Annotated in this window: 53 protein-coding genes (1 of these 53 running past the window's edge); 42 read left to right on the forward strand and 11 right to left on the reverse strand. The window is 28.4% G+C overall.

Annotated elements, in window-relative coordinates; translation table 11 throughout:
* Positions 1 to 1,023: the 5' portion of an LL-diaminopimelate aminotransferase gene (locus ABFX13_RS06375; protein ID WP_346044023.1), read on the reverse strand. 213 nt of this gene lie to the left of the window's left edge; the window shows 1,023 of its 1,236 coding nt (coding positions 1–1,023); the start codon lies at positions 1,021 to 1,023; its stop codon lies off the left edge, out of view.
* A gap of 161 nt (positions 1,024 to 1,184) precedes the next feature.
* Between ABFX13_RS06375 and spoIIAA the strand changes: the two genes are divergently transcribed.
* From spoIIAA to spoVAE, 6 genes are all read left to right on the forward strand, one after another.
* Positions 1,185 to 1,541 (forward strand): anti-sigma F factor antagonist, encoded by a 357-nt coding sequence (gene spoIIAA, locus ABFX13_RS06380; protein ID WP_346044025.1) that lies wholly within the window; start codon positions 1,185 to 1,187, stop codon positions 1,539 to 1,541.
* Entirely contained in the window at positions 1,534 to 1,968 is a 435-nt protein-coding gene (gene spoIIAB / locus ABFX13_RS06385; RefSeq protein WP_346044027.1) for an anti-sigma F factor, read from the forward strand. The genes spoIIAA and spoIIAB overlap by 8 nt, the downstream gene beginning before the upstream one ends.
* A gap of 10 nt (positions 1,969 to 1,978) precedes the next feature.
* A complete protein-coding gene (sigF, locus tag ABFX13_RS06390) occupies positions 1,979 to 2,743 on the forward strand; it encodes an RNA polymerase sporulation sigma factor SigF (protein WP_346044029.1) in 765 nt (254 codons plus the stop codon).
* Between the two features lie 84 nt (positions 2,744 to 2,827).
* Positions 2,828 to 3,265, forward strand: a complete 438-nt coding sequence (gene spoVAC, locus ABFX13_RS06395; protein WP_346044031.1) for a stage V sporulation protein AC — start codon at positions 2,828 to 2,830, stop codon at positions 3,263 to 3,265.
* A gap of 15 nt (positions 3,266 to 3,280) precedes the next feature.
* On the forward strand, positions 3,281 to 4,294 hold the full coding sequence (gene spoVAD, locus ABFX13_RS06400; RefSeq protein WP_346044033.1) for a stage V sporulation protein AD: 1,014 nt from the start codon (positions 3,281 to 3,283) through the stop codon (positions 4,292 to 4,294).
* A gap of 12 nt (positions 4,295 to 4,306) precedes the next feature.
* Positions 4,307 to 4,669, forward strand: a complete 363-nt coding sequence (gene spoVAE, locus ABFX13_RS06405) for a stage V sporulation protein AE (RefSeq protein ID WP_346044035.1) — start codon at positions 4,307 to 4,309, stop codon at positions 4,667 to 4,669.
* A 41-nt stretch (positions 4,670 to 4,710) separates the two neighbouring features.
* On the opposite strand, the gene ABFX13_RS06410 is transcribed toward spoVAE, so the two are convergent.
* A complete protein-coding gene (locus tag ABFX13_RS06410; protein WP_346044038.1) occupies positions 4,711 to 7,446 on the reverse strand; it encodes a transglycosylase domain-containing protein in 2,736 nt (911 codons plus the stop codon).
* 195 nt (positions 7,447 to 7,641) lie between these two features.
* On the opposite strand from ABFX13_RS06410, the gene tyrS reads away from it, so the two are divergent.
* Positions 7,642 to 8,862, forward strand: coding sequence for a tyrosine--tRNA ligase (tyrS, locus tag ABFX13_RS06415; protein WP_346044040.1), 1,221 nt, complete (start codon positions 7,642 to 7,644; stop codon positions 8,860 to 8,862).
* Between the two features lie 42 nt (positions 8,863 to 8,904).
* Complete coding sequence (gene yunB / locus ABFX13_RS06420) at positions 8,905 to 9,603, forward strand: sporulation protein YunB (RefSeq protein WP_346044043.1); 699 nt, start codon at positions 8,905 to 8,907, stop codon at positions 9,601 to 9,603.
* 8 nt (positions 9,604 to 9,611) lie between these two features.
* Here yunB and ABFX13_RS06425 read toward each other — a convergent pair whose 3' ends face one another.
* Together ABFX13_RS06425 and ABFX13_RS06430 are read right to left on the reverse strand one after the other, a co-directional pair.
* Positions 9,612 to 10,565: a SpoIVB peptidase S55 domain-containing protein gene (locus tag ABFX13_RS06425; protein ID WP_346044045.1), complete on the reverse strand. Its 954-nt coding sequence runs from the start codon at positions 10,563 to 10,565 to the stop codon at positions 9,612 to 9,614.
* Between the two features lie 164 nt (positions 10,566 to 10,729).
* On the reverse strand, positions 10,730 to 11,065 hold the full coding sequence (locus ABFX13_RS06430; RefSeq protein WP_346044047.1) for a hypothetical protein: 336 nt from the start codon (positions 11,063 to 11,065) through the stop codon (positions 10,730 to 10,732).
* 141 nt (positions 11,066 to 11,206) lie between these two features.
* Here ABFX13_RS06430 and ABFX13_RS06435 point away from each other — a divergent pair, with 141 nt between their 5' ends.
* The 4 genes from ABFX13_RS06435 to ABFX13_RS06450 all read left to right on the forward strand — a co-directional run bounded on the left by ABFX13_RS06435 (position 11,207) and on the right by ABFX13_RS06450 (position 15,130).
* Complete coding sequence (locus ABFX13_RS06435) at positions 11,207 to 11,980, forward strand: N-acetylmuramoyl-L-alanine amidase (RefSeq protein WP_346044049.1); 774 nt, start codon at positions 11,207 to 11,209, stop codon at positions 11,978 to 11,980.
* Positions 11,981 to 12,075: 95 nt separating this feature from the next.
* Complete coding sequence (locus ABFX13_RS06440; protein ID WP_346044052.1) at positions 12,076 to 12,786, forward strand: zinc dependent phospholipase C family protein; 711 nt, start codon at positions 12,076 to 12,078, stop codon at positions 12,784 to 12,786.
* Between the two features lie 136 nt (positions 12,787 to 12,922).
* A complete protein-coding gene (locus ABFX13_RS06445) occupies positions 12,923 to 14,473 on the forward strand; it encodes an ABC-F family ATP-binding cassette domain-containing protein (protein WP_346044054.1) in 1,551 nt (516 codons plus the stop codon).
* Positions 14,474 to 14,482: 9 nt separating this feature from the next.
* The gene (locus ABFX13_RS06450) at positions 14,483 to 15,130 is read left to right on the forward strand and encodes a TIGR01906 family membrane protein (RefSeq protein ID WP_346044056.1); all 648 of its coding nucleotides are present in this window, start codon (positions 14,483 to 14,485) and stop codon (positions 15,128 to 15,130) included.
* 31 nt (positions 15,131 to 15,161) lie between these two features.
* Here the strand turns inward: ABFX13_RS06450 and ABFX13_RS06455 are convergent, their stop codons facing one another.
* Entirely contained in the window at positions 15,162 to 15,419 is a 258-nt protein-coding gene (locus tag ABFX13_RS06455; RefSeq protein ID WP_147547181.1) for a cysteine-rich small domain-containing protein, read from the reverse strand.
* A 99-nt stretch (positions 15,420 to 15,518) separates the two neighbouring features.
* On the opposite strand from ABFX13_RS06455, the gene hflX reads away from it, so the two are divergent.
* From hflX to ABFX13_RS06475, 4 genes are all read left to right on the forward strand, one after another.
* Positions 15,519 to 16,802 carry a GTPase HflX gene (hflX, locus tag ABFX13_RS06460; protein WP_346044058.1) on the forward strand — a complete coding sequence of 428 codons (1,284 nt, stop codon included), beginning with the start codon at positions 15,519 to 15,521 and terminating at the stop codon, positions 16,800 to 16,802.
* 8 nt (positions 16,803 to 16,810) lie between these two features.
* A complete protein-coding gene (locus tag ABFX13_RS06465) occupies positions 16,811 to 17,473 on the forward strand; it encodes a HEAT repeat domain-containing protein (protein WP_346044060.1) in 663 nt (220 codons plus the stop codon).
* Between the two features lie 114 nt (positions 17,474 to 17,587).
* Positions 17,588 to 18,016, forward strand: a complete 429-nt coding sequence (locus tag ABFX13_RS06470; RefSeq protein WP_346044062.1) for an NUDIX domain-containing protein — start codon at positions 17,588 to 17,590, stop codon at positions 18,014 to 18,016.
* A 96-nt stretch (positions 18,017 to 18,112) separates the two neighbouring features.
* A complete protein-coding gene (locus tag ABFX13_RS06475) occupies positions 18,113 to 18,751 on the forward strand; it encodes a YigZ family protein (protein WP_346044065.1) in 639 nt (212 codons plus the stop codon).
* Positions 18,752 to 18,799: 48 nt separating this feature from the next.
* Here the strand turns inward: ABFX13_RS06475 and ABFX13_RS06480 are convergent, their stop codons facing one another.
* Complete coding sequence (locus ABFX13_RS06480) at positions 18,800 to 19,177, reverse strand: sulfite exporter TauE/SafE family protein (protein WP_346044067.1); 378 nt, start codon at positions 19,175 to 19,177, stop codon at positions 18,800 to 18,802.
* Positions 19,177 to 19,545, reverse strand: coding sequence for a sulfite exporter TauE/SafE family protein (locus ABFX13_RS06485; RefSeq protein WP_346044069.1), 369 nt, complete (start codon positions 19,543 to 19,545; stop codon positions 19,177 to 19,179). Before ABFX13_RS06485 ends, ABFX13_RS06480 begins: the two co-directional genes overlap by 1 nt.
* Before the next feature lie 111 nt (positions 19,546 to 19,656).
* Between ABFX13_RS06485 and nadE the strand changes: the two genes are divergently transcribed.
* Positions 19,657 to 20,412 carry an NAD(+) synthase gene (gene nadE, locus ABFX13_RS06490; RefSeq protein ID WP_346044071.1) on the forward strand — a complete coding sequence of 252 codons (756 nt, stop codon included), beginning with the start codon at positions 19,657 to 19,659 and terminating at the stop codon, positions 20,410 to 20,412.
* Between the two features lie 142 nt (positions 20,413 to 20,554).
* A complete protein-coding gene (locus tag ABFX13_RS06495; protein WP_346044073.1) occupies positions 20,555 to 21,277 on the forward strand; it encodes a YebC/PmpR family DNA-binding transcriptional regulator in 723 nt (240 codons plus the stop codon).
* 30 nt (positions 21,278 to 21,307) lie between these two features.
* Here ABFX13_RS06495 and ABFX13_RS06500 read toward each other — a convergent pair whose 3' ends face one another.
* Both ABFX13_RS06500 and ABFX13_RS06505 read right to left on the reverse strand, forming a co-directional pair.
* A complete protein-coding gene (locus ABFX13_RS06500; RefSeq protein WP_346044075.1) occupies positions 21,308 to 21,631 on the reverse strand; it encodes a DUF1540 domain-containing protein in 324 nt (107 codons plus the stop codon).
* 120 nt (positions 21,632 to 21,751) lie between these two features.
* Complete coding sequence (locus tag ABFX13_RS06505) at positions 21,752 to 22,069, reverse strand: hypothetical protein (protein WP_346044077.1); 318 nt, start codon at positions 22,067 to 22,069, stop codon at positions 21,752 to 21,754.
* A 219-nt stretch (positions 22,070 to 22,288) separates the two neighbouring features.
* On the opposite strand from ABFX13_RS06505, the gene ABFX13_RS06510 reads away from it, so the two are divergent.
* From ABFX13_RS06510 to ABFX13_RS06620, 23 genes are all read left to right on the forward strand, one after another.
* Entirely contained in the window at positions 22,289 to 22,888 is a 600-nt protein-coding gene (locus ABFX13_RS06510) for a hypothetical protein (RefSeq protein WP_346044079.1), read from the forward strand.
* A gap of 135 nt (positions 22,889 to 23,023) precedes the next feature.
* A complete protein-coding gene (ruvC, locus tag ABFX13_RS06515; RefSeq protein WP_346044081.1) occupies positions 23,024 to 23,533 on the forward strand; it encodes a crossover junction endodeoxyribonuclease RuvC in 510 nt (169 codons plus the stop codon).
* The gene (gene ruvA, locus ABFX13_RS06520; protein WP_346044084.1) at positions 23,526 to 24,128 is read left to right on the forward strand and encodes a Holliday junction branch migration protein RuvA; all 603 of its coding nucleotides are present in this window, start codon (positions 23,526 to 23,528) and stop codon (positions 24,126 to 24,128) included. Before ruvC ends, ruvA begins: the two co-directional genes overlap by 8 nt.
* A 17-nt stretch (positions 24,129 to 24,145) precedes the next feature.
* Positions 24,146 to 25,159: a Holliday junction branch migration DNA helicase RuvB gene (gene ruvB, locus ABFX13_RS06525; protein ID WP_346044086.1), complete on the forward strand. Its 1,014-nt coding sequence runs from the start codon at positions 24,146 to 24,148 to the stop codon at positions 25,157 to 25,159.
* A 102-nt stretch (positions 25,160 to 25,261) separates the two neighbouring features.
* Positions 25,262 to 26,287, forward strand: a complete 1,026-nt coding sequence (queA, locus tag ABFX13_RS06530) for a tRNA preQ1(34) S-adenosylmethionine ribosyltransferase-isomerase QueA (RefSeq protein WP_346044088.1) — start codon at positions 25,262 to 25,264, stop codon at positions 26,285 to 26,287.
* A 16-nt stretch (positions 26,288 to 26,303) separates the two neighbouring features.
* Positions 26,304 to 26,801, forward strand: coding sequence for a phosphate-starvation-inducible PsiE family protein (locus ABFX13_RS06535; RefSeq protein WP_346044090.1), 498 nt, complete (start codon positions 26,304 to 26,306; stop codon positions 26,799 to 26,801).
* Between the two features lie 24 nt (positions 26,802 to 26,825).
* On the forward strand, positions 26,826 to 27,947 hold the full coding sequence (gene tgt, locus ABFX13_RS06540) for a tRNA guanosine(34) transglycosylase Tgt (RefSeq protein ID WP_346044092.1): 1,122 nt from the start codon (positions 26,826 to 26,828) through the stop codon (positions 27,945 to 27,947).
* 78 nt (positions 27,948 to 28,025) lie between these two features.
* Positions 28,026 to 28,298, forward strand: a complete 273-nt coding sequence (yajC, locus tag ABFX13_RS06545; RefSeq protein ID WP_346044095.1) for a preprotein translocase subunit YajC — start codon at positions 28,026 to 28,028, stop codon at positions 28,296 to 28,298.
* A 73-nt stretch (positions 28,299 to 28,371) separates the two neighbouring features.
* Entirely contained in the window at positions 28,372 to 28,734 is a 363-nt protein-coding gene (locus tag ABFX13_RS06550) for a TIGR04086 family membrane protein (RefSeq protein ID WP_147547226.1), read from the forward strand.
* A 65-nt stretch (positions 28,735 to 28,799) separates the two neighbouring features.
* Entirely contained in the window at positions 28,800 to 28,943 is a 144-nt protein-coding gene (gene scfA / locus ABFX13_RS06555; protein ID WP_021122491.1) for a six-cysteine ranthipeptide SCIFF, read from the forward strand.
* A 142-nt stretch (positions 28,944 to 29,085) separates the two neighbouring features.
* Positions 29,086 to 30,459, forward strand: coding sequence for a thioether cross-link-forming SCIFF peptide maturase (gene scfB, locus ABFX13_RS06560; protein WP_346044100.1), 1,374 nt, complete (start codon positions 29,086 to 29,088; stop codon positions 30,457 to 30,459).
* A gap of 5 nt (positions 30,460 to 30,464) precedes the next feature.
* The gene (locus tag ABFX13_RS06565) at positions 30,465 to 30,965 is read left to right on the forward strand and encodes a gamma carbonic anhydrase family protein (protein WP_346044102.1); all 501 of its coding nucleotides are present in this window, start codon (positions 30,465 to 30,467) and stop codon (positions 30,963 to 30,965) included.
* Positions 30,966 to 31,049: 84 nt separating this feature from the next.
* The gene (locus ABFX13_RS06570; RefSeq protein ID WP_346044105.1) at positions 31,050 to 32,714 is read left to right on the forward strand and encodes an ABC1 kinase family protein; all 1,665 of its coding nucleotides are present in this window, start codon (positions 31,050 to 31,052) and stop codon (positions 32,712 to 32,714) included.
* 13 nt (positions 32,715 to 32,727) lie between these two features.
* Positions 32,728 to 35,172: a single-stranded-DNA-specific exonuclease RecJ gene (gene recJ, locus ABFX13_RS06575; RefSeq protein ID WP_346044107.1), complete on the forward strand. Its 2,445-nt coding sequence runs from the start codon at positions 32,728 to 32,730 to the stop codon at positions 35,170 to 35,172.
* A 10-nt stretch (positions 35,173 to 35,182) separates the two neighbouring features.
* Entirely contained in the window at positions 35,183 to 35,695 is a 513-nt protein-coding gene (locus tag ABFX13_RS06580; RefSeq protein WP_346044109.1) for an adenine phosphoribosyltransferase, read from the forward strand.
* A 74-nt stretch (positions 35,696 to 35,769) separates the two neighbouring features.
* Positions 35,770 to 37,977, forward strand: coding sequence for a RelA/SpoT family protein (locus ABFX13_RS06585; protein WP_346044111.1), 2,208 nt, complete (start codon positions 35,770 to 35,772; stop codon positions 37,975 to 37,977).
* A gap of 10 nt (positions 37,978 to 37,987) precedes the next feature.
* The gene (gene dtd / locus ABFX13_RS06590) at positions 37,988 to 38,437 is read left to right on the forward strand and encodes a D-aminoacyl-tRNA deacylase (RefSeq protein WP_346044114.1); all 450 of its coding nucleotides are present in this window, start codon (positions 37,988 to 37,990) and stop codon (positions 38,435 to 38,437) included.
* Positions 38,438 to 38,450: 13 nt separating this feature from the next.
* Complete coding sequence (locus ABFX13_RS06595) at positions 38,451 to 39,068, forward strand: MBL fold metallo-hydrolase (RefSeq protein WP_346044116.1); 618 nt, start codon at positions 38,451 to 38,453, stop codon at positions 39,066 to 39,068.
* Between the two features lie 39 nt (positions 39,069 to 39,107).
* The gene (gene hemZ, locus ABFX13_RS06600) at positions 39,108 to 40,583 is read left to right on the forward strand and encodes a coproporphyrinogen dehydrogenase HemZ (RefSeq protein WP_346044118.1); all 1,476 of its coding nucleotides are present in this window, start codon (positions 39,108 to 39,110) and stop codon (positions 40,581 to 40,583) included.
* Positions 40,573 to 41,835 (forward strand): histidine--tRNA ligase, encoded by a 1,263-nt coding sequence (hisS, locus tag ABFX13_RS06605; RefSeq protein ID WP_346044120.1) that lies wholly within the window; start codon positions 40,573 to 40,575, stop codon positions 41,833 to 41,835. Before hemZ ends, hisS begins: the two co-directional genes overlap by 11 nt.
* 23 nt (positions 41,836 to 41,858) lie before the next feature.
* Positions 41,859 to 43,646 (forward strand): aspartate--tRNA ligase, encoded by a 1,788-nt coding sequence (gene aspS / locus ABFX13_RS06610; RefSeq protein ID WP_346044123.1) that lies wholly within the window; start codon positions 41,859 to 41,861, stop codon positions 43,644 to 43,646.
* Positions 43,647 to 43,742: 96 nt separating this feature from the next.
* Positions 43,743 to 44,033, forward strand: coding sequence for a metal-sensitive transcriptional regulator (locus ABFX13_RS06615; RefSeq protein WP_346044125.1), 291 nt, complete (start codon positions 43,743 to 43,745; stop codon positions 44,031 to 44,033).
* A 10-nt stretch (positions 44,034 to 44,043) separates the two neighbouring features.
* Positions 44,044 to 44,484: a SoxR reducing system RseC family protein gene (locus tag ABFX13_RS06620; protein ID WP_346044127.1), complete on the forward strand. Its 441-nt coding sequence runs from the start codon at positions 44,044 to 44,046 to the stop codon at positions 44,482 to 44,484.
* 28 nt (positions 44,485 to 44,512) lie between these two features.
* Here the strand turns inward: ABFX13_RS06620 and ABFX13_RS06625 are convergent, their stop codons facing one another.
* Together ABFX13_RS06625 and ABFX13_RS06630 are read right to left on the reverse strand one after the other, a co-directional pair.
* Positions 44,513 to 45,058: a threonine/serine exporter family protein gene (locus tag ABFX13_RS06625; RefSeq protein ID WP_346044129.1), complete on the reverse strand. Its 546-nt coding sequence runs from the start codon at positions 45,056 to 45,058 to the stop codon at positions 44,513 to 44,515.
* A complete protein-coding gene (locus ABFX13_RS06630; RefSeq protein ID WP_346044131.1) occupies positions 45,058 to 45,849 on the reverse strand; it encodes a threonine/serine exporter family protein in 792 nt (263 codons plus the stop codon). Before ABFX13_RS06630 ends, ABFX13_RS06625 begins: the two co-directional genes overlap by 1 nt.
* A 247-nt stretch (positions 45,850 to 46,096) precedes the next feature.
* Between ABFX13_RS06630 and ABFX13_RS06635 the strand changes: the two genes are divergently transcribed.
* On the forward strand, positions 46,097 to 47,344 hold the full coding sequence (locus ABFX13_RS06635) for a serine hydroxymethyltransferase (RefSeq protein WP_346044133.1): 1,248 nt from the start codon (positions 46,097 to 46,099) through the stop codon (positions 47,342 to 47,344).
* Positions 47,345 to 47,670: the final 326 nt, after the last annotated feature.

The raw sequence follows: 47,670 nt of genomic DNA on the forward strand, positions 1-47,670 counted from the left end.
GGGTATTGGTACGTAAGAATAAAATCCGCCTTTAGGTTTATCAACTTTAAATCCAACTTGTCTTAAAACATCGATTAAAAGATCAAATCGTCTTAAATATCTATCTTTATTTAACTCTATTAAATTAAAATTATTAAGAGCATAGGCTCCAGATTTTTGAATAGCCCTAAATTGGCCAGAATCTGTATGACCTTTAACAGTGCGATATACCTTCATTGCTTTTTTAGATCCAACAACAAAAGCTAATCTCCATCCAGTCATATTAAAAGCTTTAGATAAAGAGTGAATTTCTATGCAAACATCTATAGATCCTTCTATACTTAGAATGCTAAGAGGTTTACAATCACCATAAGTCAAAGGCCCATAGGCTAAATCTGATATTATTAAAATATCATTATCTTTAGCAAATTTAACAGCATGTTCATAAAATTCTTTAGTTGCAACCTGACCAGTAGGGTTATTAGGATAATTTAAATATAATAATTTGGCTCTTTTTTTTATTTCATTAGGGATATTATCTAAGTCTGGATAGAAATTATTTTCAGGACATAGAGGTAAGTTATAGGTTTCTCCACCTATATATTTTGAATATGTGCCAAGAACTTGATATGCAGGTGCTGGCATAAGGCATATATCTCCTGGATTTATAAAACAAAGTGGAAGCATAGCTAAAACTGGTTTTGAACCTATACCGTGTACTATATTTTCAGTAGTAATGTTTTTTACATTGTATACTTTTTCTAAATATTTACAAGCTGCTTCTTGAAATTCAATAATCCCATTATCTGAATAGAACCTATTCTCTGGTTTACCAGCTTCAATTGATAATATATCTACAAGGGATTTATGAGCCATTTTATCAGGTTCTCCTACACCCATATCAATAAGTTTTATATTTGGAAACTTAGATTGAACTTCTTTGGTTAGTTTTTTTACTTTTTCGAATTTATAAAGTTTATTATTATCTTCAAAAAATGATGGACCTCCAAGTCGATTAGAAACTTTGTTGTCTATAAAATCCATTATTATTCCTCCAAATTTAATTTAGTATACTACATAATATTTAAATATGTAAATTTTTGATACAATAAAACAAAACTATTTAAATATTATTGAAGGATAATAATTTAATTTATAGAATTGAATACAAAGTATTATTTTTAAAACTGTTAGGAGGGGAACTAATGATAAATTTTTCATTGGATAATAAAAACTTAAAAGTTGAGTTTCTAAGCAAAGAGTTAGATCATCATATATCAAACGAAGTAAGAGAAGAAATAGATTATATAATACAGGAAAAACAAATAAAAAATATAATTTTTGATTTTAAGAATATGAATTTTATGGATTCTTCAGGAATTGGAGTTGTAATTGGAAGATATAAAAGAGTATCTAGTGAAGGTGGTAAAGTAGCTGTAATAAATATAAATCCAAGAGTAAAAAAGATTTTTGATTTATCAGGTATGAATAAGATTATAGAAATTCATAACACTTATGAAGATGCTTTAAGTTCTTTTTTAGGAGGCGTGGCAAATGAATAATATTATGGAAGTTAAATTTTCAGCAAAATCAGAAAATGAAAGTTTTGCAAGAGTAATAGTTGCATCTTTTGCATCTAAATTAGATCCCACATTAGATGAGATTGCAGATATAAAAACTGCTGTTTCAGAAGCTGTTACAAATTCAATAATACATGGATATGATGAAGATGAAAGTAAATTTGTTAATATAAGATGTGAAATAGAAGGCAAAACTATTACTATTTCAGTTGAAGATTTCGGAAATGGAATAGAAGATTTAGATATGGCAATGCAACCATTATATACATCTAAACCTGAATTAGAAAGATCTGGTATGGGATTTACTGTTATGGAAAGTTTTATGGATAATATAGAAGTTTCCTCTAAAAAGGGAGAAGGAACTAAGGTAATTATGAAAAAGAAAATAGATTCATCTAATATAGAATAGAGGTTTTATTATGGGGATAACTACCAATAAAGAAGAAAGAAAGGGATTGCTTAGCCATGAAGAGACTTTAAGATTAATACAACTTGTGCAAAATGGAGATGAACAAGCAAAAGAAATTCTAATAGAAAGTAATTTAGGATTGGTTAGAAGTGTTGTGTCTAAATTTTTAAATATAGGATATGACAGAGATGATTTATTTCAATTAGGATCTATAGGACTTATAAAGTCTATATATAAATTTGATCCGAAGTTTAACGTGAAATTTTCTACATATGCGGTACCTATGATTTTAGGAGAAATAAAAAGGTACTTAAGAGATGATGGCATGATAAAGGTATCAAGATCTTTAAAACAAGTTGCAATAAAAGCTAAAACACAAACTGAAATTTTAACAAAAAAACTAGGTAGGGAACCTACAATAGATGAATTATCTAAGATAGTAGGTGTAGATAAAGAAGAGTTAGTTATGGCACTAGAATCTAATTTCGCTGTAGAGTATTTACATGGGGTTATACATGAAGAAGAAGGGGCACCTATATGTTTAATTGATAAAATCAGTTTAAAAGGAGAAAATGAAGAACAAAAAGTTATAGATAACTTATTACTAAAAGAGGTATTGGGAAAATTAGATAAAAGAGAAAGACAAATAATAATGCTTAGGTACTTTGAAGATAAAACACAAAGTGAAATAGGAGAATTGCTAAATATATCACAAGTTCAAGTTTCTAGAATAGAAAAAAAAGTATTATCAAAATTAAAATCATATATAGGATAAATAAACCCTTAAAATTTAGGGTTTATTTTTTTTATTTTGTTAAATAATAACATTATATAAAAGTATTTTATAGGAGGTTATAAAATGGGCAAAAACTATAAAGAATATGTTGATAAAATAAGTCCAAAGCCTACATATGCTAAAAATTATATATTAGCATTTATAGTTGGAGGTATAATTTGTGTAATTGGGCAAGCTATAAATGATGCGTACATGAATTTTGGACTAGATAAACTTAAAGCAGCTGGAGCTACATCTATGACTTTAATTTTTATAGGAGCTCTTTTAACAGGAATTGGTATATATGATTTACTTGGAAAAAGAGCAGGAGCTGGATCGATTATACCTATAACTGGATTTGCAAACTCTATAGTATCTCCAGCTATGGAGTATAAAAGAGAAGGATATGTACTAGGAGTAGGAGCTAACTTATTTAAAGTTGCTGGACCAGTGCTAGTATATGGTATAGGGTCTTCTGTTTTATGTGGTTTTATATACTATATAATTAACTTTTTTAAATAGAAAGGGGTTATTTAATTGGCTAAAAAGAGAATAGGAAGTAGGACTGTTAAATTAGAAAATGGACCTGTAATAATATCTACTTCATCCATAGTAGGGCCTAAAGAAGCTCAAGGACCATTAAAAGATTATTTCGATATAAAACTAGATGATGATTTATATGGAGAAAAGAGTTGGGAATTTGCAGAAAGTAAAATGGTTCAAACTGTTGTAGAACATGCCGTAAAAAAAGCTAATAAAACAATAAAAGATGTAAATTATATGGTAGCAGGAGATTTATTAAATCAACTTTTATCAACCTCATTTGCAGCTAGAGCAGTTAGTATACCTTTTTTAGGTGTATATGGAGCGTGTTCAACAATGGCACAATCACTATCTATTGGATCTATGTTAATTGATGGAGGATTTGCAGATTTAGTTGCAGCATCTACGTCAAGTCATTATTGTACAGCTGAAAGACAATTTAGATTTCCTTTAGAATTAGGAAATCAAAAACCTATGACTGCTCAATGGACAGTTACAGGATCCGGATGCTCTTTATTATCAAGTCAAGGAAATGGTCCAAAAGTAAAGTATATAACTATAGGAAAGGTAATAGATGAAGGTATAACTGATGCAAATAATATGGGAGCAGCAATGGCTCCAGCAGCTGTAGATACTATATATTCTTACTTTAATGATACAAAAGATGATCCTAATAGCTTTGATATGATTGCTACTGGCGATTTAGGAAAGGTTGGTATGCAAATAGCTATAGATTTATTAAAAGAAAAAGGGATTGATATATCTAAGGTATATACTGATTGTGGAGTTGAAATATTTGATTTGGAAAATCAAGATGTTCACTGTGGCGGTAGTGGATGTGGATGTTCAGCATCTGTATTTAATGGATATATATATAAAATGTTAAAGGATAAAAAATTCAATAAAGTAATGTTAGTTTCAACTGGAGCATTATTGTCACCAACAAGTACATTGCAAAAAGAAAGTATACCGAGTGTAGCCCATGCAGTAATAATAGCTAATGAATAAGAGGTGTGTATTATGATAATAGACTATATAAAAGTGTTTCTAGTAGGCGGGATTATATGTCTAATTGCACAAATAATGATGGATTATTTTAAGTTACAGACGCCATATATAATGGTCACTTATGTAACTACTGGAGTAATTTTAAGTTTTCTAGGAATTTATGAACGTATAGTTGATTTTGGAGCAGCAGGTGCAACTGTTCCTATAATTGGATTTGGATATTCACTATATAATGGCGTTATAAAAGCTATAGAACAAGATGGATTTATGGGAGTGTTTACAGGAGGAGTAACTGCTACAGCAGGAGGAATAGCAGCAGCTATATTCTTTGGTTATTTGATGGCTGTTATATTTACTCCAAAGGCAAAACCATAAAAAAAAGAACTATATGATAAGAAATCATATAGTTCTTTTTTTTATGCAGCCGGTGGAGATGGCTGAGTATTTGAAGCTGGTGGAGTTGAAGTAGTAGGTGGAGTTGGAGTAGTTGGTGAAGTTGGCTTAGTATTTGTAGCCGGTGGAGTTGGGGTAGTTTGACCTGTACCACCAGCACCATTATTTGTTGTGCCACCAGTATTACCACTATTACCTTGGTTAGGAGCAGTATTATTATTACCTGAGTTAGGTGTGCTACTATTATTGTCACCAGTTGTATTATCTCCTGGATTTATATTTTCAGGAGTTTGATTATCTGCAGGCTTATTTTCTGCATTTTCATTATTATTTTCTGTAGAAGGTGTTTCTGGAACAGCTGGCTCAGAATGAACAGCATGTCTACTTGGAGTATGTCCTTTTATAAAAGCAGCAGTTGCTGAGTTATAAGCACCTTTACTTACAATTTCACCATTTATTAAATTTATATTGAAAAATTCTATATTTCTAGGCTTTTTAAAATCAGTAGCCTTAAGATTACCATGAACTTTTTTCATTACATTAGCCCATAGTTTTGCAGAAGTTGAACTTCCTTTTACAACACCTCTACGAGGTACAATTTCTTTGGTTTTAGGAATAGTTCTATAGTCATCTCCTATGTAAGTAGATCCTACATAATAAGGTGTATATCCTACAAACCAAGCATCTTTATTACCATTTGTAGTACCAGTTTTACCAGCAACAGGCATATCACCAAGACTAGCAGCACGACCTGTACCTTCTGTAATAACAGCTTTCATCATATCTGTAAGAACATATGCAATTTCAGGTTCAACTACCTTATGTTCTGATGGTGTATTTTGTATTAATACTTGTCCATCGGAAGATTCAACAGTTGTAAATGTAATAGGTTCAACATAAATACCGCCATTTGCTAATGTACCATAAGCAGCAGCCATATCAAGAGGAGAAACTCCTTTTGTCATACCACCTAAAGTAAGGGCAGAGAATTTTCTATCAGCACCTCCAGGTCCATCCTTAAGATCTGATAAACCAAAATTCTTTAAGTAATCAAGCATAACATCTATTGAATCATTATATGAATCACCAAGTGTTTCAGCTACTTTAACAGCTATTGTATTTGAAGACATAGCTAAAGCTTTACGCATTGTCATAGATCCAGAACCAGATGTTGTAGTTTTTGGATCCCATTTTCTATTTTCAGCGAATTTGTAACCACCACGTGTATCACTAAATACATCTGCTTGATTTTTACCGTTGTCAATAGCAGGTGTATAAACTGCTAATGGTTTTATAGTAGAACCAGGTTGATGAGGTGAAGTAGCACGATTTAAAACTTTTCTAGCTTTTATTTCTCTACCACCCATTAAAGATTTAATTTGTCCAGTTCTATAGTCTAAAATAACCATTGCAGCTTGGGGCTGAGGAACTCCATCTGGACCTATTATATGACCTGGGAAGTTATCCCTATTATTAAATTCACTTTCTAGTTCTTTTTGCATATTTTTATCTATTGTAGTACGTATCTTTAAGCCCCCATTAAAGTATAGGTTATGAGCTTCAGCATCTGTGTACCCTTGAGCTATAAGACTTTTTATAACATCACCCTCTATAAGGTCTTCCACTGTAGAGGCTGGTTTTTTAGTTGGCTTAGGTAGTTTTATTTCTATTTTTTGAGCAACAGCTTTATCATGTTCTTCTTGAGTAAGATATCCAAGTTCTAACATTTTCATTAAAACTGTTTCTTGTCTTTTCTTAGATTCAGGGTTTAGTTCTACCTTTCTACAAACCATAGTACCGTCTTTTAATTGCTTGTAGTAATCATCATCAGGTAAAAGACCCCATTGATATAGTTTGTCTATCATATCAAGTTCAGTTCTATTAGGATCATCAAAATTATCATCCTTACTATTTACGTAGAACTTTAGTTTTTGTTCTAAATCTTTTTTAGTTTCAGTTCCATCTAGTTTGGTAGTTTGGTATGCTGCATATTTATTTGGATTTTGAGTTATACCAACAATCATTGCAGCTTCAGCAGTTGTAAGATCTTTTGCGTGTTTATCAAAATATGCATTAGCAGCAGCTTCAACTCCTATTGCACCACTTCCAAAATAAGCACTATTTAAATAAAGTTCTAATATTTGCTCTTTTGTAAGGGTCTTATCCATTTCTAAAGCATAGTATATATCTTTAATTTTACGAACTATAGAAACTTCTTTAGATGTTAATAAGTTCTTAGATACCTGCATAGGTATTGTACTTCCTCCAGGAGAAGAAGATGTTATTAGGTTTGATACAGCAGCTCTAGCAAGTCCTTTAAAGTCTACACCATTATGATCATAAAATCTCTCATCTTCTATAGACACAAGTGCATGCTGAAGGTTTATGGGCATATCTTTTACAGAAATAGGAACTTTTTTATTATCTGTAGGAGGATTACCCATTAATGATCCATCGTTATATAAAAGTTCAGTTACTGTATCAACTTTTTTATCAAGTGTAGCTTTAGTTATTGGTTGTACATCTTTTAAAGCTACAAAAACTAATGCTGATGAGGCAGCAACCCCTAAAACTAGTGTAACTAAAAGTGTTACACCAATTGCTCTTAGTACTTTAAATTTATCTTTTTTATTAGAACCACTATTACTCTTTTTACTACTACTCTTAGTAGATTTTTTTGAGGAGTTAGTAGTCTTAGTACTAGAGGAACTAACTTTTTTTCTTCGAATTTTATTTTTGTTATTGTTGTCATTTACCATGAAATTAACCTCCTTACTATAAGAATATATTATATCATATATGTAAATAGTTTTGTATTTTATAGATAAAAATGAATATTATGTAAATAATTAATTAACATAGTATAAGTACCATTAATTGAATTTAGTATTTAACTATGATACAATATTAATTATTTTTAACAAGTATAAAAAAAATATGTGTGAGGTGTACATATGATCGAAATAAATGAACAAATGAAAATAATTAAAAAAGGTGTAGCTGAAATGATATCGGAAGAAGATATTATTAAAAAATTAGAAAAGTCAGCAAAAGAAAATAAGCCACTTACAATAAAATTAGGATTAGACCCTTCAGCTCCAGACATACATTTAGGACATACTGTAGTATTAAGAAAGATGAAGGCATTTCAAGATTTAGGACATCAAGTAGTTATAATAATAGGTGATGCTACAGGAATGATAGGAGATCCAACAGGAAAATCAGCAGTTAGAAAACAATTATCACATGAACAAGTTTTAGAAAATGCAAAGACTTATCAAGATCAAATATTTAAAATACTAGATAAAGAAAAAACTATAGTTAAGTTTAATAGTGAATGGTTACAAGCTATGAACTTTATGGATGTAGCAAATTTAGCATCTAAGTATACAGTAGCTAGAATGTTAGAAAGAGATGACTTTAAAAAGAGATTTGCATCAAATCAGTCAATATCAATACATGAGTTTTTCTATCCATTAATGCAAGGGTATGATTCAGTTGCAATAAAGGCTGATATTGAAATGGGCGGAACAGATCAAAAGTTTAATATATTAATGGGGAGAACGCTTCAAAAAGAATATGACCAAGAACCTCAAGTTGCTTTATTAATGCCTATAATAGAAGGTACTGATGGAGTTAAAAAAATGAGTAAGTCATTAGGAAACTATATAGGAATAAGTGAAGAACCAAATGATATGTATGGTAAGACAATGTCTATTCCAGATGAACTTATAATAAGATATTTTGAATTAGTTACAGATGAACATCCAGATTCAATAGAAGCTATGAAATCAGATATGGAACAAGATAAAGTTAATCCGAGAGATTTAAAAATGAAATTAGCAAAAGAAGTAGTTAAATTATATCATGGAGAAGAAAAAGCTTTAGAAGCAGAACAATACTTTAAATCTGTATTCCAAAAAAGAAATATGCCAGATGATATAGCTGAAATGGAAGTATCTATAGAAGATTCTGAAGAAGGATTATTCTTTATACCTAAAGTAGTTAGTGCATTAAAATTATCACCATCTACAAGTGAAGCTAGAAGACTATTAAAACAAGGTGGAATAAAGCTTAATGGTGAAAAATTAGAAGTTGATAAAGTAGCTTTAAAAGACGAAGATATAATACAAGTAGGAAAAAGAAAATTTGCAAAATTAATAATTAAGAAGTAATTAAAAGCCTCCCTTACATAAAATATTAAGGGGGGCTTTTTAATGAAAAAAATATTAGTAAAAAAAAGAAAAGAGAAAATAAAGAAAAATATATTTATATTTATAATGATTTTTATACTATCTATACTAATAGGCAGTTTTATATATATAGACGATAAACTTAGACCTACCATAACGGTAATAGCAGAAACTAAGGCTGAAGAACTTGCTAATAAGTCTATTAATAAAGCTGTTTCAAGTGTTATAGATAATAATATAAAGTATGAAAATTTAATTAATGTAAAAACAGGAGAAGATGGAAATATAGTTATGATGCAAGCAAATTCCATAATTATGAATGAGATAGCATCAAAAGTGGCTTTGGAAATCCAGTCAGAGATGAAAAAAATCAAAACAACATCTACATATATACCAATAGGAACTGCTATAGGAAGTCCTTTATTAGCTAAATATGGACCCAAAATAAAAGTATCTATAGAACCAATAGGAACTGTATATGTAGACTTTGGAACTGATTTTGAATCATCTGGAATAAATCAATCTAGACATAGAATATATTTAAAAGCTAAAACTCAAGTAAAAGTTGTAGTTCCTCTTACTACATCCACAAAAGAAGTGAAAATACAAATACCTATATGTGAAACGGTAATAGTTGGAGATGTTCCACAAAGTTATGTTAATGTTCCTAAAGATGATGTAATAAATGTATTACCTAGTGATAATACAACAAAATCAAAATAAAGAGGGAGTTATTCTCCCTCTAACATCCATCCTATATAAACTCCATATCCTATAGATGGATCATTTTCAACCGCATGAGAAATAGCACCTATAATCTTGTTATTTTGAATTATTGGAGTACCACTCATTCCTTGAACTATTCCACCAGTCATAGATAATAATCTTTTATCTTTTATTTCTATTTTGAATGTTTTAGATTCAGGATTTCTTTGTTTTTTTATATTTAATATACATATTTCATATTCTTTAGCATCACCATTTGAAGTTTGCAAAAGTATAGATGCTTTTCCTGTTTTTACTTCATTTAAATTTGCTATTTTATATTTTTTTAATTTGGAAAAATCTGTTGTATGAATTTTTCCTTTAATCCCAAAGTTTGTATTATCTTTGAAATTACCGATAAATTCACTTTTTTGACCATTAATACATCCAACATTACCTTTATAAGATTTATCAATTATTAAACTGTGTGTGCTTGATACATATCCATTTTTAATAGGTAAACTTCTATTTAATCCAACACTTAGAGGATGTGCTACTGCACCAAAAGTATTATTTGTAGGATTAATATAAGTTAGTGTTGCAAATCCAGAAATAATATTATTGAAATTAACTTTTTCGAGAACATCTTTATCTACATTTAAATTTGAAATTTCGTTATTTCTTTTGATTTCTACCTTTATAGATTTATCATTTGGCAGTGAGCTTAATAAATTAGAAAAATCAGCATAATTATTTATTTTAGTATCATTTACAGAAATTAATGAATCACCAATTTTAAATGGAGAATCATTAAAAGTATTTCTTACCATCAAAGATTGTAATTCAGCATCTATCTGCATTATATTTCCTATGGGTACCAAATATTTTGAATCATTTTTTATATTAGCTTCTGCATAAATGAATCCTACAGAGAAAAAATATAATAAAAGCGAAATCGCAAAGAATTTTTTTAATTTCACTAAAACACCTTCTTTCTGATAAAGTCATGATGATATTTATTGGTGCTTCTTTAATAATAGATTGTGCAGGATGAAAATTTTAATCCATAGAAAACAGACACAATAAAACCATAGTTTTCAAAAAATAAAAATAAGCACCTAAAATATTTTTAAATTTAAGTGCTTTAAATTGTTTTTTTTATCTTTTTTATTTTTTTTCTTTTTTTTGTTTTTTTCTTAGATCTTGTAATTGCAGTATCAGTATCAGGAACTGGAGGGACAAATACATTATCTGAAGAATTTTCATGACAACTTTTAACAGATCCTATTAATGCTAATTCATCCGATAAAACAGCAAAGAAAGTAGAAAGTATACTTATATCTGTTATACTAACTTCATCTGATATTGCTACAGCTAAACTAGATGCAAGGACAATATAGTCTACATAACCAAAACGACAAAGTTTTGAATTGTTATTATCATTTCTATTAATAACTCTAGTTTTACGTACTTTAGACATATTAACCTCCAAATTACTTATATATAAATATATATGAAATAGAATAAGTGATAACAACTTAAAAATAAATTAATTACTTTACATAAAAATAAAGCCTATTGCTCAAATTATGTATATACAATTTAAGGAAGGAGAGAAAATATGAAAAAATATAAATTTTTAGTTGTAGGTATTATAGCTATAGGTATTATATTTATAGGAACTTCAAATCCATTGATGAATTTATATAAGTCAACTAATTTTATACGTAAAGAAAACAAAGAAAATGAAAATAAAAAATACATAATATGTATAGATCCCGGTCATCAAGAAAAAGGTGATCCGAACTTAGAGCCAATAGGGCCAGGTTCAAGTGCTAAAAAAGCCAGAGTATCATCAGGGGCAACTGGTATAGCAACTAAAAAACCAGAATATAAACTTAATTTAGAAGCAGCTATAGTTCTTAAACATATATTAGAAAATAAAGGATACAGTATTATAATGACTAGAGAAAGTCACGAAGTAAATATAAGTAACTCAGAAAGAGCAATTTTAGCAAATGAAAAAAATGCAGATTTATCAATAAGGATACATGCAGATAGTTTGACAAATTCATCAAAAACAGGAGCATCTATACTTATACCGCAAAAAGATGGAAAATACACAAGTGGAATATATGAAGAAAGCAATAAGTGTGCAATGAATATAAAAGACCAAATGGAGGGTGCTGGCATACAAGTAAATAGCATATTTGAAAGAGGTGATTTGACTGGGTTTAATTGGTCTAAAGTACCAGCAGTATTGATTGAAATGGGATTTATGAGTAACTATAATGAAGATTTAATGATGTCTAACCCTGAATATCAAAGAAAAATGATGCAAAGTGTAGCAGATGGTATAGAAATATATTTAAAAGATAGAGAAAATGGTAATTAAAAATAAATATAAAGGTTAACAAATATTAAAAAAAGTAATATATTGTTATTATCGGAATAAAATTAAGTTGTGTATACAGCTATTAGGTGATTATAATGAGAAAAAAAATAGAAAATGTTTATGGAAAAGCTTTATCAAGTACTTTTAAAGTAGTTAATCCTGTAAAAAAAAGTATTATAACTACAGATTGTGAAGTACACGTATTTATACAAGCAAATGCATTAGAAATATTAAAAAATGAAGGATATTTGAAAGAATATGAATTTTTTAAGAGTTATTTACCGCAAATAAATAAAGGCTTAATATGGGCTGATCAAGATTTTAAAAGTTACCATCATTTTTATAATCCACATTTAAAAAGAGGTAAGTTTGGATATGAAGAAAATGCTCTTACAATATCAACTAAAAATTATAATAAAGCTATTAAGTTTTTTAATCTTAATAAATTTGAACTAAGTCTTTTTTACTTTGGAGTAGCATGCCATATAATACAAGATCTAACTATACCTCAACATGCTAAAGGAAAGTTGCTAGACAATCATAGACAATTTGAGTTATATATAAAAAATAATTATATGTCTATACCAAGACTTAAAGCAAAAGATGGATTAATTAGAAAAAATAGTGTAGAAGAATATGCAGTTTATAACTCTACCCATGCTATAAACTATGATAAAATGTATAAAAATGTATCTAATTTAAAAAATAAGTTTTATATGTTAGGAACAAAGTGTCTACCATTGGCACAAAGAACATCTGCAGGATTTATGTTGATGTTTTTTGATACAGTATTTAATAATGAATAAAAGCTCTCTTTAATAAAGAGAGCTTTTATTCATTATTAAATATATATGAAAATACATGAAATTACTTGTATCACTTGATTTGATTAAAGAAAGAAGCTATTATGATATAGATAATAAAATAAGAAGAGGTGTTTAGATGCTAGTAGTTGAAAATGTTAGCCATGGATTTGGTGCAAGAACTATACTTGAAAATGTATCTTTTAGACTTAGAAAAGGTGAACATATAGCACTTATAGGAGCTAATGGAGAAGGTAAATCTACATTTTTAAATATAATAACAAAGAAATTAATGCCTGATGCAGGTAATATAAAATGGTCATCAAGAGTAACAGTTGGTTACTTAGACCAACATACAGTATTAACAAAAGGAAAATCTATAAGAGAAGTGCTTAGAGATGCTTTTAAGCCTATGTTTGACTTAGAACAAGAAATGATAAGCATGTATGATAAAATGGGTGAAGCTGATGAAGCTGAAATGAAAAAACTAATGGATGGAACGGCTGAAATACAAACTATTTTAGAAAATAGTGGCTTTTATATGATAGATGCTAAAATACAAGAAGTAGCTAATGGGCTAGGTCTTGGTGAAATAGGATTAGATAGAGATGTTACAGATTTAAGTGGTGGGCAAAGAACTAAAGTATTACTTACAAAGTTACTTTTAGAAAATCCTACAATATTAATACTTGACGAGCCTACTAACTACTTAGACGTAGAACATATTGAGTGGTTAACAAGATATCTTCAAGAATATGAAAATAGTTTTATATTAGTATCTCATGATATACCATTTATAAATGATACATGTAATGTAATTTATCATATGGAAAATGGAGAGCTTAATAGATACAAAGGAAATTATGATGAATTTGAAAGACTTAGAGATATAAAGAAAAGACAAGAAGAACAAGCTTATGAAAAGCAAGTTGAAGAAAGAAAGAAATTAGAAGATTTTGTTGCTAGAAATAAAGCAAGAGTTGCTACTCGTGGTATGGCAAACAGTAGACAAAAGAAATTAGATAAAATGGAAATATTAGAAAGACCAAAAGAAAAAATAAAACCTACATTTGCTTTTATGGAGTCTAGAGCATCAAGTAGATTCGTATTTAAAACAGAAGAACTTGTTTTAGGGTATAATGAGGCATTAACAAAACCGCTTAACTTTACTTTAGAGAGAAATCAAAAAATTGCCTTAAGAGGTATGAATGGTATAGGAAAATCAACATTATTAAAAACTCTTCTAGGGATAATAAAACCATTTGATGGTAAAGTAGAACTAGGAGATTACCTAGAAGTTGGTTACTTTGAACAAGAAAGCTCAAGAGAAAATAGCAATACACCTATGGATGAAATATGGGCAGAATATCCAGGGCTTACAAACTTTGAAGTAAGACAAGCTTTATCTAAATGTGGACTTACAAATGAGCATATAACTAGCCAAATGAGAGTTTTAAGTGGTGGAGAAGCTGCTAAGGTAAGATTATGTAAATTAATGTTAAAGAAAATAAACTTTTTAGTATTAGACGAGCCTACAAATCACTTAGATGTAGAAGCTAAAGATGAACTTAAAAAAGCTATAAGAGAATTTAAGGGAACTGTTTTACTAGTATCTCATGAACCTGAATTTTATATGGATATAGTTGATGATGTGTGGAATATAGAAGATTTCACAACTAAAATTGTTTAGGTAAAACATATGGAGTATAGTAAAAATAGAATTTTAAACTTGATATTTTCATTATCAATAAGCTTGTTTATAATAACTTCAATTATTAAATTTACAGTTAATTTTAAGCAATTATACTATTTTAGCATAGATTATTTAAATATACCAAAGTTAAGTAATATGACTAAAGAAGATATAAAACTTAATTATGATTATTTGATAGATTACAATACAAGCAATAGTGACTTAGATTTTAAATTACCTACATTAGAATCATCAGTTCAAGGAAAAATTCATTTTGAGGAAGTTAGAGATATATTTCAAAATGTAAAAAAATTAAATAATATAACTTTAATTTTTTTAATTTCAGGGATATATATAAGTATTAAAAATAAAGATTTAAGAATTTTAAAATATAGCTCAGTAACATTGATATTAATACCAATAGTATTAATTATGCCTATGATCATAAATTTTCAAAAGAGTTTTGAAGTATTTCATAATATATTATTTAAAAATGATTACTGGATATTTGATCCTAACTTAGACTCAGTAATAAACATATTACCAGCAGAGTTTTTCTTTCATTCAGCAATTATGATATTAATACTTATATTTACAATTAGTTTATTAATGATATTTAGTTATAAAAAATTAAGCAAAAGGAGTAGTGATTAATCACTACTCCTTTTATTTAATTTATAAACTATTATTTTTTACCTAGATTTAGGATATCACCTATTTTACTCATTATATAATCATGACTTTTTTTATTATGAGGAACTAAACAAGAAGAACAATCTTTTATTCCGTTTTCTGTATATTTAAAGTTTCCACCACAATTTTCTTTTAAAGCATATAGTGGACAATAGCAAAATAAACAGTTAAAGTTTTTAGGATCACTTACTTTATGGCAAGGAAAGTATTCACATTTATCATTACTAAAAAATTTATAATTATCAGACATAATATATACCTCCTAAAATATTTAGAGTTTTAATATAATTATACTAAAAATTTACAATAGTGGTATAATAAAAAAAAGTACATTAAATGAGGTGTTACAATGGAAAAAATAGTGGAAAAAGCTTTGTTAGTTGGGCTTAATATAACTACTAACGTAAAAAAGGTTGATGATATAGATATTAATGAATCTATGGAAGAATTAAAAGAGCTTGCAAAGGCAGCAGGAGCAGAAGTTGTAGGAAGTATTATACAAAATAGACCAGCAAGAGAAGCTGCCTTTTATATAGGAAAAGGGAAAGTAGAGGAAATAAAAGCATATTGTGAATCATTAGACGCTACAGTAATAATATTTAATGATGAATTATCAGGGGCGCAAATAAGAAATATAGAAGAATTAGTTCAAAGAAAAGTAATAGATAGAACAACTTTAATATTAGATATATTTGCTCAAAGAGCTTTAAGTAAAGAAGGTAAGTTGCAAGTTGAATTAGCTCAGTTAAAATATAGACTACCTAGACTATATGGTATGGGTGGAGAGATGAGTAGAACTGGAGCAGGTATAGGAACAAGAGGTCCAGGAGAGCAAAAATTAGAGGTAGATAAAAGACACATATTAAATAAAATGGCAGATATAAGAAGAGAACTTAGAGATGTAAAGAAAAACAGAGAAACTCAAAGAGCTCAAAGATTAAAATCTAATATACCTATAGTTGCTTTAGTAGGATATACAAATGCAGGAAAATCAACATTACTTAATGAGCTTATAAAAACTCATAAAGAATATAGTGTTGAAAAAGAAGTTTTATCAAAAGATATGTTATTTGCAACATTAGATGTTACTTTAAGGAAAGCTTTACTTCCTAATAAAAAGGAATTTTTAGTAGTAGATACAGTTGGATTTGTAAGTAAATTACCACATGATTTAGTAGAAGCATTTAAAGCAACTTTAGAAGAGGTTCATTATGCTGATTTAATAGTTCATGTTGTTGATGCAACAAATGAAAGTTTCGAAATTCAAGAAAATACTACTAAAAAAGTATTAAAGGAATTAGACGCTGAAGATAAGCCTACTATAATGACTTATAATAAAATAGATAAGTTAGAACTAGATATATATCCTAAAAATCAAGAGAATACAGTTTATATATCAGCTAAGCAAGGCATAAATATGGATAAACTTGTAGAAATGATTCAAACAGCATTGATGGAAAATACTCATAGAGTAGATTTGTTATTGCCATATGAAAGAGGAGATGTATTTAGTAAATTAAAAAATAAATATAATGTTGAAGAGTTTGAGTATGTTGAAAATGGAATAGAATTAACAGTTAGTTTAGATGAAGAAGACTATAATATATATAAAGAATATATAATAAATGAGTAGGGATTAATATGAATATATGTTGGGATAATATAGAAAATTTAGAGGATTATTTTATAACTTATCTTCTATATAAAGAATCTAGAACAGTATCTCAAATAAGTAAGATAAGGAATATTGAAATTCAAGAGGTAAATGACCATTTAATAAAGGCTAAGATAGAAATAAAAGCTATGCTTAAAAGTCAACTAGAACTATCTAAAGATGTATTAGATAAATTTTTAGAATTAGGCAAAGATGATAGAATTAATTTTATGAATAATCTAGATGATGAGAGATTATTACAATTTAAAAGAAAGTTATATAAAAGAATTATAACCGAAAAAAATGCAGAAGATTTAATGATATTAATATGGGCAACTGGTGAGTTAAATGATGATAGATTTTTAGGAATTTTACATTCATTAACTACACATAGACATTCAGATGTTAGAAGGATAACTTACTCGGCTCTTAGAAAAATATCTTCAGCTCAAAGTAGAGAATACTTTCAAAGAGGATTATATGATTCTAATGCACAAACACGTCAGTATTGTGCAAAAGCTTTAGCAAAAGTAGGAAATAAAAATAGTCTTTCAATGCTTAAAAGACTTAAAGAGAGAAAAAAAGACGAAAAAAATTATGTAATAAAAGCTTATGAAGATGCAATAGAACAGTTAGAAAAAACTACTTAATTATATAACATAAACACTATAAATTTAACATATAATGGATTAACATAAGAAATTACTTAAAAATTTATCTCCATAACTTGGTGTAAAAATATGGTTAAGTAGGGGGAATTTAATATGATACTAAGACGCTGTGCAGGGGGCATAGTATTTTATGCAAACAAAGTATTAATAATTAAAAATGACAGGGGAGAATGGACTATCCCTAAAGGAAAAATAAATGATGGTGATATCCCTAGTGAAGTTGCACCATTAAAAGTTAAAGAAGAAATAAAAGTTGAAGCTAAAGTGCTAGATATGGCAGGAGATACTATGTATGAATTTTATTCAAGAAGTAGACAACAAAAAGTGTGTAATGCTATTATGTGGTATATAATGGAGTCTGATGATACAAATTATGAAATTGTCGATGATAGCATTAAAGAAGCTGGATTTTTTAAAGTCAAAGATGCTTTAGATATGTTAACTCATAATAGAGAAAAATCACTAGTAGATATCTCGTATAAAAAGTTTAAAGATCTAAAAAAACAATGCGTTGATAACTAAGTATATAGTTATTATTACTTAAATAGAACAAGGTATTTACCTTGTTCTATTTTTATGATTATAATTATTATATAAATAAGTTTAGGAGGCTATATTATGTATAAGACATTACACGAATTTGGAATGGACGAGATTATAATAGATAAATCTACATTTATTGGATATGCAAAGCCTATAAAAACAGAAGAAGAAGCTATTGAATTTATAAATGAAATAAAGAAAAAACATAAAGATGCAAGGCATAATGTTTGGGCATATACCGTAGGCAAAAGTATGAATATACAAAGGTACAGTGATGATGGAGAGCCTCAAGGAACAGCAGGTATACCAACTTTAGAAGTTATAAAAAAGGAAGATTTAAGGGATGTTGTAGTTGTTGTTACAAGATATTTTGGAGGAATTAAATTAGGTGCTGGTGGATTGGTAAGAGCTTATACTAAAGGAGCTAAAATAGGACTTGAAGCTGCGAAAATAATTGAAAAAGTAATGTATCAAGAAGTTAAAATTAAAATAGATTATAATCAACTTGGTAAAGTTCAAAATGAAATAATGAATATGGGGTACTTTATAAAAGATACTATATATGCAGATAATGTAGAAATAATAGTTTATTCAAGAAAAAATGAAACTGAATGTATTATAGAAAAAATAAATGATATAACTAGTGCTACAGCAAATATAGTTTTAGGGGAAGAGTTTTATTTATCTGAAAAAGATGGACAAGTAATACTTTAAAATAAAAGTAATGTCTCAATATAATTAAAGTTATTGAGACATTACTTTTTACTTTTTACATTTAGACTGGGGAGAATTAAATATACCTTTTTTAACTTCTAATATTCCTACTATTAACAAGAATACTCCAAATACTCTTCTTAGAGTTTCTGATGAAATATAGTTAGCTAAGAAAGAACCAACTATAGCTCCAGCTATTCCAAAAAGAGCTATTGGGATTACCAAACTTAATATTACATTTTTATTTTTTATATGAATTATTAAAGCAAATATGGTCATAGGAACAGATGAAAGTAAGTTTACACTTTGTGCTATTTTTGGGTCTATGTTTAAAAATAGTATAAGTGCAGGAATTAATATTGTTCCTCCACCCATTCCCATTCCTCCTATTATACCTGAAAAAAATCCTATTATGATAAGTAGCATTAAAACACCATCCTTAGAGCAGCTATAATCATTATTATTCCAAATGAGATTCTAAGAAGCTTTCCTGTAAGTTTACAAAGAATTTTAGCGCCTATTATCCCACCTATTATACTTCCTATTGCAACTTTGAATGTTAGATTTAAATCATAAGTTCCTTTGGATACATATATAAAAGAACTTGTAACTGTTAAAAATACTACTATAGATAAAGCTGTTGCATGAGATTTATGTTCTTCTACTTTTAGTATATTATTTAAAATAGGTACTAATAATGTTCCTCCACCAGATCCAAAAATGCCATTTATAAATCCTGAAATAGAGCCTATAAGTGAGTTTTTAATATTAAAACTAAAGTATTTTTTATTCATATTATCACCTTCTTGAATTATTTTTAACATAAAGCATAAATTATATTTAATTAAAATAAAAATATCTGATATAATTGGCTTATCCAAAAAATGTAAGGAGGAACAGTTTATATGGCAAACATAAATGTTAAGATAGATAAAACTGTAGAATGGTTAAGAGAAAAAGTAAAGGAATCAAACACTAATGGTTTAATAGTTGGAGTATCAGGTGGTATTGATTCAGCAGTAGTTGCATACTTGATAAAAAAAGCTTTTCCAAATGATTCTATGGGTGTAATAATGAGTATAAAAAGTAACCCTCAAGATAGATTAGATGCACTTAAAGTAATACAGGGATGCGATATAGAGTATTTAGATTTAGATTTGACAGATGAACAAGTTAATATATATCAAAAAGTTATGAATAACTTAAAAGATAAAAATTTATATAATGAAAACAATGATAGAATGAGTGATGCTAATTTAAGAGCAAGGATAAGAATGAGTACTGTGTATACTGTAGCTAATAATATGGGATACTTAGTTGTAGGTACAGATAATGCAGCTGAAATACATACAGGATATTTTACAAAGTATGGAGATGGAGGAGTTGATTTAATTCCATTGGCTAATTTAACTAAAAAGGAAGTGTATGAATGGGCTAAAGTTTTAGGTATTCATGATGATATTATAAATAAAGCTCCATCAGCTGGACTTTGGGAAGGACAAACTGATGAAAATGAAATGGGAACTACTTATGATATGATAGATGCAATTGTAGAAGGTAGAGTAGATGAAGTTCCTCAAAAAGATAAAGAAATAATAGCTAGATTGCATAGGATAAGTGAGCATAAAAGACATACTGCAGCAGCTCCACCTAAGTTCTAATTTACTAAATTAAAGTTTTATGCTAAAATTACGGTGTATATAATATAAATTAATTCATATTACATATTGACTATACCTATAAGATATAAGCATAACAAAGTTTTATTTAGATAAAATAATTTACAGAGCAAGGAGTGAAATTATGGGACGTATAGGAAACATAATTAATAGAAAAGGTAAACAAGATGCTAAAAGAGCAAAGATATTTACAAAGCATGCTAGAGCTATAGCAGTTGCAGCTAAAGATGGTGGAGCTGATCCAGAATATAATGCAACTTTAAAAACTGCAATAGATAAAGCTAAAGCAGATAACATGCCTAATGATAATATAGATAGAGCTATAGCTAAAGGTGCTGGTGGTGGAGCAAATGAAAACTTTGAAACTATAGTTTATGAAGGATACGGACCAGGAGGAGTTGCAGTAATAGTAGAAACTTTAACTGATAATAAAAATAGAACTGCAGGAAATGTTAGATACTATTTTGATAAAAATGGTGGTAACTTAGGTACTAGTGGATGTGTATCTTTTATGTTTGATAGAAAAGGTCAAATATTAATAGAAGCAAATGATGAAGTATCAGAAGATGAATTAATGGAAACAGCTTTAGAAGCTGGAGCAGAAGATTTAATTGTTGAGGAAGATGGATTTGAAGTATTAACATCTCCAGAAGATTTCCAAGCAGTTAGAGATGAATTAGAAGCTAAAGGGTATAGTTTTATATCTGCAGAAGTAAAATTATTACCTCAAACTACTACTAAATTAACTGAAGAAGAACAATTAAAATTTATGAACAGATTAGTTGATATGCTAGAAGATGATGATGATGTTCAATCTATAGCACATAACTGGGAGATAGAAGAATAAATAAAAAGAGGAGATATATATCTCCTCTTTTTATTTATATTTAAAACTAGAACAGCTTGTCTCAGAATACATATTAGGTCTTTTAGTATCAGGTGAAACTTTAATAACATCTAATGTACATAAGTTATTCTCATTATAAGCACAAGTTTCTACTTTACAACATATACAAGAACAAGGACCATCATCATTTGTATTATTAGTTAAATTGCTGTAAACAAAATTTTCTAAAAATGATGCACAAGCTGTATGTTCGATTGTTTTTGCTTGACTTCCGTGTACATCAATTCTATTTGCGTAACATATGTTTTTATTATTGTGAGAACAATTTTCAACACTACAATTTATTTTACCCATGGAAATCCCTCCTTAATAGTATATAGTAAGATTATTTCCAAATAGATTTGTATATATACTAGATATAAATAAATCAGGCAATATAAATAATAAAAATATCAATATATTGCCTTTAAAAATTTAGTTATTGTGTGAAAATAATATATCATAATTTTTTATATCCATTAGAATTCTTGCAATTAGAACTGAACTTCCAGGATAAGTTTTTATCAAAGGGCAAATGTTGTATAAACCTGTTTCAAAATCCTTAAAAGTATATTTACAGTCTTTAGCTATAAGGTTTTCAAAATTTTTCACATAATTTTTTACATCTATAAATTGAGAAAGTGATAAATTTGCAAAAACACTTATCTTATGATTAGGTTGCTTTAAAAGCAATACCTGTTGTTTAAACTCAACAAATTCTAATCTATCTAAAAAGTTATTATCTATATTCAATAATTAACCCTCCTTGTATAAACTATCAGTATAAGTTTTTAACAGTATCATATGAAAATTGATTAGTAAATGGAACGGATATTTAAAATTTTTTAATTGAAAATGAATTTATAGATGATTGTAAGGACAGTGTTATAAAAAGATTACTAAATAATTTCAAATAAATGTATGAAAAATATCTAATTGGAAAAAATAACCGGTATAAGGAGGCTGTTTTTAATGTTCGAAAAGAAAAAAGAATTTCCTTGGCGAATACCGATTATGATAGTTTTAGGCATAGCAGTTCTCGCTGGAGGGATTTATGTAGGATTTAAAACATCAGATGAAGTGACCTCTAAAGATAAAGACATAAAACCAAGAAAAGAAGAAGAAATAGTTAAAGACACATTTAAACTAAGTAAAGATTGTGAAATTTGGGTAGAAAAAACATTTGAAGATGGAACATCAAGTAGTGAACCGCCAACTATGATAGGAACGATACCACCAGAATTAATAGGAAAATCAAAAAATGAGATAACTAAGTATCTAACAAAAAAATATCCAAATAGAACAATAAAAAAATTAGATAAATATGAAATAACTTTACAAGAAAAAGAAAAATTTAATGATCCCAAAAAAGCTAATCGATTTGTAATAGAGGACAATAAAGGTATTATAGTAGTTTGTAAGTATAATAGCAATGGAGACAGGGAAAAGATTGAAGATACTGACATTGAAACAGAGTCTTTGCCTAAAAAGGTTCAGGAAGAAGTTAAGGATGGTATATCTGCAACAACACAAGATGAAATATATTCCAAGTTAGAGGATTTTGGAAGTTAAATACTTAAAATAATTTAATAGTATCAAACTATAAAGAGATGAAAGGGAAACTTTTCATCTCTTTATAGTTTGTATAGAAATATGGTATTATATATTAATACAGAACGTAAGTTTCATAAAAGGAGTTATTTTAGTATGATTATTTTAGGTATAGATCCAGGAATAGCTATCGTTGGTTATGGAATTATAGAATACAAAAACAATAAATTTAAGGTTATTGATTATGGAGCAGTAACTACACCAGCACATATGGATATATTAAAAAGGTTAGAACTTGTTTATAAAGGTATAGACATGCTTATAAAAAATTACAATATAGATGAAGTTGGCATAGAAGAATTATTCTTTAATAAAAATGTAAAAACAGCTATTACAGTAGCACAAGCAAGAGGTGTTACTATGCTTGCCTGTGCACATAATAATAAGCCGGTATACGAGTACACACCTCTTCAAGTAAAGCAAGGTGTAGTTGGATATGGTAGAGCACAAAAAGCTCAAGTACAACAGATGGTTAAATCTTTTTTAAATTTAAAATCGGTACCAAAACCAGATGATGTAGCAGATGCATTAGCAGTTGCAATATGTCATTGTCATTCAAATAAATTAGAAAAAACACTTAAAAATATAGGGGGGAAATATGTATAGTTATATAAAAGGAAGTATAGAAGAAATAAACTTAGATAGCTTAGTAATAGAGGCAAATAATATTGGATATAAAATTAATGTATCATCAAATACACTATCAGATTTAAAATTAGGAAAAGAATATAAAATATATACAAAATTAATAGTGAGAGAAGATGACATGAGTCTTTGTGGTTTTTCAACAAAAGAGGAACTTAATATGTTTGAATTATTAAATTCAGTATCTAAGATAGGACCTAAGGTTGCATTAGGTATATTATCTTTTGCAACTCCAAAGCAAATAGGTGCATATATAGTTAGTGAAGATGTAACTAAAATGTCTAAAGCTCCTGGAGTTGGAAAGAAAACAGCAGAAAGAATTATTTTAGAATTAAAAGATAAGATAGATAAAAATAATATTGAGTTTGAACCAACACTTCTTTCACAAGCTCCAATAACTGTATCTCAAGATGAAGCAGTTGATGCACTTATTGCTCTTGGATATTCATCTCAAGAATCAAAAGAAGCCGTTAATAATTGTAAAAAAGGTGGAATGAATACAGAAGATATAATAAAGAAATCATTAAGTTATTTAATGAGTAAATCTCTTAGATAAGGGGGCGAATTTAAATTATGTTTGAAGATGAAAATAGAATAATAACATCTACCATGCAAAATGAAGATGTTGATATAGAAAATAATTTAAGGCCTAAAAGTTTAGATGATTATTTAGGACAAAAGAAAGCTAAAGAACTTTTAAAAATATTTATAGAAGCAGCAAAAGCTAGAAATGAACAACTAGACCATGTTTTATTATATGGACCACCTGGACTTGGAAAAACAACATTAGCATCTATAATAGCTAGTGAGATGGGGGTTAATCTTAGGATAACTTCAGGACCTGCAATAGAAAGAGCTGGAGATTTAGCTGCTATTTTAACTAATTTAAATGAAAATGATGTTTTATTTATAGATGAAATTCACAGAATAAGTAGAACTGTAGAAGAAGTTTTATATTCAGCTATGGAAGATTATTGTTTAGATATAATTATAGGTAAAGGTCCATCAGCTAGAAGTATAAGACTTGATTTACCTAAATTTACTTTAATTGGGGCAACTACTAAAGCTGGTATGTTAACTAACCCTTTAAGAGATAGATTCGGAGTTATATGTAAGTTAGATTATTATACAGTTGAAGAATTGGCACAAATAGTAATTAGATCATCAAGCATATTAGGAGCAGAGATTCAAATTGGAGGAGCTACAGAAATAGCTAGAAGATCTAGAGGAACACCAAGAATATCAAATAGATTATTAAAAAGAGTTAGAGATTATGCACAAGTTAGAGCGGATGGAAATATAACAGACGAAGTTGCAAATGATGCATTGGAACTATTAGGAGTGGATAGTTTAGGGCTTGATCATGTCGATGAAAAACTTTTAAATACAATAATTGAAAAATTTAAGGGAGGTCCTGTTGGATTAGATACTTTAGCAGCTTCTACAGGAGAAGATAGAAATACAATAGAAGATGTTTATGAGCCATATTTACTTCAATTAGGATTTATAAATAGAGGACCTAGAGGTAGAATTGCAATGCCTTTAGCTTATGATCATTTGAAAATACCATACCCTAGTAAAAAATAAAAAATAAATAAGCATATTGACAATAAATATCATTAATATAGAAAAATATTATTTTTTTTGTTATGATGTAATTTGTACTAAAATATAGAAAGGACGTTTAAATTGAAAACTAGCGATTTTTATTTTGACTTACCAGAAGAATTAATAGCTCAAACACCTCTTGAAGATAGATCTAATTCAAGACTTATGGTTTTAGACAAAAAAACTGGGGAAATTGAGCACAAAATATTTAAAGACGTTATAGATTATTTAAATCCAGGAGATTGTTTAGTTCTTAATAATACAAGAGTTATACCAGCAAGACTTATAGGAGAAAAAGTTGATACTGGTGGTAAAATAGAATTTCTTTTATTAAAAAGAACTGATAAAGATATTTGGCAAGCATTAGTTAAACCAGGAAAGAGAGCTAAGGTAGGAACTAAGTTCTCATTTGGAAATGGAAAGCTTATAGGAGAGGTAGTAGGACTTGCAGAAGAAGGTTCTAGATTAGTTAAGTTTCACTATGAAGGTATATTTGAAGAAGTTTTAGATGAACTTGGAAATATGCCACTACCTCCATATATAACAAAAAGACTAGAAGAAAGAGAAAGATATCAAACTGTTTATTCAAAACATAATGGCTCAGCAGCAGCACCAACAGCAGGTCTTCACTTTACAGAAGAACTTTTAGATAAAATAAAAGAAAAAGGTGTAGATATTGCTTTTGTAACATTACATGTAGGACTTGGAACATTTAGACCAGTTAAGGTGGATGATGTTTTAGAACATGAGATGCATTCAGAATATTATATGGTAGATAAAGAAGCAGCTGAAAAAATAAATAAAGCAAAGAAAAATGGGAATAAAGTTATATGTGTTGGAACAACTAGTTGTAGAACTGTTGAGTCAGCAAGTAACGAAAATGGTGAAATTGTAGAATCTAGTGGATGGACTAATATATTTATATATCCAGGATATAAATTTAAAATGGTAGATAAATTAATAACTAATTTCCATTTACCAGAATCTACACTAATAATGTTAGTAAGTGCATTGGTTTCAAAAGATGTTGTTTTAAATGCATATAATACTGCAGTTTTAGAAAAGTATAGATTCTTTAGTTTTGGGGATGCGATGATAATTAAATAAATATTAGGGGGCTAATATGAAAAAGATAGATGAAAAAAGTCTAGCGCTTAAAATAGCCTATGTATTTGAATCATTATTAGCAATGGTTGTACTTATTGCAGTATTTTTAGGTACAATTGATGTACTTAGGATGATATGGCAATCATATATTGTCGAATATGAAACTATAGTACAGTATGCTCAATTTAATGATTTATTAGGACAAATATTATTATTAGTTATAGGAGTAGAATTAGTAGTGATGTTATCACTACATATTCCGGGCGCATTAATTGAAGTATTATTGTATGCTATAGCTAGAAAATTATTATTACTACCTAAAAGTGAAGGAATGTTTGAATTGCTTTTAGGAATAATGGCTATAGCTGGATTATTTGCAATAAGAAAATACTTACTGACAGATGATAATAGTTCAATGAATGTTACCAGTATTCATTATGAAGAATGTGAAGAAGATGACTGTGAATGTCATAAAAGAAATTTAGAACAAGCTTTAAATTATCAAAAAAAATAATAAAGAGAGTTAAGGAGAGTCAGCATGAGTGCAATAAGATATGAACTTATAAAAACTTGTAAGCAAAGTGGAGCAAGACTAGGAAGATTACATACTCCTCATGGGGTAATTGAGACACCAATATTTATGCCAGTTGGAACTCAAGCAACTGTAAAGTCTATGACACCAGAAGAATTAAAAGAAATAGGATCTCAAATAATATTAAGTAACACGTATCATTTATACATGAGACCTGGTCATGATTTAGTTAAAGAAGCTGGAGGGCTTCATAAGTTTATGAACTGGGATAAACCTATACTTACAGATAGTGGAGGGTTCCAAGTATTTAGCTTAGGACCACTTAGAAAAATAACTGAAGAAGGTGTACACTTTAGATCTCATATAGATGGGTCTAAACACTTTATAAGTCCAGAAAAGGCTATGGAAATACAAAATGCATTAGGTTCAGATATCATGATGGCATTTGATGAATGTGCTCCATATCCAGCAGATAGAGAATATGTTAAAAATTCTTTAGAAAGAACTACAAGATGGTTAAAAAGATGTAAAGAAGCTCATAAAAATACAGAAAATCAAGCCTTATTTGGTATAATTCAAGGTGGTATGTATAAGGATTTAAGAGAACAATCAGCAAAAGAAATATTAGAATTAGACTTACCTGGATATGCAGTAGGTGGTTTAAGTGTTGGAGAGCCAAAAGAATTAATGTATGAGGTTTTAGATTATACAGTACCTCTAATGCCAGAGAATAAGCCAAGATATTTAATGGGTGTTGGAAGTCCTGACGACTTAATAGAAGGGGTAATAAGAGGAATAGATATGTTTGACTGTGTATTACCTACGCGTATAGCTAGAAATGGTACTGCTATGACAAGTGAAGGAAAAGTAGTAGTTAGAAATGCAAAATATGCAAGAGATTTTGGACCGTTAGATCCTAATTGTGATTGCTACTGTTGTAAAAACTATACAAGAGCTTATATAAGACATTTAGTTAAAGCTAATGAAATATTAGCTGCAAGACTTATAACTACACATAACTTACATTTCTTATTAGATTTAATGAAGCAAGTAAGACAAGCTATAATGGAAGATAGATTATTAGATTTTAGAAGAGAATTTTTCCAAAAATATGGCTATGAATTATAATTATTTTAAGTTATAATGATTATTATACCGAACAAAAATTAAAATGTTTAATAAATATGATAAAAAGGAGTGACTTATATGCCTCAAGCTGTAGTAGGGATACTTATGTGGGTTGTGTTTTTTGCAATATTTTATTTCTTCTTAATAAGACCACAAAAGAAAAAAGATAAACAATTAAAAGAAATGAGAGATAGCTTAAGTGTAGGAGCTAAAGTTGTAACAATAGGTGGTATAGTAGCTAATGTAGCTAAAGTTGAAGAAGATGTTGTTATACTAGAAATCGGACCAAGTAGAACAAAAGTACCATTTGAAAAATGGGCTATAGCATCTACACAATCAGAATCAAAATAAAAATAAAATCAATAATTGTAATTACAAAACCTCCCCTTGAATATAATTTTATATGAAAGGGGGAGGTTTTTTTATGGAAAAATCAAGTAATATATTCAAAGGTTTAGGATATGCTTACATAATAACATTAGCAAGCTTATTAATTTATAATTTATTATTAACATTTACAAGTATTTCTTCAACTAGTATAGCTATGGCAACTTCGGCTATAACGACAGCATCTGCTGCATTTGGTGGATTTTATGCATCTATGAAAATAAAGGAAAAGGGACTTTTGTACGGTGTATTAGTTGGGTTAACTTACATATTATGTTTAATGATAGTAGTGTTTTTGGCTAAAGATTCTTTCACATTTGAAATGACTACAGCATATAAAGTACTATTGACAACTTTGGCAGGAGGAATAGGTGGTGTTTTAGGGGTTAACTTTAAATAAATTTCCACTTATGTAAATTTTATGATATAATCAATAAAGGTTTAGTAAGATAGGAGGTAGTTAAAATGGAAAAGAAGCATATAAAAACTTTATCTAAAGCTACTTTAAAAGAAAGTGCGGCAAAAGGTGGATGTGGAGAATGTCAAACATCTTGTCAATCTGCTTGTAAAACTTCTTGTACAGTTGCAAATCAAGAGTGCGAGAGATAATAAATTTATTATTTAACAAAAAGGCAGCTATATAAGCTGCTTTTTTTGAGTGAAATTGAAATATGCGGATATAAAAGATAAATAGTCTATAAGTCTATTTATATGATAATATATAGATATAAACAAACTAGGAGGGCACATTATGAGTATGATACATAAGTTTTCAATGAACGGATATAATATAGTTTTAGACGTAAATGGTGGAGCTGTTCATGTTGTAGATGAAGTAGCATATAACTTATTAGACCACTACAAAGAAAAATCTTTAGATGAAATAATAAAAGAATTAAGTGAAAATTACACAGAAGAACAAATAAAAGAAGCATATAACGAAATAAAAACTTTAGAAGATGAAGGATTATTATATACAGTAGATACATATAAACATCATCCAAACTTTATTGATAGAAAAAAAGTTGTAAAAGCTTTATGTTTACATGTTGCACATGATTGTAACTTAAAGTGTAAATATTGTTTTGCAGCACAAGGAGATTTTGGTGGAGCTAAAGAATTAATGAGCTTTGAAGTTGGAAAAAAAGCTATAGATTATTTAATAGCTAATTCAGGAAATAGAAGGAATTTAGAAATAGATTTCTTTGGTGGAGAGCCATTAATGAACTTTGAAGTTGTAAAACAACTTGTTGAGTACGGTAGAAGTGTAGAAAAAGAAAATAATAAAAACATAAGATTTACAATAACTACAAATGGTGTATTACTTGATGATGATAAAATAAAATATATAAATGAAAATATGCACAATGTAGTTTTAAGTTTAGATGGAAGAAAAGAAGTTAATGATAGAATGAGACCTACATTAAATGATAAGGGAAGTTATGACATAATAATGCCTAAGTTTAAAAAGCTTGTAGAAAGTAGACCTAAAGATAAATACTACTATATAAGAGGAACTTTCACTAGAGAAAACTTAGACTTTTCAGAGGATGTACTTCATTTTGCAGATGAAGGGTTTGAACTTACATCAGTAGAGCCTGTTGTAGATGATGAAAGTAATCCATTTGCATTAAGACAAGAAGATATGGAAAAAGTATTTAATGAATATGAAAAATTAGCTGTTAAGTATTCAGATAGATTATTAAATGGAGAAAACTTTAAGTTCTTCCACTTTATGATAGATTTAAATCAAGGACCTTGTGTAATAAAGAGAATAACAGGTTGTGGAGCTGGAAATGAGTATTTAGCCATAACTCCAAATGGAGATATTTATCCATGTCATCAATTTGTTGGTAAAGATGAATATAAGCTTGCAAATATAAATGATGAAGAAATAGTAATTCCAAGAGAGTTAACAGATACATTTAAAAATGCTCATGTATACAGTAAAGAAGATTGTCAAAATTGTTGGAACAAATTCTACTGTTCAGGTGGATGTCATGCAAATGCAGTAAACTTTAATGGAGATGTAATGAAACCATATGAGTTAGGTTGTGAAATGCAAAAGAAACGTACTGAATGTTCTATAATGATACAAGCAAGATTAATGATAGAAGGGAAGTAGATATAGTGATAAAGGGGTATAAAGGTAAAAAACCCACATTTGACTCAAGTGTTTTTATAGCAGAATCAGCAGATATTATTGGTGATGTCAAAATAGGAAAGAATTCAAATATTTGGTATAATACAGTTATAAGAGCAGATGAGAATTCTATAACTATAGGTGAAAATACTAATATACAAGATGGTACAGTTGTACATATAGAATATAACTGTGAAACTTTAATAGGAAATAATGTAACTGTAGGACATAAAGCCATTATACATGGATGCAAAATAGGAGATAATACTTTAATAGGAATGGGATCTATAATATTAGGTGGAGCTGAAATTGGAGAATATACATTAGTTGCTGCAGGAAGTTTAGTTCCTCCAAATAAAAAAATACCATCAGGAGTTCTTGTAAAAGGATGTCCTGCACAAGTTATAAGAGAACTTACAGAAGAAGAAAAACAAAATCTTGTGAACTCTGCGTTAAAATATGTAGAAACTGCAAATAATCATAAATAGGTTAAGAAAAGGGGCAATATAAAATATATTGTCCTTTCTTCTCTTATAAATAATATTATTTAAACTAAGACTAGGGTGTGAAAAATGAAAGTAAGTTATAGACATTTAAAAAGATATAAAGAAATAGTTCGAATACTTTTAAAATATGGATTTAGTATTATAGTAGAAAAACTTAATATAGAAGGTGTAGCTTACAAGATTCCAATAACAAATCCACCGATAGAAATAAAAAATATGTCCACAGGAGAAAGGTTAAGAAAAGCCTTTGAAGAATTAGGACCAACATATGTAAAATTAGGGCAAATACTAAGTACTAGAAAAGATTTATTAGATCAAAGTGTTATAAATGAGTTGGTGAAATTAAGAGATAATGTAGATGTATTTGACACTAATGTAGCTATAAGTATACTAGAAGAAGAACTTAAGATGCCTATAAGTGATATTTTCCTAGAATTTAATTCTACGCCTATAGCAGCAGCATCCTTAGGTCAAGTTTATGAAGCAAAGTTAAAAAGTGGAGAAAGTGTAATAGTAAAAGTTCAAAGGCCAAAAGTAGAAAGTATAATAAAGTCAGATATAGAGATATTAAAAGCAATTGCAAGTGCTATTAAAGATTTTAATAAAGATTTAAATGTAGATATAGAAGGTATAGTTGAAGATTTTGAAACACAACTTTTAAGAGAGTTAGATTATAATTTTGAAGCTATAAATGGACTTAAATTTCAAAATATATTCTCTGATACAACAGAAGTATATATTCCAAATGTATTTATGGAGTATACAACTAAAAAAGTGTTAGTATTAGAAAAAATAGTTGGAGTTAAACTTAGCGATATTGATAAAATGAAAGAGTTAGGTTGGAATACTAAAAAAATTAGTGAAATAGGAATGAATTCTTTATTTAAACAAATATTTGAATATGGTTTTTTTCATGCAGACCCACATCCAGGGAATATATTTGTTATAAATGAAAATTGTATAGCATATATAGACTTTGGAATGATAGGTATAATAGATAAAAAGACATTAAATGTATTAAATTCTATAGCGTTTGCCGCAGTGGATAAAAACATAGATAGAATTATATATTTACTTATGGAACTAGATGTTATATCTTATGACACTAATTTAAGTGGATTGAGACAAGATTTACTTTATTTAATGCATTATTATTATGATGTTCCTATAGATAAGTTAAATTTAGGGGATATATTAAATGAAGTATTTAGATTTTGTAGAACTTATAAGGTAGCACTACCACCTCAGTTAGTTTTATTAGTAAAAGCATTAATAACTCTTGAAGGAACAGCTAGAGAACTTAATCCTAAATTTTCTATAACTATAGCTGGGAAATCATTTATGAAATATTACTATTTAAATAGATTAAATCCAGAAAATATATTAAAACAATCAAAGCAAAGTACACAAGAAGCTATTGCGGATGTAAGGATAATACCTAGACAATTAAAAAGTATACTTAGAAATTTAGAAAAAAATAATATTAAACTTCATATAGAAGATGTGAAATTTTCTAAATTAGAAAAGATAATAACTGATTTAGCAACTCAATTATCCTTGAGTTTAGTTTTAGCAGCATTATTAGTAGGATCATCTTTAATAATAGCATCACCTAATATCAATAATAGTTTTTGGGTTAAAACACTAGCTTTTTCAGGGTTTATAGTTTCTTTTTTAGTTGGGATATTGTTAATTATAAAAATAATAAGATCTGAATATATAAAAAAATAGGGGGTGATTGTCTATGTTTAACAAAAAATGGACACTTAAGTATAAAGGAAGTATAAAGGATTACGATTTAAATAAAAAAATGAAAATTTCCCCGGAAATAGGTCAGATATTAAAAAATAGAGGTATTAACAGCGAAGAAGATGCTGAAATTTTCATAAATCCGTCGCTAGATTACTTAAGAGACCCATTTTTAATGAAGGATATGGAAAAAGCTGTAGATAGAATAGAGTATGCTATAAAAAATAATCAAAATATATGGATATATGGAGATTATGATGTAGATGGGGTATCTTCGACTTCTGTACTATGTTTATATTTTGATTCTATAGGATTTCCAGTAAAGTATTATATACCTAATAGATTAGAAGAAGGTTATGGTATAAATGAAGATGCCATAGAAGTTTTAAAAAATCAAGGATGTGATTTGTTAATAAGTGTAGACTGTGGTATAACATCTGTAAAAGAAGTGGAATTAGCAAATCAATTAGGTATAGATGTTATAATAACAGATCACCACGAAGTGCAAGATGAAATACCTAACGCTTATGCAGTTATAAATCCTAAACAAGAAAATTGTAATTACCCGTTTGATATGTTATGTGGATGTGGAGTAGCATTTAAACTTATACAAGCATTAACTCCAGCAGAAGAATTTAAAACTTCTATGCATAATTACTTAGAGATTGTAACATTAGCAACTATATGTGATATAGTTCCACTTGTAGATGAAAACAGGATAATTGTTAAAAATGGATTAAAGCTTATGAAAAATGGAATAAATTTAGGGCTAAAAGAACTTATAAAGGTATGTGGAATAGATACAGATAAAATAGGTTCATCTCATGTCGGATTTTCTATAGGTCCTAGAATAAATGCATCGGGAAGATTAGGTTATTCATATTTAGGAGTTGAATTATTTACAACGAAATCTAAAGAAGAAGCTATTGAAATAGCAAGTTTATTAGAGGATAAGAACAATGAAAGACAAATGATAGAAGCAAAAATGTATCAAGAAGCTGAAGATATAATTAATAGTGACGAAAGATATAAAGATGATAAGGTATTAGTAATAGCAAATAAAGGATGGCAACATGGGGTTATAGGAATAGTAGCATCAAAATTAACGGAAAAATATTATAAACCTACTATACTTTTAACTATAGAAGATGAAGAAGCTACAGGTTCTGCTAGATCAATAAAAGGATTTAGCATATTTGATACCCTTGTAAAGTGCTCTGATTTACTTGAAAAGTTTGGAGGTCATGAGCAAGCAGCTGGATTATCTATGGATAAAAATAATATAGATGAGTTAAGAAAACGAGTTAATGAAATAGCAGATTACAACCTTACAGATGAAGATATGATAGAAAATATATCTGTAGAATTTGAATTAAATGAAGGTTCTATAGATTTTAATTTGATTGAAGAATTACATAGCTTAGAACCATTTGGAATGAGTAATCCAAGCCCTAGATTCATAATTAGAGATTTAGAAATAAGATCTATATTTAGAATGGGTAAAGAGAAAAATCATCTGAAATTAAACTTAGAAAAAGATAAAGTATATGAATGTGTTGGATTTAACATGGCCTATATGGCTGAAAATTATGAAGTTGGAGATAAAGTGGACGTACTATTTCAACTAGATGAAAATAATTATATGGGAAATAGGAAAATACAGTTCTTGTTAAAAGATATAAGACTTTCATATCCAAAGAATACAAGTAAAAATATAAATAGTATAAAATTATTTGAAAGCTTAAAGCCATGCATAGAATCTAAAGACATAGAAATTAAAAATAAAAATATAAATATATGTGGAAGTAAAGATATAAATATATTTGATTATATAAATGATAAGAGTTTAATCATTGTAAATTCGATAAATGGATTTTTTAAAGCTGTATCAGATTTATCACTTACAGAATATGAATTTGATATAAATTATAATATTATAGAGAAGATAAACGACAAAGTTCAACTTATATTCTTTCCCTATATTGATAAAATAGATTTAAAAAGATATAATAATATTATTCTTTATGATTATTTATATGATATAGAAGAATATTCATTTTTATGTGAATATACAAATAATCAATGTGAGATTATAAAGTATTATGATGAAAATGACTTAATATATATAAATAATATAGTAGATAGTATAATTCCAAATAGAGAAGAATTTATAGCTTTATATAAACTTGTATCTAAATATAGAGAAGTTAAAATTAATATATTAGAAATTAAATCGAATTTAAATATAGCACCTATAAAATTATTTGCTATGTTAAATGTATTTAAAGAATTAGAATTAATGAATTTTAATATAGATAATAAAAGCAATACTTTAAATATGGAAATTATGCCAAAGCCAAATTCTAAGATTGATTTAAGTTCAAGTTTAATTTTACAAAGACTGAATCAACTTAAAGATAAATATAAACAGAGCTATTAGGAGGATTTAAATGAACTTAAAAGATTCAATAAGAGAGATTAAAGATTTCCCAAAACCAGGTATAGGATTTAAAGACATAACAACTTTATTAAGCAACGGAGAAGCATTTAAGTTTGCCATAGATGAGATAATAGCAGATCTAAAAGATAAAAATGTTGATGTAATAGTTGGACCAGAAGCAAGAGGATTCTTAATGGGAACTCCAGTTGCTTACGGAATGGGCATAGGATTTGTACCAGTTAGAAAGCCAGGTAAATTACCAGGAGAAGTAGAAAGCTTTGAGTATGGATTAGAGTACGGAACTGATACATTAGAAATCCATAAAGATGCAATAAAGCCAGGTCAAAGAGTTGCGATAGTAGATGATTTATTAGCTACAGGAGGAACTATGCAAGCTGCTGCTAAACTTATAGAAAAGTTAGGTGGAGAGGTTGTTTCTATGCAATTTTTAATAGAATTAGAAGAGTTAAAAGGTAGCGATAAACTATCTAATTATCATGTGAACTCACTTGTAAAATATTAATAACGTTCAATAGTTGGTAAAAAGCCAACTATTTTCATATATATCAAAATTTATACTATAAAATAGGTGGTACTATGCAAGATAAGCAATTACAAGAATTAATAGATAAGATAAAAAGATATGCTCCTAATGGAGATATAGACCTAGTAAAAAAAGCCTATTACTATGGTAAAAAGGCACATGATGGTCAATTAAGAAAATCTGGGGAACCATATTTTATACATCCAATAGCAGTTGCTAATATACTTTGTGATATGGAATTAGATATGCAAACTATAGCAGCAGGGTTATTACATGATGTAGTTGAAGATACTCAATACACATATGAGGATATAAAAAATGAGTTTGGGGAAGAAGTAGCAGACCTTGTTGATGGAGTTACAAAACTTGGGCAAATAAAGTATAAATCAAAGGAAGAAACACAAGCTGAAAATCTAAGAAAGATGTTTTTAGCTATGTCAAAAGATATTAGAGTTATACTGATAAAATTAGCAGATAGGTTACATAATATGAGAACCTTAAAGTTTATGCCTCCTGAAAAAGCAAAATCTAAAGCAAAAGAAACATTAGAAATTTACGGTGGAATTGCCAGTAGACTAGGTATATATAAAGTTAAATGGGAATTAGAAGATATCGCACTTAGATATATAGATAGTGAAGGATATTATGACTTAGTAGATAAAGTTGCTAAAAAAAGAAGTCAAAGAGAAGCTTATATAGAAAGAATAGTACATATTCTTAATGATAAATTTAAAGAAGTTAATATAAAATGTGATATATATGGAAGGCCTAAACATTTCTATAGTATATATAGAAAAATGAAAAATAAACATAAAGACTTTGAAGAAATATATGACTTAATGGCAGTTAGAATTATAGTTGATTCTGTAAAAGATTGTTATGCGGTATTAGGGATGGTACATACTTTATGGAAACCAATACCTGGAAGATTTAAAGATTATATTGCTATGCCAAAGCCAAATATGTATCAATCACTTCATACAATAGTTTTAGGACCGGACGGTGAGCCTGTAGAGATACAAATAAGAACAAAAGAAATGCATAATATAGCTGAGTACGGAATTGCAGCACACTGGAAGTATAAAGAAGGAAAAACAAATGTAAAAGAGAGTAAATTAGAAGAAAAATTACAGTGGCTAAGACAAATGATGGAATGGGAAAAAGACCTAAAAGATCCTCAAGAGTTTATGGATGCATTAAAAGATGATGTATTTAATAGCCAAGTTTATGTATTTACTCCCAAAGGAGATGTAATAGAGTTACCAGCGGGATCAACTCCTATAGACTTTGCATATAGAGTACATACTAATGTAGGAAATAAATGTGTAGGAGCTAAAATCAATGGAAGAATAGTTCCTCTAGATTATAAATTACAAAATGGTAATATAGTTGAAATATTGACTTCTACAAACTCTAATGGACCAAGTAGGGACTGGATTAATTTAGTACAAACCCCTAATGCTAAATCTAAAATAAGACAGTGGTTTAAGAAAGAACGAAGAGAAGAAAATATAGAAAGAGGAACTGTAATTTTAGAAAAAGAATTTAAAAAATATGCAATACCTACAAAAGATGCTACAATTGAAAAATATATGATTCAGATGGCTAAAAAATTCAATCAGCCTACAGTAGAAGATTTGATTGCTACTATAGGATATGGAGGAATAATGCCATCTCAAATAGTTCCAAAAATAAAAGAACTTTATGAAAAAGAAGTTGTAAAGAAAATACCAGATACTAAACAAATAGATGATATAAATAAGCATAGTATAGGAGAGCAAGAATATACTAAAAAAAGAAAGAAATCATCACCACAAGGAATTATAGTAAAGGGATTAGACAATATATTAGTTAGATTTGCTAAATGCTGTAATCCAATACCTGGGGATGATATTATTGGATATATAACAAAGGGTAGAGGAGTTGCAGTTCATAGAAAAGATTGCCCAAACTCTAATTTAGATGATGAATATTTCAAAAATAGATTAGTAGAAGTTTCTTGGGAAACATCAAATAATACTAAGTTTGAAGCTGAGATACAAATACAAGCTGAGGATAGAAGAGGTATTATAAATGATATAACTCATATTGTAGCAATTGAGAAGATAGCATTAAATGGTATAAATGCTAGAAAAGGGAAAGATAGTGTTATTAATGTAAATTTACTTGTAGAGGTTGAAAGTATAGATGCATTAAGTCTTTTAATGAAAAAGATTAAATCAATTCCAGGAGTAGAGGAAATTTATAGAGTTATAAATTAAGGAGGAATTAATGAGAGCTGTAGTTCAAAGAGTATCTTCTTCAAAGGTTACAGTAAATAAAAATACAATTGGAAAGATAAACAAAGGATTGCTTGTATTATTAGGTGTAACTCATGAAGATACAAGTTCAGATGTAGATTATTTATTAGAAAAGATAGTAAATTTAAGAATATTTGAAGATGAAAATGACAAAATGAATTTATCACTTAAAGATGTGAAGGGAGAACTTTTAGTAGTTTCCCAATTTACATTATATGGTGATTGTAAAAAAGGTAGAAGACCTAATTTTACAAATGCTGCAAAACCAGATTTAGCTACTAAGTTGTATGAAGAATTTATAAAAAAAGCTATTAAAGAAGGTATAAGAGTTGAAACTGGCGAATTTGGAGCACATATGATGGTAGAGCTAGTAAATGATGGACCAGTTACTATGCTTATAGATTCAGAAAAAAATTTTTAAGGGGGATAAAGTTATGATAATAGAAAAATTTACAGATCACTTATTTGGAGAAAATACTTATCTAATAGCAGATAAAAATACAAGAGAAGGTGCTGTTATAGATCCAGGTGGAGATATAAAAGATTTAATGAAATATATAAAGGAAAATTTTATAGAAGTTAAATATATAATTCTTACTCATGGACATGGAGATCATATTGGTTGTGTGCCTGAATTAAAAAAAGCTACAAATGCATGTATAATAGCACATAGTGATGAAAAAGAAATATTATTAGATAAAAAGAAAAATTTAAGTTATAGAATGCACTGTGGGCCTACTGAATTTGAAGCTGATAAATATGTTAATGAAGGCGACAGTGTAAATTTAGGAGATTTAAAGCTTAAATTTATACATACACCAGGGCATACTAAAGGTGGTATGTGCATAAAGGTAGGAAATCACATGTTCACAGGAGATACTTTATTTGCAGGAAGTATGGGTAGAACTGATTTATATAGTGGAGATAATAAACAAATGCAAAAATCATTAAGTAGATTAAAAAATTATGAAGATGATATAATTGTATACCCAGGACATGGACCAAATACTACTATGGGAATAGAAAAAGCTACCAACCCATATATGGTATAATGGGTGTTTGTTAAGACTAAAGAAAAAGGAGTAGTTTAAATGTTAGGTGTTAAGTTACAAGGACATGACTACAAGTATGAAGTTGCAGAATTATTAAAATTATTTACTACTCAATTTAAATTTATAAATAGTAATGATGAATTTGAAAAAATTTTAATAAATGAAGTTATTATAAAAGATAAACAAATAGAAAGTATAACTAAATACTATGAAAATAAGGAACTAAAAATTTGCAAATCAGAAAGTTTTGATACAAATTTAATAAATAAAGAAGATATAAAAAAAGGTACAAAAACAATAATAAAAAGAAGTATATTTAATGTTTTAGATGAATTATTTAAAACTTATGTACCTTGGGGTATTTTAACGGGAATAAGACCTGTTAAAATAGTACATAACTTATTAGACCAAGGCTTAAGTGAAGAAGATATAAGAGAAAATCTTAAAAATAATTATTTAATAAAAGATGAAAAAATAGATTTAGCTTTGGATATAGCAAAAAGAGAAAGGGTATTTATATATCCGATTGATAAAAATAAAATATCTCTATATGTAAGTATACCTTTTTGCCCTACAAGATGTGTGTATTGTTCATTCCCAGCTAATCCTATGAAGCAGTTTGGTCACTTAAGAGATAAATATGTAAAAGCACTTATAAAAGAGATAAAAGGATTAGCCAAGCTTTTAAAAGATACTAATAAAGATATCGAAACTCTTTATATAGGTGGTGGAACGCCTACTGCCTTAGAAGCTAATCAACTAGATGTATTGATTAAAGCTTTATTTGAAGAATTAGATTTAAGTAATATAAAAGAATTTACAGTTGAAGCTGGTAGACCAGATACTATAACTAAAGAAAAGCTAGAAGTTATGAAAAAACATAATGTTACTAGAATAAGCATAAATCCTCAAACTATGAATAATGAAACATTAGCTAAAATAGGAAGAGATCATAAGGTTGATGATATAATAAATTGTTTTAAAATGGCTAGAGACTTAGGGTTTGACAATATAAATATGGATATTATATTAGGATTAGTTGATGAAGATTTAGAAATGGTTAGAAATACTTTAGAAAAAATAAAAGAACTGTCACCTGAAAGTTTAACTGTACATACTTTAGCTATAAAGAGAGCATCTACATTAAAAGAAAATCTTGATAAATATGAGCTTACAAGATATGAAGAAATGATAAAAATGATTGATTTATCTATGAAATATGCAAAAGATATGGGGTTAAATCCATATTATATGTATAGACAAAAACATATGCTTGGAAACCTTGAGAATATAGGATATGCTAAAGAAGGCTTTGAATGTATATACAATATTCAAATAATGGAAGAAAAGCAAAGCAATTTAGCTGTAGGTGCAGGTGCAATAAGTAAGTACGTCTATGTAGATGAAGATAGAATAGAAAGAACTGATAATGTTAAGAATGTTGAACAATACATAGACAGAGTTGATGAAATGATAGAAAGAAAGGTAAAGGAGGTATATAAAAATGTTAACTAAGGCTCCAAGAGGGACAAAAGATATAACTCCAAAAGATGCATATAAATGGAATTATGTTGAAAATAAATTTAGAGAAATTTGTGCGCTATTTGGCTATGAAGAAATAAGAACTCCTATATTTGAACATACGGAATTATTCCAAAGAGGTGTTGGAGAAACAACAGACGTTGTTCAAAAGGAAATGTATACCTTTGAGGATAAAGGAAAAAGAAGTATAACACTAAAACCAGAAGGAACTGCTGGTGCAGTTAGAGCATTCATAGAAAATAAGATGTATGCAGATACTCAACCAACAAAGTTATTCTATCAAACTCCTTGTTTTAGATATGAAAGACCACAAGCAGGAAGACAAAGACAATTCCATCAATTTGGAATAGAAACATTAGGTAGTGATAAACCGTCTATAGATGCAGAAGTTATAGCATTAGCAGTTCAGTTTTTCAATGAGTTAGGATTAAATGATTTAGAAACTTGTATAAACTCAGTTGGATGTCCTACATGTAGAGCAAAATACAATGATATATTAAAATCATATCTTGATTCTAAAAGTGATGTATTATGCGAAACTTGTAATGAAAGAAAAGAAAAAAATCCAATGAGAGTTATAGACTGTAAAAATCCAGTTTGTAAAGAAAATTTAGTTGATATACCATATATGATAGACCACTTATGTGATGATTGTAAGGAACACTTTGAAAAAGTTCAAGAGTATCTAACTGAAATGGGAATAAACTTTAAGATTGATAAAACTATAGTTAGAGGTCTTGATTACTACAAAAAAACTGCATTTGAAATAATATCAACAGATATAGGAGCACAAAGTACAGTTTGTGGTGGTGGAAGATACGATGGATTAGTAGAGCAACTTGGAGGACCTAAAGGAGTAAGTGGTATAGGTTTTGCCCTTGGTGTTGAGAGATTATTATTGACACTTGAGAATAATAATATAGAAATAGAAAATCCTAAAGCTACAGATATATTTATTGCAACTATAGGAGAGAATGCTCAAGCTAAGAGCTTTAAGATATTAAAAGATTTAAGAGAAAATCACATAAGTGCAGATAAAGACCACTTAGACAGAAGTTTAAAAGCTCAGTTTAAATATGCAGATAAATTAAATGCTAAATATACTATAGTCATAGGTGATGATGAGTTGTCTAATGATGAAGTTAAGCTTAAAAATATGGCTACATCAGAACAAACAACTATAAAACTAAGTGAGATAGTTACAGAATTAAAAAATAGATTATAATTTCAATATATGGAGGGCAAGTTATGGAGACTCTAAATGGACTAAAGAGAACTCACTACTGTGGAGACTTAAGAGAATCTAATATAGATGAAGAAGTTGTACTTATGGGATGGGTACAAAAGAAAAGAAACTTAGGAGGATTAGTATTCGTTGACCTAAGAGATAGAAGTGGAATATGTCAAATAATATTTGATACAGATGTAAATGCAGATGCTTTTGCTAAAGCTGAAAAATTAGGATCAGAATATGTTATAGCTATAAAAGGTAAAGTTGCTGAAAGATCATCTAAAAATCCTAATTTACCAACTGGAGATATAGAAGTATTTGCTACTGAGTTAAGATTATTAAATAAATCAGAAACACCACCTATATATATAAAAGATGATGATAATGTATCAGAAGAGTTAAGACTTAAATATAGATACCTAGATTTAAGAAAACCATCTATGCAAAAGAATTTAATATTAAGAAGTAAGGTTGCAAATATAGTTAGAAATTACTTAACAGAAAATAATTTCTTTGAAATAGAAACTCCATTTTTAATAAAGCCAACTCCAGAAGGAGCTAGAGATTATTTAGTTCCAAGTAGAGTTAATGAAGGAAAATTCTATGCATTACCACAATCACCACAGTTATTTAAGCAATTACTAATGGTAAGTGGTATGGATAGATACTTCCAAATAGTTAAGTGTTTCAGAGATGAAGACTTAAGAGCAGATAGACAACCAGAATTTACTCAAATAGACTGTGAAATGTCTTTTGTTGAACAAGAAGATGTTATGGCTATAATGGAGAAAATGGTACAAAGAATATTTAAAGAAATTTTAAATGTTGATGTTAAGTTACCACTTAAAACTATGACTTATGCTGAGGCTATGGAAAGATATGGTTCAGATAAACCAGACACTAGATTTGGATATGAATTGACTAATATATCTGATATAGTAAAAACTTGCGGATTTGGAGTTTTTGCTAATGCTGCTAAAGATGGAAGTGTAAGAGGTATTAATGTTAAAGGGAAAGCTGAAGATTTCTCTAAAAAGCAAATAGGTAAATTAGAGGACCATGCTAAAACTTATAAAGCTAAAGGTCTTGCTTGGATGAAAGTAGGAGAAAACAGAGAAGTTACATCTCCTATAGCTAAGTTCTTTACACCAGAAGAAATGACGGCTATATTAGACAGAATGGATGCTAAAGAAGGAGATTTATTATTATTTGTTGCAGACAAAGATTCTGTAGTATTTGATGCATTAGGACAAGTAAGATTAGAAGTTGCTAGAAGATTAAATATCTTAGATAACAATGTTTATGAAATGTTATGGGTAACTGAATTCCCATTATTTGAGGAAGATGAAGAAACTGGAAGAATGATAGCTAAACATCACCCATTCACATCACCACTTGATGAAGACTTAGAAGGAATTGAAGGAGATGATAAAGCTTCTTTAAGAGCTAAGGCTTATGATATGGTTATAAACGGATATGAAGTAGGTGGAGGAAGTGTTAGAATATTTAATTCTGACGTACAACAAAAAATGTTTAAAGCATTAGGATTCACTGAAGAAGAAGCACAAGAAAAGTTTGGATTCTTATTAGATGCATTTAAATATGGAACTCCTCCTCATGCAGGTATGGCATTTGGATTAGATAGACTTATAATGATACTTGCTGGAACTACTAATATTAAAGATGTTATAGCATTCCCTAAAAACCAAAGTGCAGTATGTCCTATGACAAATGCACCTGCAATTGCAGATGAAGCTCAATTGGAAGAGTTAAATATAAAAGTAGACATAAAAGATAAAGAGTAATATTTAATAAATACTGCTAAATTAATTTAGCAGTATTTATTTTTTTTTATTAAAATGGTATATAATATAATATAAGAACAGAGAAGAGGTTGATATATGGATAAAAAATTAGCTAGTACCAATGATAAAGAGTTAATTATTAAAAGGTTAAATAGGATTGAAGGCCAAGTAAAAGGAATTCAAAAAATGGTTGAAGATGAAAGATATTGTGTAGATATTTTAGTTCAGATATCTGCTATAAGATCTGCTATAAATAAAGTAGGTAATATTATTTTAGAAAATCATATTAAAGGTTGTGTTACTAACTCTATAAAAGAAGGAAATACTGAAAAATCAGATGAACTAATATCTGAATTAATGCAAACTATAAATAAATTTACTAAATAGGGGGATAAATATGAATCAACGTGGGTATGTGATAGAAATAGTAGATAGTATAACTGCAAAGATAAAAATGCAAAAACATTCAGCATGTGCATCTTGTGGTAAGTGTGCATCATCTACAGATAAAAAAGATATAATTGTTGAAGTAGACAATACATTAGGTGCTAAGGTTGGAGATTATGTGGAGGTAAATATGGATTCTGTAAATGTAATTAAAGCAGCATCTATAATTTATATTATACCTCTAATAGCACTTTTAGGAGGTACTATTTTATCGTATAAGATATTAAGTTTTTTTGATATATCGTTTAATATAGAAATAATAAGTGGATGTATGGGTGTATTATTAACTATACTATCTTATTTAGCTATAAAGAGTAGAGATTTTAAATTTAGGCAAAGTAGAAATTACATACCTATAATAACTAAAGTAATAAATAATATAGATATATAAAAAGAAGAAGCTACATAGCTTCTTCTTTTTATATATCGTCATCTTGGTCTAAATCGTTATCCTCAGTCATTATATTGTTTTCATAATTAGAATCTTTCTTTGTAGCTACGTTATTAAAGCTAGATATAGACTTTTTAAGTTTTATTGTATTTATAGTTTTAACAAATGAAGTTACAATTAATACTCCAAGTGATATAGCTCCACCAACCAACAAAGCAGTTACACCTGTAGATGTAGCTAACTCATAATTTTCCTGAACAAGATACAACATAGTATTATACATACCCAATCCAGGAACTAGAGGTATTATACCTGGTATGATAAAAACTATAGCAGGTTGTTTTAAATATCTTGCAGATACCTCACTTAAAATTCCTACAATTGTAGCAGGTACAAAATTTGATAAAATAGGGTTATCTGTTAGTTTAAACAAATAAACATATAAAACCCAACCTATGGCACCTATTAACCCAGCATAAGGTAATGCTTTTTTAGGAGCACTTAAGAATATAGAAAAACCTATAGTACAAATAACACTAAATATAAAATGTAAATATAATGGCATAGAACTCATTATAATACACCTCCTAATTTAAGCCATACATCAAGAACAAATCCTACACCAACAGCAATAGCAACAGCGGTTAAAGTGGCATCAAATGCTCTTGCTACTCCTGATATTAAATCGCCAGAGATAAGGTCCCTTAATCCTTTTATCAAAGAAACTCCAGGAAGTAGAGGCATTATTGACCCTACAATAAGAGTATTAGGTTGACTTAAAAGTCCAATGCTTGATAAAGATGTACCAATTACAGCTATGAATATAGCTGAAGTTAATGTTGCAAATGAAGGTATAGAGCTTATACCAAACATTTTATCAAATATTATAACTGCAAAAATAGATGTTATAAATGTAAAAATGAAATCAACTAATGTACATCCTAGCAAAACTGAGAAGCAAGCAGAACCAAGTCCTGTGCCAATATAAACTACCCATTGGTTATAAGATTTTACTTTTTCAATATCTTTAAGCAAAACTATGGCATCCTCTATAGATAAGTCTTTATTAGAAACAAATTTTCTAGAAAATGCATTTAAAAGATCAATTTTGTTTAAATTAATACCTCTATTTTTTATAGTTTTCATAAAAGTAATTCCATCGAATCTTTCATCTGAAATAATTATTACTGTAGGAGAAGTAAATACATTTACATGCTGATATCCTCTAGAGTTACAAATTCTAAGTATGGTATCTTCAACTCTATAAGTTTCCGCTCCATTTCTTAGCATGAGTTCACCTGTGAAAAGTGCAAGTCTAAAGATAGCTTTTTTTCTATCTTGATCATAATTAAATTCTCTATCCAAAATTACACCTCCAAAATAAATATAATAATAAAGATTATATCAAATATTTAACCATAAATACATTTATTTATTTAGTATATAGCTACATTAAAATTAAGTTTGAATTTACTAAATTTGCCAAATAAATCTAATTTTACAAACTGTTTTAAATAGGAATATTAAAGCTTAAAAATAGTATATATATATTAGCAGTTTATAAAAAATAGCCTTATGATTATGTATTTATTTATAAAGAAAGGATGATTCAATGTTTAAAAATTTAAAAAAAGTTGATAAAGAGATCTATGAAAGTATGGAAAGAGAATTAGAAAGACAAAAAAGAAATATAGAGTTAATAGCATCAGAAAATATCGTATCTATGGCTGTTATGGAAACTATGGGAAGTCATCTTACAAATAAATATGCAGAAGGTTATTCAGGGAAAAGATATTATGGTGGATGTGAACATATAGATGAAGTAGAAACATTAGCTATAGAAAGATTAAAAAAAATATTCAATGCAGAACATGCAAATGTTCAACCTCATTCTGGAGCAAATGCAAATATTGGAGTTTATTTTGCTATATTAAAGCCAGGAGATAGAGTAATGGGATTAAATTTATCTCAAGGAGGGCACTTAACTCATGGTTCACCAGCTAATATATCAGGCCAGTATTTTAAATTTACAGAGTATGGTATAAATAAAGAAGATGGAAGAATAGATTATGATGATATAAGAAAAAAAGCTCATGAAATAAAACCTAGATTAATAGTTGCAGGTGCTAGTGCTTATCCAAGAGAAATAGACTTTAGAAAATTTAGAGAAATAGCAGATGAAGTTGGAGCTATGCTTATGGTAGATATGGCTCATATAGCTGGGCTTGTGGCTGCAGGACTTCACCAAAACCCATGTGAAGTAGCAGATTTTGTTACAAGTACAACTCATAAAACTTTAAGAGGACCTAGAGGCGGTGTAATACTTTGTAAAAAAGAATATGCCAAAGTTATAGATAAAGCTATATTCCCAGGAACTCAAGGAGGACCATTAGAACACATAATAGCTTCTAAGGCAGTTGCATTTAAAGAAGCTTTAGAGCCTGAATTTAAAGAGTATCAAAATCAAGTTGTAAAAAATGCTAAAAAGTTAGCAGAAGAACTAATAAAAAGAGATTTTAAATTGATTACGGGTGGAACAGATAATCATTTAATATTATTGGATTTAACAAATAAGAATATAACTGGTAAAGAAGCTGAGAAAAGATTAGATGAAGCTTATATAACAGCTAATAAAAACACAATACCATTTGATCCAAATGGAGCATTTATAACTAGTGGTATAAGATTAGGGACACCTGCAGTAACTACCAGAGGAATGAAAGAAGAAGATATGGAAGATATAGCAGAGTCTATAGATTTATGTTTAACTTATAATAAAGAAAAAGAAGCAAGGGATAAAGTAATAGAATTGACAAATAAGTATCCTTTATATAAAGAATATGAAATATTTAAAAAGTAGGTTTTACATTGGAAAATTAAAGAGACTAAGATGCAATTTTTATCTTAGTCTTTTTTAATTTATATATTTATTATTGAAGAAAAAATAAAAAAATAAAATTAAATTTAAAAAAAGTATTGACCATATTAAATTAAGGTGATATAGTATTACTTGTCCTTAAGAAAAGGGCAAACAAATAAATGAACTTTGAAAATTAAACAGTAGGTTAATTATAAAAATTATTTTTGAAGAATTAAACAACAAACAACCAAGCCAGATATTCAGATAATGATAGCTGAGCGATGGACAACTTTTATTTGAGAGTTTGATCCTGGCTCAGGATGAAC

It is taken from the genome of Paraclostridium tenue (assembly GCF_039521565.1).
GTDB lineage: Bacteria > Bacillota > Clostridia > Peptostreptococcales > Peptostreptococcaceae > Paraclostridium > Paraclostridium tenue.

Excerpts from the sequence above, each read along its gene's own strand:
- spoIIAA (WP_346044025.1), top strand. The coding sequence starts at position 1,185 with ATGATAAATTTTTCATTGGATAATAAAAACTTAAAAGTTGAGTTTCTA.
- spoIIAB (WP_346044027.1), top strand. The coding sequence starts at position 1,534 with ATGAATAATATTATGGAAGTTAAATTTTCAGCAAAATCAGAAAATGAA.
- sigF (WP_346044029.1), top strand. The coding sequence starts at position 1,979 with ATGGGGATAACTACCAATAAAGAAGAAAGAAAGGGATTGCTTAGCCAT.
- spoVAC (WP_346044031.1), top strand. The coding sequence starts at position 2,828 with ATGGGCAAAAACTATAAAGAATATGTTGATAAAATAAGTCCAAAGCCT.
- spoVAE (WP_346044035.1), top strand. The coding sequence starts at position 4,307 with ATGATAATAGACTATATAAAAGTGTTTCTAGTAGGCGGGATTATATGT.
- ABFX13_RS06410 (WP_346044038.1), bottom strand. The coding sequence starts at position 7,446 with ATGGTAAATGACAACAATAACAAAAATAAAATTCGAAGAAAAAAAGTT.
- tyrS (WP_346044040.1), top strand. The coding sequence starts at position 7,642 with ATGATCGAAATAAATGAACAAATGAAAATAATTAAAAAAGGTGTAGCT.
- yunB (WP_346044043.1), top strand. The coding sequence starts at position 8,905 with ATGAAAAAAATATTAGTAAAAAAAAGAAAAGAGAAAATAAAGAAAAAT.
- ABFX13_RS06430 (WP_346044047.1), bottom strand. The coding sequence starts at position 11,065 with ATGTCTAAAGTACGTAAAACTAGAGTTATTAATAGAAATGATAATAAC.
- ABFX13_RS06435 (WP_346044049.1), top strand. The coding sequence starts at position 11,207 with ATGAAAAAATATAAATTTTTAGTTGTAGGTATTATAGCTATAGGTATT.
- ABFX13_RS06440 (WP_346044052.1), top strand. The coding sequence starts at position 12,076 with ATGAGAAAAAAAATAGAAAATGTTTATGGAAAAGCTTTATCAAGTACT.
- ABFX13_RS06445 (WP_346044054.1), top strand. The coding sequence starts at position 12,923 with ATGCTAGTAGTTGAAAATGTTAGCCATGGATTTGGTGCAAGAACTATA.
- ABFX13_RS06450 (WP_346044056.1), top strand. The coding sequence starts at position 14,483 with ATGGAGTATAGTAAAAATAGAATTTTAAACTTGATATTTTCATTATCA.
- ABFX13_RS06455 (WP_147547181.1), bottom strand. The coding sequence starts at position 15,419 with ATGTCTGATAATTATAAATTTTTTAGTAATGATAAATGTGAATACTTT.
- hflX (WP_346044058.1), top strand. The coding sequence starts at position 15,519 with ATGGAAAAAATAGTGGAAAAAGCTTTGTTAGTTGGGCTTAATATAACT.
- ABFX13_RS06465 (WP_346044060.1), top strand. The coding sequence starts at position 16,811 with ATGAATATATGTTGGGATAATATAGAAAATTTAGAGGATTATTTTATA.
- ABFX13_RS06470 (WP_346044062.1), top strand. The coding sequence starts at position 17,588 with ATGATACTAAGACGCTGTGCAGGGGGCATAGTATTTTATGCAAACAAA.
- ABFX13_RS06475 (WP_346044065.1), top strand. The coding sequence starts at position 18,113 with ATGTATAAGACATTACACGAATTTGGAATGGACGAGATTATAATAGAT.
- ABFX13_RS06480 (WP_346044067.1), bottom strand. The coding sequence starts at position 19,177 with ATGCTACTTATCATAATAGGATTTTTTTCAGGTATAATAGGAGGAATG.
- ABFX13_RS06485 (WP_346044069.1), bottom strand. The coding sequence starts at position 19,545 with ATGAATAAAAAATACTTTAGTTTTAATATTAAAAACTCACTTATAGGC.
- nadE (WP_346044071.1), top strand. The coding sequence starts at position 19,657 with ATGGCAAACATAAATGTTAAGATAGATAAAACTGTAGAATGGTTAAGA.
- ABFX13_RS06495 (WP_346044073.1), top strand. The coding sequence starts at position 20,555 with ATGGGACGTATAGGAAACATAATTAATAGAAAAGGTAAACAAGATGCT.
- ABFX13_RS06500 (WP_346044075.1), bottom strand. The coding sequence starts at position 21,631 with ATGGGTAAAATAAATTGTAGTGTTGAAAATTGTTCTCACAATAATAAA.
- ABFX13_RS06510 (WP_346044079.1), top strand. The coding sequence starts at position 22,289 with ATGTTCGAAAAGAAAAAAGAATTTCCTTGGCGAATACCGATTATGATA.
- ruvC (WP_346044081.1), top strand. The coding sequence starts at position 23,024 with ATGATTATTTTAGGTATAGATCCAGGAATAGCTATCGTTGGTTATGGA.
- ruvA (WP_346044084.1), top strand. The coding sequence starts at position 23,526 with ATGTATAGTTATATAAAAGGAAGTATAGAAGAAATAAACTTAGATAGC.
- ruvB (WP_346044086.1), top strand. The coding sequence starts at position 24,146 with ATGTTTGAAGATGAAAATAGAATAATAACATCTACCATGCAAAATGAA.
- ABFX13_RS06535 (WP_346044090.1), top strand. The coding sequence starts at position 26,304 with ATGAAAAAGATAGATGAAAAAAGTCTAGCGCTTAAAATAGCCTATGTA.
- tgt (WP_346044092.1), top strand. The coding sequence starts at position 26,826 with ATGAGTGCAATAAGATATGAACTTATAAAAACTTGTAAGCAAAGTGGA.
- yajC (WP_346044095.1), top strand. The coding sequence starts at position 28,026 with ATGCCTCAAGCTGTAGTAGGGATACTTATGTGGGTTGTGTTTTTTGCA.
- ABFX13_RS06550 (WP_147547226.1), top strand. The coding sequence starts at position 28,372 with ATGGAAAAATCAAGTAATATATTCAAAGGTTTAGGATATGCTTACATA.
- scfA (WP_021122491.1), top strand. The coding sequence starts at position 28,800 with ATGGAAAAGAAGCATATAAAAACTTTATCTAAAGCTACTTTAAAAGAA.
- scfB (WP_346044100.1), top strand. The coding sequence starts at position 29,086 with ATGAGTATGATACATAAGTTTTCAATGAACGGATATAATATAGTTTTA.
- ABFX13_RS06570 (WP_346044105.1), top strand. The coding sequence starts at position 31,050 with ATGAAAGTAAGTTATAGACATTTAAAAAGATATAAAGAAATAGTTCGA.
- recJ (WP_346044107.1), top strand. The coding sequence starts at position 32,728 with ATGTTTAACAAAAAATGGACACTTAAGTATAAAGGAAGTATAAAGGAT.
- ABFX13_RS06580 (WP_346044109.1), top strand. The coding sequence starts at position 35,183 with ATGAACTTAAAAGATTCAATAAGAGAGATTAAAGATTTCCCAAAACCA.
- ABFX13_RS06585 (WP_346044111.1), top strand. The coding sequence starts at position 35,770 with ATGCAAGATAAGCAATTACAAGAATTAATAGATAAGATAAAAAGATAT.
- dtd (WP_346044114.1), top strand. The coding sequence starts at position 37,988 with ATGAGAGCTGTAGTTCAAAGAGTATCTTCTTCAAAGGTTACAGTAAAT.
- ABFX13_RS06595 (WP_346044116.1), top strand. The coding sequence starts at position 38,451 with ATGATAATAGAAAAATTTACAGATCACTTATTTGGAGAAAATACTTAT.
- hemZ (WP_346044118.1), top strand. The coding sequence starts at position 39,108 with ATGTTAGGTGTTAAGTTACAAGGACATGACTACAAGTATGAAGTTGCA.
- hisS (WP_346044120.1), top strand. The coding sequence starts at position 40,573 with ATGTTAACTAAGGCTCCAAGAGGGACAAAAGATATAACTCCAAAAGAT.
- aspS (WP_346044123.1), top strand. The coding sequence starts at position 41,859 with ATGGAGACTCTAAATGGACTAAAGAGAACTCACTACTGTGGAGACTTA.
- ABFX13_RS06615 (WP_346044125.1), top strand. The coding sequence starts at position 43,743 with ATGGATAAAAAATTAGCTAGTACCAATGATAAAGAGTTAATTATTAAA.
- ABFX13_RS06620 (WP_346044127.1), top strand. The coding sequence starts at position 44,044 with ATGAATCAACGTGGGTATGTGATAGAAATAGTAGATAGTATAACTGCA.
- ABFX13_RS06625 (WP_346044129.1), bottom strand. The coding sequence starts at position 45,058 with ATGAGTTCTATGCCATTATATTTACATTTTATATTTAGTGTTATTTGT.
- ABFX13_RS06635 (WP_346044133.1), top strand. The coding sequence starts at position 46,097 with ATGTTTAAAAATTTAAAAAAAGTTGATAAAGAGATCTATGAAAGTATG.